Origin of the sequence: Streptomyces sp. NPDC085937 (genome assembly GCF_044540535.1) — a bacterium.
GTDB lineage: Bacteria > Actinomycetota > Actinomycetes > Streptomycetales > Streptomycetaceae > Streptomyces.
The window spans coordinates 401,877-459,547 of record NZ_JBITSH010000002.1 but is presented as its reverse complement, the minus strand read 5'-3'; the positions used below and the strand labels follow the sequence as shown (position 1 = coordinate 459,547).

The window sequence follows — 57,671 nt, the reverse complement described above, 5'->3', positions numbered from 1 at the left end:
AAGTCTTCGACACGCCGAGCATACGGTTCCTCGACGGCGAAGCCCCGGTCGATCGCCGCGACGATCTCGTCGACGGCGCTCTCCACCGTCCGGCACACGGGCCCGAAGCCGTCGCGGGACAGCTCGAAGTAACCGCGGCGGTAGTGGCGCCCGTAGAAGTCGTCCTCGTCGAACGGCACGTAGACGACGGGCTTGCCCATGTAGGCCACGTCGAAGAAGACGGACGAGTAGTCGGTGACGAGGAGCGAACACTCCTTCATCGCCTCCTGCACACCGCGCTTGGTCTGGTCGGCCACCGTGATGTTCGGGTGGTCGACCCGGAAGTGGCGCAGGTACGGACGGATCTCGTAGTGGGGGTAGAACTCCAGGCGGACACCGGAGCGTTCCAGTGCGGCCCGCAGACGCTCGTCCTCGAGCACGCGGGAGTAGAACCGGAAGTACTCCGACGCCTGGAACTGGACCCGCGGACGCAGCTTGCGGTTGTACGAGGGCACCACGATGTCCCGCCGCCAGGTGGGCATGAGCAGCACGGTGGGCCGGCCCTCGACAGGCTGCAGCTTGTCGAAGCGCGGGAAGCCGAGGGCCTGGACCTCTTCTTCCGCGTACCCCATCTCCTCACGGATGTAGGCCGCCTCGTCGCGGGAGGCCGCCACGAAGAGATCGACGCTCGTGGACTGCCGGTGCGCCGACTGCGACACGTCGTTGTACGTCACGCCGTGCTGCAGGAACACCCGCCGGTAGCGCAGCAGATCACCGTACGCGCGCAGGTAGTCCACCTTGCTCACGTTGGGCGGCGCGAGATACGCCTCCAGGTCGTACGGCGAGATCAAACGGGTGGCGTGAAGCAGGTACAGGCGGTGCTTGAGCGATCCCAGGGCGAGCACGTTGCCGCAGTCCTGGACCTTCGCCCGGTCCGCCGACCCGGCGGCGATGACGTAGTAGACGTTGCGCCGCGGGTGGTTCTGCCGTACCCAGCGGAAGAAGTGGTACCCGTTGTCCTGGGCGGTGTCCTGCCGTTCGCCGACGATCCAGATGTCGCGTCGGGCGAGCACGGGACGGGAGAGCCAGTAGAGCAGGCGCAGGAACCATCCGGGCTGCCGGGCGGCGATCCGGCCGGCCTCGCGTGCGAAGCGGCGGGCGCGGTCGGTGAGCGCCGCGACGGAGCGGCGCCTCGCCACCCGCACGGAAGCCACGTCCTCCGCGTCCGAGGACACCTCGTAGCGGTAGCCGCCGACACGGTCGACGCCCTTGAAACGGTGGAACGCGGGGCGGCCGACCACAGGGAGGTCCACGAAGCCGCCCGGGCCGTGCAGCCGGACCGCGAGCGTGTGCGCGTCGCCGTGCAGCGCGGCCAGCTCATCGGGGCCGAGGTCGGCGCGCCACCCGCTGTGGAGGTCCCGGCCGCGTCGGATGTGCCAGCGGTCACGGCGGTACACCTGCCGGGCGGGCACGGCGAACTCCCGCCCGCCGGCCGTGGTGAACACCAGCTCCAGCGAATTGCCGAACCTGTCGTCCACGTCCACGGGGTCGAGCATGAGAAAGCCCTCGAAGCGCAGAACGCCGTCGACGGGGCGGACCGACTCCGCCCGGGCGGACCGGGGCTCCACGCGCAGCAGCGTGGAAATCTCCTCGTCGCCCTCGAGCCTGCGGTAGAGCGCCGAACCGCTCACCGACAGTTCGGGGAGGTAGCGCATCTCCTCGAACGGACGCGTGAAGGCACGGACGTTGCCCGCCTTCACCGTGTGATGAGTCAGGACGGTCGGCTGCGGACCGGCACACTCCAATACGACCTCGTCGGGGATGTCCCGGTACAGGCGGCGCAGCCGGGGGTAGACCACCTCCAGCTCCTCCCGCACCATCATCTTGGGCAGTGCGGTCATGTACGGGTGGAAGCTGCCGGCTACGAAACGCCTGACGGCGGCCTGACGTTCCTGGTCCGCCTCCGCGGAGGCGTCCAGCATCGACTGGCAGAGTGCCAGCAGTTCCCGGACCGCCTGCCGCCGGTCGAAGGCGGGCCGGGCGGCACGCCCCTCGGCGGTCACGCCGTAGACGAGCGTGTCGACCAGACGAATGCGCCGTGCGTGCAGTAGCGCGGTGGCGACGAGGGTGATGTGGCCGAGGTCCCAGCCGTCACCGATGTGGAAGCCGTGCTCACGCACCAGCCCGAGGCGGAACAGCTTGCCACCGGGCGACGCGGCGAAGAGGAGCTCGGGAGCCGCTGCGACGCCGTCGAAGGAGCGGTCCCCGGCCTCGAAGCGACCGCGCAGGAACATGTCCGTCTCGCGCAGCGCCGCGGAGTCCTGCCAGGTGTCCCCCAGCACGACATCCGCGCTCGCGTCGGCGGCCGCGGCGAGCAGCCGGGACAGCGCCCCCTCGGTGAGCACGCCTGAGCCGTCCATGAAGGCCAGGTAAGGCCCGGCCGCCCGGTCGAGCACGGACCGCCAGGACGGTTCACCGCCGTCGGGGCCCTCTGCGGGCACCAGGCCGACGTTGCCGTAGGCCTCGGCGAACTCGGCAGCGGCGGAGGGAATCTCGCCGTCCCCTGCGACCAGGAGGACCTGGGTGCGGGCGAAGGCGTCCTGGCAGGCCAGCGAGCGCAGCGCTGTCTGCAGGGCGTCTCCGTAGTCGGAGCAGAACACCACGACGGTCAGGTCGGGGCTGTCCTGGGCGCCGGGGTCCACCGGCATGTCGCGCCCCCGCCACCACTGCCACAGCTCGGCACTCGGGGCCTTGCGGGGCACGTACCGGTCGGCGGACGTCTCGATCGGACGCAGCACGAGGTTGCCGCTGCCGCTCACGTCCGCCCACAGTCCGGCGGGTTCCAGCACGGCGTCGAGAGGGCTCAGGTCGATGCCGCGGACGCACAGGGAGGTGGTGTGCTTCCGCCCCTGCCAGACCACCTGCATGTTCAGGTTGACGAGCCCCTGGGAGGGGAACGCCGCGATCAGCGACGCCAGGTCGAAGGAGAGCTTGTAGGACACGCGCGTCTTGTCGACGCGCACGTCCCCCACGTCCACGCTGGACCGCTGGCCCGTCTCCTTCGCACGCGCGTGCAGCACCAGCTTCAGGGAGTCGCCGGCGCCGATGCGCTCGAACTGGTTGAGGATGCCGCCCTCGAGAATGAGGGCCGTGCCGTCGAGTGTCAGGGAGGACACCTGGTTGAACAGCTTGCAGCTCTCGAACGGCTCGTTCTGCAGCCCGAGTTCGGTCACGTCGAGGAACTCGTCGGCTCCGGGGAGGTCCGCGTGCCGCTTCGACCAGTACACCCGGTCGCCCCGGCGCACCAGATCGGTGGAGACCACGCTGCGCCGCTGCTCGAAGTCGGCCACGGTCAGGGCCTCGTCCGCCAACCGGTTGCGCAGGTAGAAGGCACGCACCCGGTCCAGGGGGCCGCACAGGGTGTACGCGCGCTCGTCGATCTCGCCGAGGTACTCCGAGACCAGCTCCAGGAAGGCCGTGCGGAACTGCTCGTCTCCCTGCCGCAGCTCCTTCATGTACAGCCGCACGTCGTGGGTGAGGAACCGGGCGTCCTTGTGGACCTTGATGTCGAGGGCTCCGGCGTCCCGCAGGAAGGCATCCGTCTTCCGGTGCACCGCGATCCGGTCGCTGATGCTCCGGATCTCGCCGCGCCGGTTCGTGATCGACGCCGCTTCGCCCTGGGGGTCCTCCCACATCCACCGGTAGACCGGCTCGGCCAGGACCGAGATTCCGGAGGCGAGCGTGTAGGACTTGGCGGAGAAGTAGGTGTCCTCGTAGAAGACACCCTCAGGGAAGAAGATCTCGTTGGCCAGCAGGAAGTCCCGCCGGTAGAGCTTGGCCGCCGCGATGGGGTCCTTGATCAGGTCGGGCCAGTCCCGGACACCGTCCACGGTGCGGTCGGCGCCGTAGAGCGCGGACTGCCACACCTGCATCGTGCCGCGTCCCGTGTTGATCCGGTGGGCGCGCCCGGCGGTGATGTCGGCGCCGGTGGTCCTGGCCGTCTGCAGGAGCAGTTCGCACGCCTTGGCCGGCAGTTCGTCGTCGGAGTCCAGGAACATGACGAACTCACCACGCGCTGCCCGGATGCCGTCGTTCCTTGGTGCCCCGACGCCTCCGCTGTTGGTCTCGCGGGCCACGACACGGAGGCGCGGGAGGCGGTCCGCGTAACTCTCCGCAAGGGAACGGCTGCTGTCGTGGGACGCGTCGTCGACGACCACGGCCTCGAAGTCCTGGCACGTCTGGACCACCAGGGAGTCGAGAGCCCGGCCGAGAGTGTCCGCGGCGTTGTACGCGGGGACAACGACGGTGATGCTCGGTGCAGCGTCCACGCGCGGGGACATCACGCCTCCATAACCAAGGACTGACAGTCGGAGAGCTCCCGCGTCCGGACTCCTCACGCCGGCCACGGCCCGGAAGGTGCACGAACCGCTGCTCGCGGAGGAAGGGAACTCCTCGGTCGAGGGCTCCGTCACTGAGGTGCGTCCGGCTGCTGAGGTCCAGAGATACAAGGAAGCGGCTGGCTCTCGAGCAGATTATCGTAACCCGACTGCCTACTTGACACAGATTTGGTCACCATTCAGACATAGTCGCCTGTTCCTGCGCGGCTCCTGTGATTCATGACACAGACATCTGTGGAGCGTGCAACCTTCGGCGGATGAACGTTGTCCTGCGACTGGGGGAACGGCGTATGGTTGGCCGCCTGCTGCTGACGGCGGGGTGCCGGCCGTGGACTACCGTGCTGCACGGACTGCGTTCTCTGCCGGTGAGAGGGCGCCGCCCTGCCCGGCCGTCGCCGTGGCGCGACCTACCACCTCCGCGCGCTCCTCGGCGCCCTTCGCCGAGGACCACCGAAAGGGCCTCCTCGAGACCATGGATATACCTCCGCTCGCCGAAGTGCGCAGCCGCACTGAGAAGAAGCGGGACGCCTGGTGGACCGTCCTCCTCGTCGACCCGGTAGCCACTCCTCTGGTCCGATGGACCGCCATGTGGACCAAGATCACGCCGAACCAGATCACCTGGGCGGCTCTCCTGCTCGGCCTGGGCGCAGCCGCCTGTTTCGCCCAGGGCGAGTGGCAGTGGCTGGTCATCGGCGCGGTCGTCTATCACGTGAGTTTCATCTTCGACTGCATGGACGGGAAGCTGGCCCGGCTGACCGGCAAGGGATCGGAGTTCGGCGGCTGGCTCGACTACATCTTCGACCGCATACGCGTGCTCATCTGCGCTGTCGCGCTGATGGGCGGCCAGTACGAGCAGACCGGGAACGTCGCCTTCGTCTGGCTGGCGGTCGCCGTGGTCTTCCTCGACGCGCTCCGCTACCTCGACGCCCTGCAGATCTTCAAGGTGCGTCAGGCCATGCGGACGAAGCTCCAGGCCGCCGCGGACGAGGCGGCGGCCGTCACCTCGGGAAGCACCACCCCGGCACAGCCGGCGGCTGCCCAGCGGACCGAGGAAGAGGACGAGGCGTCGGACGAGGCACTCACCGGTGAGCCCGTCGTGCCCGCCCTGGGGAAGGTCACCCAGGAGTCCTTCCTCCGCCGGTTCACGCGGTACTCACGCATCCGGGATTTCCTGATCAGCCACCGTATCCGCACCCACCTGATCAGCGGCATCGAGTTCCAGATGGCGGTCTTCATCATCGCCCCGCTCACCGGCGCCATCATGGGCGTGACGATCGGAGCCGGCATCGGCCTGCTGCTGTTCGAACTGGCCATCATCTACAAGCTCATGCTGTCGACCCGCGACTTCGAGCGCGTCATGGCCCGCTACCGCCGTACCATCGACGCCGCGGGCGCGACCGCCTCGGTGCCGTCCCAGACCGACGGGTCCACCCGGGTGTCGACCTCGGCCTGAGCCGGCGTTCCCCCGTCTCACCGTCGGTCCCGTAGCACACCGGACACCTCCGGCACCGCCGGCCCCCGCCTCGAACGGGGGCCGGCGGTGGCGTTTCCCGCTCGCGACCGCGTACGGCCCCTCACAACGCCCCAGCACTGGAGTGTCACCGGTGACGGACCCGTCCTCCCCCGACCTCGCACTGATCGTGCCCTGTTTCGACGTGGCCGGACATCTCCCGCGTTTTCTGGCGTCCGTCTCGTCCCTCACGGTTCTCGACCGGGCCCAGGTGATCCTCGTCGACGACGGCTCGACCGACGGCACGCGTGGTCTGCTGGCCGACTTCGCCGACCGCCACCCGCAGGCCCAGTTGGTCACCCAACCCAACGGCGGTCCCGGGGCGGCACGCAATCGCGGTCTGCGCGAGGTCCGAGCCCCGTACGTGACCTTCGCCGACGCCGACGACGTGCTGGCGCCGGACGGACTGTCCGCGATGCTCGCTTCCGCCCGGAGCAACGGAGCCGACGTCGTCGTCGCGGACTTCACCAACGTGCCGCTCCGTCCGTACGGCCGGTGGAAGCGGTACTTCGGCCACGGCGACCAGCACGTCGACGACCTCACCCGTCTGCCCGACCTGGTGTTCTCGGCGAGCGTGTGGAACAAGCTCTTCTCCGTGCCGTTCCTGCGCCGTACCGGGGCGGTTTTCCCCGAGGGCGTGCTGTTCGAGGACGCCTGGTTCAGCATTCCGGCCTTGCTGTCCGCGCGCCGCATCAACCTGCTGGACCGCCCGGTCTACGAGTACCGGCAGCGAGAGGACGGATCGTCCATCATGGACTCCCTGCGGGAGAGGGCGGACAACTACCGCGACCACCTCGACCTGAATCTGCATCTGCTGGATTTCGGCTCACGCCGTGGCCCCGGGGCACGGCGGCTGATGGAGCGTTACGCCGCCTTCACCTACCTGGGGTTCCTGCGGAGGCTTCCCGACGCTCCGCCCGGTCTCGACGTGGACGCACTGCTGCCCGACCTCGGCAAGCTCTACGGTGGCATCTCCGACGAGGTGCTGCGGGAGTTCGTGACCTGCCGCCGGGACGCCGTGCTCCAGACCGCGGCCAAGAAGGGCGGGCTCGGCGCCCTCCTGGCCGACGGCGAGGCGCGGCCGACTGCCGGAGCCCCTCTGCCGGACGAAGGGATCTGGCAGCCGTTGCCCCTCAACCCCGCGGTCGTCGCCCACGGCGACCCCCCGCGGTACCGGCGCAACGGCGACCGGATCGAACTCGGCGGCGCGGTCTCGGCCGCGGACGGACACGGGCTGGGCTCCCCCTGGACCTCCAGCAGCACGCCTCTCAGCGGGGTGCTGGGACCGGCGGTGTGCCCGCCCCGGATCTGCCACGGTCCGGCCGTGCTCCAGACACTGACCGGCTCCACGCTCAACGTGGGCGCCCTGCGCATGTCCGGGGACGGAGTACTGACCCTACGGCTGCCGCGCATCGACCCGCGTCCTGGCTGGGCCGATCTTTCCGCCATGTCGTGGCCCCTGTCGTAGTCCACGACGCGGCAGCGCGTCCTCTCCGTGGCCCCCTCCGCGGGGCGCGGGCACGGGCCGTCAGAACGGCTCGAAGCCGTCGTACTCCCGGTCCGCCTCGTCCCGCTCGGCGTCGCGGTCGCGGCGGCGCTGGGCGGCCGGGCGGGGCGCCTCGAAGCGGTGGTCCTCACCGCGGCGGCCGAGCATCTCGGCACCGGCGGTGACGGACGGCTCCCAGTCGAAGACCACGGCGTTGTCCTCGGGGCCGATGGCCACGGCGTCGCGGGAGCGGGCGCCGGCCTTCATCAGCGCGTCCTCGACACCGAGGCGGTTGAGCCGGTCGGCCAGGTAGCCGACGGCCTCGTCGTTGTTGAAGTCGGTCTGCCGCACCCAGCGTTCGGGCTTCTCGCCGCGCACCCGGAACACCAGCTCGCCGCCGGTCTCCTCACGCGTGACGGTGAAGCCGGAGTCGTCCACCGCCTTGGGACGGATGACGATGCGGGTCGCCTCCTCCTTCGGCCGGGCCGCGCGAGCCGTGGCGACCAGCTCGGCGAGCGCGAACGACAGCTCCCGCAGCCCGGTGTGGGCCACGGCGGAGACCTCGAACACGCGGTAGCCGCGCGCCTCCAGGTCCGGTCGGACCATGTCGGCGAGGTCCTTGCCGTCCGGCACGTCGATCTTGTTGAGGACGACGATCCGCGGCCGGTTGTCCAGGCCGCCGTACTGCCGCAGCTCCTCCTCGATGATGTCGAGGTCGGAGACGGGGTCGCGGTCGGACTCCAGGGTGGCGGTGTCCAGCACGTGCACCAGCACGCTGCACCGCTCGACGTGGCGCAGGAACTCCAGGCCCAGCCCCTTGCCCTGGCTGGCGCCGGGGATCAGGCCGGGGACGTCGGCGATGGTGTAGACGGTCGAACCGGCGGTGACCACACCGAGGTTGGGCACCAGCGTGGTGAAGGGGTAGTCGGCGATCTTGGGCTTGGCGGCGCTGAGCACGGAGATCAGGGACGACTTGCCGGCGCTGGGGTAGCCCACGAGGGCCACGTCGGCGACGGTCTTGAGCTCCAGGACGACGTCGCGCAGGTCGCCCGGCTCACCGAGCAGTGCGAACCCGGGCGCCTTGCGCCGCGCCGAGGCGAGGGCGGCGTTGCCGAGCCCGCCGCGGCCGCCCTGGGCGGCGACGAAGGAGGTGCCGTGGCCGACGAGGTCGGCGAGCACGTTGCCCGCCTTGTCGAGCACCACGGTGCCGTCCGGCACCGGCAGGATCAGGTCCTGGCCGTCCTTGCCGGAACGGTTGCCGCCCTCGCCGGGCTTGCCGTTGGTGGCCTTGCGGTGCGGCGAGTGGTGGTAGTCGAGCAGCGTGGTCACGGACTGGTCGACGGTGAGGATCACGTCGCCGCCCCGTCCGCCGTTGCCGCCGTCGGGTCCGCCGAGCGGCTTGAACTTCTCGCGATGGACGGAGGCACAGCCGTGACCTCCGCTACCCGCGGCGACATGCAGTTCGACGCGGTCCACGAAGGTGGTCATGGAATGTGCCTCCAGCTACTACGGGGTTGTGTCTCTTGGGTAACACGCGAAAGGCGGACCCGCTTCCCGTCGGGAAGTGAGGTCCGCCTCGCGAAAGTGTCCGATCAGGCGACCGGAACGATGTTCACGACCTTACGGCCACGGTGGGTGCCGAACTGCACCGCACCGGCCTGCAGCGCGAACAGGGTGTCGTCGCCGCCACGGCCGACGCCGGCGCCCGGGTGGAAGTGGGTGCCGCGCTGGCGGACCAGGATCTCGCCCGCGTTGACGGCCTGACCACCGAAGCGCTTCACGCCGAGGCGCTGAGCGTTGGAGTCGCGGCCGTTACGGGTGGACGATGCGCCCTTCTTGTGTGCCATCTCTCCTCAGTCCCTTACTTCGCAGCCGCGGGGATCTCAGTGACCTTGATCGCCGTGTACTGCTGGCGGTGGCCCTGACGACGGCGGTAGCCGGTCTTGTTCTTGTAGCGCAGAATGTCGATCTTCTGGCCCTTGTGGTGGTCCACGACCTCGGCCTGGACCTTGATGCCGGCCAGCACCCACGGGTCGCTGGTCACGGCGTCGCCGTCGACGACGAGCAGGGTCGAGAGCTCGACCGTGTCGCCGACCTTGGCGGTGGAAATCTTGTCAACCTCGACGATGTCGCCGACAGCAACCTTGTGCTGGCGACCACCGCTGCGCACGATGGCGTACACGCGGATCTCACTCTCACTCGAAGAACGGCACCCCCGCAGGCCAGTCGCCCACGCAAGCGCGGGTGACCTCTCCCGATCGCGGCCCGCGTCCGGGAGGAAGAGGTTTACGGGGATGTGGCGGTCCCGATGGACACGCCGACGGTCAAGGTTACGGGCCCCCGCCCGGGGGGTCAAACCGGGCCCCGCCGCACAGGCCGGGGCACCACCCGCCCCGGACGGAAGGGGCCCGGGGCGGGCACCCGTATGCTCAGCGGGCGTAGCCGGACAGCGGAAGGCGAAGAAGAGTGAACTACAGGGTCCAGCCCAGCGCCCAGGTCGACGGGAGTGCCGAGATCGGTGCGGGCAGCAGCGTCTGGGACCTCGCACAGATCCGCGAGCAGGCCCGCCTCGGCGAGGGCTGCGTCGTGGGACGCGGCGCCTACATCGGTACGGGCGTGCGCATGGGCGACAACGTCAAGGTGCAGAACTACGCCCTCGTCTACGAGCCGGCCGAGCTGGGGGACGGCGTCTTCGTCGGCCCGGCCGCCGTCTTCACCAACGACCACAACCCCCGTTCCGTCGACCCCGAGGGCCGGCAGAAGCGCGGCGGCGACTGGGAGGCCGTCGGCGTGACGGTGGCCGAGGGGGCGTCCGTCGGGGCCCGCTCGGTGTGCGTCGCCCCGGTCCGGGTGGGGCGCTGGGCCATGGTCGCCGCAGGGGCCGTCGTCACCAAGGACGTGCCCGACTTCGCCCTGGTGATGGGCGTGCCCGCACGGCAGACCGGCTGGGTGGGTCGTGCCGGACACAAGCTCGTGCAGAAGGAGTCCGGGGTGTGGCAGTGCCCGGAGACGGGCGCGCTGTACGACGAGAAGGACGGTGTCCTCACCGAGCGCGACGCCTGAGGGGGCTGATGCACGGAGAGCGGCCCGTGGCCCGCAGGAACACTCCTGCGGGCCACGGGCCGTTCCGCGTGCCGTCTCGCCGGCGTACGGCCGTCAGCCGATGCCGAAGAGCCGGTCGAACTCGCCCCGGACCACCGGCCAGTCCCACGAGGCCAGAGCGTGCTTCTCGCTCTCCCGACGGTGTTCCGCCCAGGTCTCCTCGTCGGTGGTGACGGCGAGGATCCGCTCCGCGGCGGCCTCCGGGGTGCTCACCACCCAGTCCGCCGGATAGAGAGTCGAGGCGCCGTGCTTCTGTCCCGCGAAGAAGGGCCAGTCACGGACGACGGGAACCGCCCCGCTGGCGGCGCCCTCCATCACGCCCACGTGGCAGCCCTCTCGCACCGAGCTGCTGAGGATGACGCCGACGTCCCTCAGGTTGCCGCGCACGTCGGTGGTGGCCCCCCGGCGCTCCACGGCACCCTCCTTCACCAGCGGGGCCAGCTTGCGCTGGAAGGAGCGCTGGTATGCGGCTGCCGCCTGGCTGTTCCTGGTGTCCATGTCGCCGCCGATCATCACCAGCCGGTAGCGCTCGTCGCGGCGGCGCAGTTCCTGGATGACGCGCAGGGCCCACAGGGGGTCCTTGGCGACCTGCCCGATGCCGACCATGCCCACGGTGAAACGGGCGCCGGGGTTCTTCGGGAGGGCGAAGCCCGAGAGGTCCATGCCGTTGTCGACGATGTGCGTGCGCGGCGCCTGCGGCCCGGTCAGGGCCGGGACGGAGCGCAGGGCCAGGTCGCGGATGTGCTCCGCGACGAAGACCAGGTCGTCGACGCGGGAGAAGTCCGTGAGCCGGGGCCAGGAGGAGAACACCTCGTAGCTGTGGAGCCGCACGACGATGCGGGCGGTGCCCGGGTCCACGCTGGTGAACAGCGTCGCGGCCGCGGCGCACCAGTCGATGAACACCGTGTCGGCCCAGTCGAGGTAGGGACGCAGATGCTGCTCGGCGGTGAAGCCGTACATGGGGTCCGCGCCGAGGCGGTGCGCGATGAGACGCCGCCGATCGTTCGCGAGCCTCTTGATGCCGGGATAGTCGGCGATGTCGAGGAACCTCAGCTCGACGGCCGGGTTCGACTCGTAGTGATCCCTGATCAGGCCGAGGAAGTTGTCGTTGCCGTCCGTCACGACGAGCAGGCGCCGGGGCCTGTCCTGCTCCTGGTCGGCCGCCGGACGCGCCCGGCCCTGCGGGGCGGTCGCCGCCGCACCCACGGTGGACGCCGTGACCAGACGGGCGAACTCCTCCGCACGCTTCGGCAGCGGGCTCTCCCGCTGATCGATGTGCGCCACCCGGTGGAAGGCCGTCTGCAGCGCGTGATGCACGAACACCGCCGCCTCGCCGGCGTCGTCCGCCGCGAAGAGACGGTCGGCGTGAGCGAGATCGGCCTCGGCGGACGCCAGCAGCGTGTCGGGGGTGAGCCCCTGGCTCAGTGCGCGCCGCGTCGCCGTGCGCAGCACCTCGGCCCGCGACCCGGTGTCCCGCAACCGCTGCGCCACGGCACTCGCGGTGGCCACCGCGGCCCGTGCCTCGCGGCGACCGAACAGACCGGTCATGACGCTGCGGGTCACCTCGACCCGGGTCTGCTGCGGCAGCGGGAGCAGGGGCACCCGACGGGCGACGGCGGAACCGATCCGGTTGCCGAGCACCTTCTCGTGGCCCAGGAGCAGCGCGCCGTCGGACAACTGGTCGGATGCGGGCCCGGCATGTGTCGCGTCGGGAACGGACACGGACGGCGCGCGGCCCTCCTTCATCGCTCGCACCAGACGCTGGGCCGCGCCGAAGCCGACACAGGCGTGTGCGGCGGCGTTCAGCCGGGCGAGTTCCCAGCCGCTGTAATAGGCCTTGGAGTCGACGGCGACGATCACGTCGGCAGCCTCGGCGAGCCGGAGGACCTTGTCGTCCCCTCCGACGTAGGCCCAGAAGCGCTCGTGCGGGTGCGCGTGCAGGGCACGGCCGCGCGTCCGCCAGTCGAGATTGGCGCCGTCCGTCGTGACACGGTGGACGGTGTCGATCCCCCAGTCCGCGTCGATCTGCTTCTGGGCGAACGTCCCGACCAGGTGGACGCGGACGTCCAGCTTCTTCATCTCGCCGACGAACGTCTGGAGAATGTCGGTGTTGGGCGTGCGCCCCACCACGACGAGCACGTCCCTCACGCTTCCACCTTCTGCTTGGCCGCGGGGTCAGCGGCGAGAACCAGTTCCGTCAGTTCGCGGACCGCGGGAGCCATGACCGCGCCCCGCTGGTACGACGCCCCGTGCGCCTTGGCCGCCCTGCGCTGCTCGTCCGTGGCCGAGGTCGCCATGTGCGCGGCCCGGCAGAACGACTCCGTGAGCTTCTCCACGTCGAGACCGTAGGCCCCGGTCCACAGCGGGTGGCCCTCGAGCAGGTCCGAGGCGTCGTGCTCGCGCTCGTGGACCGAGACGACGGGCAGGCCGGTGGCCATGTACTCGTAGACCTTCCCCGACGTGACGTACTTGCCGCCGACGATGATCAACAGCAGGGCGTTCCAGCGTCCGTAGAGGTCGGACACCTCTCCCTTGGGCACCGGTCCGCCGACGACGACACCGTCGGCAGCGGCCTCGTGCAGCATCTCCATGTGCCGGTTCGCCCCTTGGTGCGCGCCGACGCCGATGTGTCCGCGCACCTCGAGTGTGGCGTCGGCCAGCAGCGGCTCGCGCTTTCGGGCCGCCCTCCAGGACTCGAGGACCTTGGCCAGCAGAGGCACCGGGAACGTCACTGTCCCGAGGTAACCGAAGACCAGCGGGGCGCCGGGGTCGCGCACGGTGGCGGGCAGGGCGACGCTGTCGGCGTCGTAGCCGTTGCGCACGACGTGGATCCTGGAGCGGGCCTCGGGGTAGCGCTTGCGGTAGTGCTCCGCGATCGGGTCGTTGACGCACCAGAAGGCGACCGCGTCCGCCAGCATCCTGGCCTCCCAGACACCTGCCGGCGAATCCTCGAGGAACGCCTCGACGCCCTCCACGACGTCGAGCGACCAGCCGTCGCGGAAGTCGACCGCGTAGGGGACCTGGTGGTCGTCGTAGAGACGGCGGATCGCGGCGAGCTGTACGTAGGGCACGCAGCTGGCCATCGCCAGCGTCACGGGATTCTCGGCGTGGATGCGGAGCGCGGCCTCCTCCAGGTCGGGGCGCCAGCTGCCGAACACGGGGTCGGGGAAGATCTCCTGGACCTCCTCGCGGGCCTTGCGCGCCCAGGCGTCAGGATCGACCGCGCGTTCGCGGGAGAACTTCCGCAGATCCGTCTCCAGGTCGTCCCGGGACAGCGGCAGCTTCACCACTTCGATCGTGGGATCGACCGGGTCGGACAGCGTCGGGTCGATGCCCGAGTCGATCATCCAGGACTCGTCCTCGATGGTGACCACGGTGACCCGCCACCCGTGGGCCACGAACTGGTTGGCGGTCTCCCTCATTCGGTAGGCACAGCTCTTGGCCGCAGGAGGGAAACCGATCGCGAAGTACAGCAGATGCGGCTTGTCCTGACCCTCGGCGGATGTCAGGTCGGCGGGTGGCACAGACTTGTCCTCGACTGGAGTGGTTGACTCGGGCGGCCGTGCGTCCTCGCTCAGCCGTGGTGAAGACGAGAGGCGCACACCGGCCGGTGGTCAGGCCGGCCCGGTGGGGGTGGCCTTCCTTCACCGTTCGGCGGTGTGTCTGACCCCGCCTCCAAATGGGAGGGATTATGACACACGTTCGGCGGAATTTTCTGTGGGGGACGTTTGCCGGCCTTCTCTCCGCAGTCGTATCCGCTGAAGGTGCGGCGCCGTGCAGACCGTATGCTCGGTCCACACTGCGACGACGAGGGGACGTGGGATGTCCGGGGGGACACACAGGGCACCGGAGCCGGCACGGCGTCGGACGGCTGGTGCCGCCCTTGGCCGGGACCGGCTGCCTTCCCTCACCGGCCTGCGTTTCTGGGCCGCTCTGGTCGTGGTGCTGTACCACCTCTCCCGGAACGTCGGGGAGATTCCAGGGCTGAGCGACGCGGTGTGGTACGGCCGCACCGGCGTGACCTTCTTCTTCGTGCTCTCCGGATTCGTTCTCGCATGGACGTACGACGGAGCGAGCGTCCCGGGCAAGGTCTTCATGTGGCGCAGGTTCGCCCGGATCTGGCCGATGATGGTGGCGAGCACCGTCCTGTCGGTGGCCGTCATGGCCGTCCAGAACGACGCGATATCGGGCGCTGCGGTCGCCACCTCCCTGTTCCTGTTGCACGCCTGGGTTCCCGATCCCGTCTACGCCTCGGCCGGGAACCCGGCCGCGTGGTCGCTGAGTGACGAGACCTTCTTCTACGCGGTCTTCCCTCTGCTCCTGGCCGCTCTCGCCGGTCGAAGGGCACGGACGTGGGCGTGGACCGCGGCGCTCTGTTGCGCGGCCCTGATCCTGGTGTGGCCGGCGGCGGCCTCCGTCACCTCGGACACGTTCCTGCGGGTATGGGCACTGGACTACGTCCCCCTGACCCGTTCCCTCCAGTTCGTCGTGGGAGTGGTGGCCGGGCTCGCGGTCAGGCGCGGATGGCGGCCCCGGGTGCCCCTGCCTGCCGCCGTCGGTCTGGTCGCCGCCTGGCACGTCCTGCTGATCCCCTGGTCACGCGCCGTGCCGGACTCCCTGTGGTACAGCCCGTACAGCGCCTCCCAGTTGCTGTCGACCCCGTTCTTCGCCCTGCTCGTCGTCGCAGCCGCCTGCGCCGATCTCGAGAGCCGCCGCACGGGACTGGGCGGACCCTGGATGATCCGGCTCGGCCACTGGTCGTTCGCCTGGTATCTGATTCATGAAATAGTCATCCGAATCATCGAGGGCCTCTGCGGTCACCCTGTGTCTCTGCTGGGGACCGTCGAGGTCTGGGCGCTCGTCCTGGCGGTCAGTCTGGCGTTGTCCGCAGCCGCCTACCAGTGGATCGAGCGTCCCGCCGAGCGCACCCTGCGCAGGCTCGGCCCACGCCCCGTACCGCCGAGGCCACAGCCGCAGGCAGCACGCGCCGAGTGAGGGCGCGTACCCGGATCGACCGCCCCTGACCGAGAAGAAGAGACGCCGTGAAAGTCATCAGCATCGTCGGAGCCCGCCCCCAACTGGTGAAGCTGGCCCCCATCGCCGCAGCATTCGCGCAGACCGAGCACCAGCACGTCATCGTGCACACCGGCCAGCACTACGACGCCGACCTGTCGGACGTCTTCTTCAGCGGGCTGGGCATCCCGGACCCGGACGTGCACCTCGGCGTCGGATCCGGAAGCCACGGCGTGCAGACCGGCTCGGTGCTCTCCGCCCTGGACCCGATCCTCGAGGAACAGCGGCCGGACTGGGTCCTGGTGTACGGCGACACCAACTCGACGATTGCGGGTGCCCTGTCGGCCGTGAAGCAGCACATTCCCGTCGCCCATCTCGAGGCGGGGCTACGCTCGTTCAACCGCCGCATGCCGGAGGAGCACAACCGCGTGCTCACCGACCACTGCGCCGATCTGCTGCTCGCGCCCACCGAGGAGGCCATGCGCCACCTGGCCAACGAAGGGCTGGAGCACCGGGCCCGTCTGGCCGGTGACGTCATGGTCGACATCTGCCTGCGGATCCGGGACGCCGTCCTCGCCGGCGAACACCCGGCGCCGGCGCTGCCCGAGGGCATCGACCCGGCCCAGCCGTTCCTGCTGGCCACTCTGCACCGCCCGGACAACACCGACGATCCCGAGCGCCTGGCCGCGCTCGTGCAGTCGCTGGCGGGGCTTCCTCTGCCCGTGGCCCTGCTCGCCCACCCGCGCCTGGTCGCCCGGGCCGAGCAGCACGGCATCAAGCTGGAGCAGGGTTCCGTCCGCGTCGGACGCCCGCTGCCGTACGCGGGTCTGGTCGCCACGGTCATCGCCTCCGCAGGGGTGGTCACCGACTCGGGCGGTCTGCAGAAGGAGGCCTACCTGCTCGACCGGGCGTGCACCACCGTGCGGCCGGAGACCGAGTGGGTCGAGACCCTGGAGGGCGGCTGGAACGTCCTCGTCCCCGACCCGCACAGCTTGCCGGCCTCGGAGTGGGCGGCCCTCGCCTGCCGCCCCGCGCCCGGGACGGCGCGCGGTGTTCCGTACGGTGACGGCACCGCGGCCCGCCGCGTCGTGCAGCTCATGGAGGAAGCGGCCGGCTCCTGACTCCGACCGCCGAACAGCGCTGAGCCCCTGCCCGGTCCTCCGGGCAGGGGCTCATGCACACGCCGTTCCGGGGCCCGGGTCAGCCCCCGATGACGACCCGCCGCACACCCTCCCAGCGGGCCGGGTCGGTGGTGCGGCGGCCGTCGACCAGGACGCGGACGTCCGGCAGGTCGGCCGCGGACAGCTCGCGGTACTCGGCGTGGTCGGCCTGGAGGATCGCCGCGGTCACGGTCTGGCCCTCGTGCGGGGGCAGGCCGTGCGCGGTCAGTTCCTCGGCGGTGTACATCGGGTCGGACACGTAGGGCACCGCTCCGCGCTCGCGCAGCGCCTCCACCGTGCCGTAGACGCCGGAGAACGCCGTCTCCTTGACACCGCCCCGGTAGGCGGCGCCCAGGACCAGGACGTTCACGCCGGTCAGGTCGCCGTGAGCGGCAGCGAGCAGGTCGACGGCGTACGCCGGCATGGCCGCGTTGGCCTCGCGGGCGGCGCGCACCACGGTCGCCTGCGGGTCGTTCCACAGGTACATCCGCGGGTAGATCGGGATGCAGTGGCCGCCGACGGCGATGCCCGGCTGGTGGATGTGGCTGTAGGGCTGGCTGTTGCAGGCCTCGATGACCTTCTTGACGTCGATGCCCGCCGTGTCGGCGAAGCGTGCGAACTGGTTGGCCAACCCGATGTTGACGTCGCGGTAGGTGGTCTCGGCGAGCTTGGCCATCTCGGACGCCTCCGAAGTGCCCAGGTCCCACACGCCGTTGGGCCGCGGCAGGTCGTCGCGCTCGTCGAAGTCGAGGACCTGTGTGTAGAAGTCCACGCCGCGCCGCGTCGACGCCTCGTCGATGCCGCCGACCAGCTTCGGGTAGCGCCGCAGGTCGGCGAAGACCCGGCCGGTGAGGACCCGCTCCGGGGAGAAGACCAGGTGGAAGTCCTCGCCCGCGGTCAGGCCGGAGCCCTCGGCGAGCATCGGCGCCCAGCGGTCCCGGGTCGTGCCGACGGGGAGCGTGGTCTCGTACGACACCAGGGTCCCGGGCTTCAGCCCCTGGGCGATGGCCTTGGTCGCCGCGTCCATCCAGCCGAAGTCGGGTACGCCCTCCGCGTCCACGAACAGCGGCACGACCACGACGACGGCCTCCGACCGGGCCACCGCGTCCGCGGTGTCGGTGGTGGAGGAGAGCAGTCCCTCGTCGACGGCCCGCTTGAGCCGGACGTCGAGGTCGTGCTCGCCGGGGAAGGGCTCGGTACCGGCGTTGACCAGTTCGACGACCTTCTCGTTGACGTCGGCGCCGATCACCCGGTGGCCCTTGGAGGCGAACTGCACGGCGAGCGGCAGTCCGATCTTCCCGAGGGCGACTACACAGATGTTCATGGGCGGGTTGCCTCTTTCTCGGGGCGGGCTGCGGAACCGGGGCACGGAGCCCGGACGGAGGGAACGGCGGGCGGCGCGTCAGGCCCTGGAGGGCACGGCGTCGTCGGCCGGGTCCAGCCGCACGGTGTCCCCGGTCGCGGCGGACTCGAGCACCGCGGCGGCCACCTCGACCGTCCGCAGGCCTTGGCGCAGCGTGGAGATCTCGTGCGAGCGGCCGAGCACGGCGTCCCGGAAGAACTCGTGCTCGACGAGGAGCGGCTCCCGCTTGGGGATCGCGTAGCGGATCATGTCGCCCTCGGCGACGCCTCGGAACGCCTGCAGCGCCTCCCACTCGGTCGCGACGGCCGCGTTGGAGTGGAAGGTCAGGTCCGCGGTGAGGGTGTCGGCGATGAAACAGCCACGCTCGCCGGTGACCGAGGTGAAGCGTTCCTTGAGCGGACTCAGCCAGTTGACCAGGTGATTGACCATCGTGCCGTCGGCCAGCTGCCCGACGGCGGCGACCATGTCCTCGTGCGGGCGGCCGCTCTTGGAAACGGTGTGCGCGGCTACCGACACGTAGGGCGTGCCGGTGACCCACGCGGTCAGGTCGATGTCGTGGGTGGCCAGGTCCTTGACCACGCCCACATCGGCTATGCGGTGCGGGAACGGTCCCTGACGGCGGGTCACGACCTGGAACACCTCGCCCAGTTCCCCCGCCTCCAGCCGTGCGCGCAGGTTCTGCAGCGCCGGGTTGTAGCGCTCGATGTGACCGACGCCGGCCACCAGGCCCCGGGCCTCGAACGCCTCGACCAGGCGCCGTGCGCCCTCGACGGTGTCGGCCACCGGCTTCTCGACCAGTGCGTGCACCCCGGCCTCGGCGAGCTGCAGGCCGACCTCCTCGTGCAGCGCGGTCGGGCAGGCCACCACGGCGTAGTCGACGCCAAGGGCGACGAGCTGCTCGACGGACTCCAGGATCGGTACTCCGCGGGCGGCACCGAACTTGTCGCCCATCGGGTCGACCACGGCCACCAGTTCCACGCCGTCGAGTTCGGACAGGACCCGGCAGTGGTGGCGGCCCATCGATCCCAGGCCGACGAGGCCGGCCCGCAGTTTCGCGTTGCTCACAGTGCTGCTCCCAGAGCGTTCACGGCGTCGACGATGCGTGCGAGGTCGGCGTCGGTCAGCGACGGGTGGACCGGCAGGGACACGACCTCGGCGGCGGCCCGCTCGGTCTCCGGCAGATCCCAGGAGCGGCCGGCCTTCCGGTCCGGCTCCTGGTACGGCGCGAGCCGGTGGATGGGAGTGGGGTAGTAGACGGCGTTGCCCACCCCGGCGGCCGTGAGCCGCTCCTGCACGGTGTCCCGGTCCATGCCCTCGGGAACCCTCACCGTGTACTGGTGGTAAACATGCCGTGCGCCCTCGGCGACCGGCGGGGTCACCAGCGCGGTGATGTGCTCGTCGAGGTGGGCGGCGTTGGCACGACGGGAGTCCGTCCAGCCGGCCAACCGGCCGAGCTGCACACGGCCGATGGCGGCGGCGACGTCCGTCATCCGCATGTTGGCGCCGACGATCTCGTTGGCGTAGCGCTGTTCCATGCCCTGGTTGCGCAGCAGCCGCAGGGTGCGCGCCAGTTGGGCGTCAGCGGTGGTGACCATGCCGCCCTCCAGGGCGTGCATGTTCTTGGTCGGGTAGAAACTGAACGTTCCCGCGGTCCCGAACGCGCCGACCGGAGTGCCGTTCAGCTCGGCCGCGTGGGCCTGGCAGGCGTCCTCGACGACGGCGAGACCGTGCTTCTCGGCGATCGGCGTCAAGCGGTCCATGGCCGCCGGGTGCCCGTACAGGTGGACCGGCATGATGGCGGCGGTGCGCGGCGTGACGGCCGCCTCGACCGCCGCCGGGTCCAGGCAGAAGCTGCCGGGTTCGATGTCGGCGAAGACGACGTCGGCGCCGACCAGACGCACGGCGTTGGCGGAAGCAGCGAAGGAGAACGAGGGCACGATGACCTCGTCGCCCGGGCCGAGGCCGAGGGCCATGAGCGTCAGGTGAAGCGCGGAGGTCCCGGAGTTCACCGCGACGCAGTGGCGCCCGTCGACCAGCCGGGAGAACTCCGACTCGAAGGCGGCCACCTCCGGCCCTTGCACGACCCGGCCGCTGCGCAGCACACGCACAGCGGCCTCGATCTCTTCCTCACCGATCACCGGCCGGGCGGCCGGGATCGACTCAGGGGCGTCCGTCATCGACGTCCTCCTCTTGAACGGCCTTGTCGGCGTACGGCTTGCACGGGTCAGGAAGTCGACGTCACCGTGGTACGGAACGTCCGTGCCCTGCGAATCGCCGACGTCTGCGGGCGACGGACAGCTCCCCCGCCGGACTTCTCGGCCCCCGGACATCCTGCGATATGGACAGCCGGGAGCCGGGAGGGGTCCCGATGTGCTCGCCGACTGTGAATGCCGGCACCCCTGACCGGCGGCCGACACCGCCGGTCAGACTATCAGGCGATACGCATGTAATTTCCCCGGGTGTCACCCCGCCGCAACGTGCAGGCGCGCGCAACGACACGGTGCGGACCCCTTGGAGTCCGCACCGTGTCATGCGCTTCGCGCCCGCGCCGCCGTCAGTCCTCCGTCGAGGCGGTCACCGACGACGACGGCTGCTGCTCGGCCGCCGCGGTCTTCTTCGACGCCGTCTTCCTCGCGGTCGTCTTCTTGGCGGTCGTCTTCTTGGCGGTCGCCTTGGTGGCGGCCGACTTGGTGGTCTTGGCCGCCGCCTTCTTGGCCGCCGTCTTCTTCGTGGCGGTCTTCTTGGCCGTGGCCTTCGTGGCCGCCGTCTTCCTGGCCGCCGTCTTCTTGGCCGGGGCGGCCTCGGCTTCGGCCTCGGCTGCCTCGACGGGCTCCTCGGCAGGCGTCGCCTCCGCTGCCGCCTCCCCCGCCGACGACGACGGGACAACCACGACGGCCGTGTCCTCGGACGCGGTCGACGTGCTCGCCTTGCGCACCGCGCGCCGGCGCGGACGGGCCGGTGCCGACGCCTCGGGCGCGGGCTCCGCCGGGGCGGCCGCGGCCGGGGTCTCCTCGGCCTTCGGTGCCTCCTCCGCCTTCACGGGCTCGGTGACGGTCACCACCGCGGCCTCCGCTCCCGCCGGGGAACCGGCCGGTGCGGACACCTTGCGGGTGGCCCTGCGCCGGGTACGGCCCCGCGGGGCGGCCTCCTCGCCGGTGGGCGGCACCACGGCGTCCTCGGCGGCGGCCGGCTCGGCCAGTGCCTCGGCGGCCGACTCCGGCTGCACGGGCCGCGCGGCCTCCTCGGCGGCCGTGACGTCCTGCGCCGTCGGGGCCTCGGTCACCTCGGCCGCCGGCGCCTCCTCCGCCCGTACGGGCTCCTCGGCCTGCTTGCGGCCGGACCTGCCGGACTCACGCTGCGGGGCGCCCGCGGGGGACGACACCCGGCGGCTCGCCCGGCGGCGCGAACGGCCACGGCCGGCCGCGGCCTCCGCCTCGGCAGCGCTGCTGTACAGCTCCTCGTCCGGGGTGAACTCGGGGGCGGGCAGCGCGAGCGGCTCGGCCGTCTCGGCGGCGACCTCGCTCTCCGTCTCCGCCTCCTGCTCGGCCGTCTCGACGGACGCGGCGCTCTCGTGCTCGTGCGGCTGGTCCGCCGCACCGGCGCGGGCGCGCTTGCGGCGCTTGCCGCCGCCGGAGGCGGACGGCTGGTCGAGGTGGACGATGACACCGCGTCCGTTGCAGTGGACGCAGGTCTCGGAGAACGACTCCAGCAGGCCCTGGCCGACCCGCTTGCGGGTCATCTGGACCAGGCCCAGCGAGGTCACCTCGGCGACCTGGTGCTTCGTCCGGTCCCGGCCCAGGCACTCCAGCAGGCGGCGCAGCACCAGGTCCCGGTTGGACTCCAGCACCATGTCGATGAAGTCGATGACGATGATGCCGCCGAGGTCACGCAGCCGCAGCTGGCGCACGATCTCCTCGGCCGCCTCCAGGTTGTTCCTGGTGACCGTCTCCTCGAGGTTGCCGCCCTGACCGGTGAACTTGCCGGTGTTGACGTCGATGACGACCATCGCCTCGGTCCGGTCGATCACCAGCGAACCGCCGCTGGGCAGCCAGACCTTGCGGTCCAGCGCCTTGGCGAGCTGCTCGTCGATCCGGTACGTGGCGAAGACGTCGACCTCGCTGGTCCAGCGCTGCAGTCGGCCGGCCAGGTCGGGCGCGACGTGGGAGACGTAGCCGTGAATGGTCTCCCAGGCCTCGTCACCGCTGACGATGACCTTGGTGAAGTCCTCGTTGAAGATGTCCCGGACGACGCGGACGGTCATGTCCGGCTCGCCGTACAGCAGCGTCGGCGCGGTGCCGCCGCCGTTCTTGGACCTCTTCTTGATCTCCTCCCACTGCCCCTGGAGCCGCTCGACGTCCCGGCGCAGTTCCTCCTCGCTCGCGCCCTCGGCGGCGGTGCGCACGATGACGCCCGCGTCCTCGGGGACGATCTTCTTGAGGATGGTCTTCAGCCGGGACCGCTCGGTGTCGGGCAGCTTGCGGCTGATGCCGGTCATCGAGCCCTCGGGGACGTACACGAGGTAGCGGCCCGGGAGGGAGACCTGGCTGGTGAGGCGGGCGCCCTTGTGGCCGATCGGGTCCTTGGTGACCTGCACCAGGACCGGCTGGCCGGACTTCAGGGCGGCCTCGATGCGGCGCGGCCCGCCGGACATGCCGAGCGCGTCGAAGTTGACCTCACCGGCGTAGAGCACGGCGTTGCGGCCCTTGCCGATGTCGATGAAGGCGGCCTCCATCGACGGCAGCACGTTCTGCACCTTGCCGAGGTAGACGTTGCCGACGTACGAGGTGGCCTGCTCCTTGTTGACGTAGTGCTCGACGAGCACCCCGTCCTCCAGGACGCCGATCTGCGTGCGGTCGCCGTGCTGGCGGACCACCATGACGCGCTCGACGGCCTCGCGGCGGGCCAGGAACTCGGCCTCGGTGATGATCGGCACCCGCCGGCGGCCCTGCTCGCGGCCCTCGCGGCGGCGCTGCTTCTTGGCCTCCAGACGCGTGGAGCCCTTGATGGACTGCACCTCGTCGGACGGCTCGGCCTTCGGCCGGGGCTCGCGGACCTTGACGACGGTGCGCTCGGGATCGTCGGAGGACGGCTCGGCGTCCCCGCCGCTGTCACCGGCACGGCGACGACGGCGGCGACGGCGCCGGCTGCTGCTGGAGCCGCCGTTGTCGTCGCGCTCCTCGCGCTCCTCGGCGTCCTCCTCGGTCTGCTCGGCGGTGTCCTCGGCGTCCTGGGCGGCCTGCTCGGCGGCGACGCGCCCGGTGTCGGCGGAGCCGCCGTCCTGGGACTCGTCGGCGTCGGCGTCGGCGGAGTCACCGCGACGGCGGCGGCGGCCACCGCGGCGACGGCGGCGGCGCGAACCGGAGGACTCGCCGTCCTCGTGGTCGTCGCCCTCGTCGGTGTCCTGGTCCTCGGCCTGCTCGTCGGTGTCCTCGGCGTCGGCCTCGGGCGCGGTCTCGGCGGCCGGGGCGGCCGGTGCGGCGGCCTCGGGCTCGTCGGCGGCACCCCGACGGCGGCGCCGGCGGCGGGAGGCGGTGGGCTGCTCCTCCGGGAGCTCCTCCGTCTCCGCCCCCTCCTCCGGCTCCACGGACTCGGCGGTACCGGCGGCCGCTTCGGCGGCGGCCCGCTCGGGGGTCTGGAAGCGGGGCTCGGTGAAGACCGGGGGCTGGAACACGGCGACGGCGGGGCGCGCCGGGCGGCGCGGGGCGTCCTCGGCGTCCTCGTCCTCGGCGCGACCGGCGGGGCGCGCGGGCTCGGCGAAGCCGGCGGCGGCCTTGCGGACGACGCGACGGCGGCGGCGCGGGGCGGCCTCGTCGGCGGGGGCCTCCGGGGCTTCGGCGGCGGGCGCCTCGGCGGCGGTGTCGTCCTTCTTGTCGTTCCGGGTCACCGGGGCCTCCTCGGCGGTCGGGGCGGCCTGCTCGGTCTCTTCCTCGTCGCTCTGCTCGGCGGCCGGCGCGGGAGCACCGGCGGGCGCGGACGCGCGCCGCGAGGCACGACGACGGGTACGGCGCGGAGCGGCGTCCTCCGTGGCGTCGGCGACCGGCTCGGGGGCGGCCTCGGCGGCCGGGGAGGTCTCCTCGGCGACGGGCTCGGCGGCCGCGGCGGTGGTCGCGGTGTCGGCGGTCTCCGTCCCGCCGGCCGCGGTGTCGGCGGCCGGGGAGGTCACGGTGCGCGTGGCGCGGCGCCGGGTGCGGCGCGGGGCGGCGTCCTCCGTGGCATCGGCGACCGGCTCGGACGCCGGGGCGGCGGGCTCGGCCGGGGCCGGGGTCTCGGGGGTGTCGGCGGTCGTCGCCGCCTCCGCCTTCGTGGGCGAGGTCACGGTGCGCGTGGCGCGGCGCCGGGTGCGGCGCGGGGCGGCGTCCTCCGTGGCGCCGGCGACCGGCTCGGACGCCGGGGCCGCGGGCTCCGCCGCGGCCGGTACGACGGTCTCGGCGGCCTCCGCCGACGCGGGTGCCCCGGCGGGCGCGGCCGCACGGCGGACGGCGCGGCGGCGACGGGGCGCGGGGGCCGCGCTCTCCTCCGTGCCGGTCCGGTCCTCGGCGGACTCGGTCGCCCCCGTGACCTCGGCGGACGCGGCAGCCGCGGCCGGCTCGGCGGCCGGTATGGCCGGCGCGACGGTCTCGGCCGTCGACTCCGCGGTCGCGGCGGGCGGCCCCGCCGGACGCGACGCGGCACGCCGCCGCCGGCGGGGCGGCAGGGTGTCGCTGGGGGTGTTGTTCGGTTCGGAGCCCTCGGTGGGCTCGGTCGGTTCGAGCATGCGGGCGTTTCTCCCGTCAGGCTCCCGGGCGCCGCGCCTGGTCCGGCGATGCCGGTGACGTCCGCGGCCCGCGCGATGCGCGGTGGCCGCCGTCCGGGGCGCGGGCGCCGCTCGGAAGCTCTCTGTGTCCTGTCTCGCCGGTTCCGTACGCCGAATGCGCACGGCCTGGCGAAAGTCTTCTGGTCGGTGCGCTGCCCGACCCAGGTGGCTCCCGAGTTCGAGGGCGGCGCTTACGACGTCCGTCCCTACGCGGGACCTTCCTTACGCCGGCGCCGTCGCGGTGGCAGTCGCGGCGGCCGGTTGCGGCTCGGTCGCTGCTGCCTCGCGGTCGGGCGCGAGCGGGTCGGTCACCGTGCCGGTCTCTTCATCGAACAGCCCCTGCGCCAGCCTGGTCACCGCTGCGGGGACCGGCGGCGCCAGGTCGGCCACGGCGCGGAGACCGGACAGGACGTCGTCGGGTCGTACGGCAGGCGTCACGTGCCGAACAACCAGCCGCAGTATCGCACAGGGCCGGTCGGTCGGCCTATCAGCCGGCGAGGAGTCCGCCTCGGCGGTTTCCAGGGCGACGACCGCGGAGCGGGCGTCGAAGGTACGGATGCCGTTCTTGGTGCGACGCTGGACCTCCACGGCCTCGGCCGTCTCGAAGGCGTCCACCGCACGGCGGGCGTCCTCGGGGGCCACCCCGTCGAGCCGCAGCTCCCACACGGAGGCGGTGAGCCGGTCGGCGAGCCCCGAGGTGCGGGCCTCGACGGCCTCGACGATGTCCAGCCCGGCGGGCATCGACTCGTCGAGCAGGGCCCTCAGCCGCTCGGGGTCCCGCGGCTCGGTGAGCGCGATCTCCAGGTACTCGGCCTCACTGCCCGTGCCGGTGGGTGCGGCATTGGCGTACGACACCTTCGGGTGCGGCGTGAAGCCGGCCGAGTACGCCATCGGCACCTCGGCACGGCGCAACGCGCGCTCGAAGGCACGCTGGAAGTCACGGTGGCTGGTGAACCGGAGGCGGCCGCGCTTGGTGTAGCGCAGTCGGATGCGCTGCACCGCGGGTGCGGGCGGCGGGCCTTCGGGCTGTCGCTTGCCCAGTGGAACTTCTCCTTGTCACAAGGGGGCGCGGGGACGCGCCTCCTTCCAGGGTACGGCCGTACGACGACGGCCCCGGCTGTCCCGGTCGGGCACCAGGGCCGTGGTCCCTTTCAGAGTACGTGCAAGCAGGGACGCCGGTTCCCCGGTGGTCCGTCCTCGTCACGCGCCGTACGGCGGCGCTCACCAGCCGGCGGGACGGTCTCCCTGCGCACCGGTACCCCAGGGGGCGCCCCGCATGCCGTCCGGGTGCGAGGCGTGCGGGTCGGCACGGTGTCGTACCGCAGGGCGCCGCGCATCCGCATGCTCGCCATGCCGATGTGGTGCATGCCCGCGTCGCCGAGGCCGGTGATGACACCGGCGGTGAGCAGGGCCGTCCGCCCGGTGCCGCGGTAGCCGACGATGAGGACGCCGACGGCCACGACGGCGACGGCGAGGCTGAGCGGCGTGAGCGGGATGTCGTAGCGGATGGACGTCTCGTTCGCGGAGAAGCCCAGCATGGCGATGAAGTGCATGGTCCAGATGCCGCAGCCGATGGAGGCGGCGCCGAGGGCGAGCCAGCCGGGCTTCCGCGTCTGGCCGCCGCCGCGCAGCGACCGGGTGGTGCAGCGCAGGCCGAGGGCGGGTGTGCAGCTTTTGTGAAGGCGACATCTACATGTAGTGGGCACGTAAGAACGGGCGCAGGTGAGACGAAACCCTGGTCAGCGCTTGGTCAACAGAAGACGGTCACCACGGCCGTCCGACGCGGCAGCAGGTTTCTTGATCTTCTGAACACCTTGCGCGCCAGGCCTCTTGGGATCACCGAGGAGCGCGCGCCGCACGTCCGACCGCACCTGACGCGCGGTCACACCGACGGAACGCAGGGTTTGCCGTGTGACACGTCCCACGCTCCGCGCGGCCTCCGCGACGGGCCGCAGCACCACCGCGCGCACCACGTGTCCCACCGGGGTGAGCACGCTCCGGTACACCCACCGCGCCGGTTCCACGACCGTCCACCGGAAGAGGGCGGCGAGAGCCCGGCCGACGGCGAGCGACACGTACCCGGCGACCCGCCAGGCGTGCCCGAACGCCGCACCGACCTCCCGCGCGACCACCCCGAGCACCCGCCCCACCGGGACGAGCACCCACCGCCACACGGCGAGCGCCGGCAGCACCACCAGGACCCGGGCGGTCCAGTACAGGGCCGTGCAGATCCCCGTGACGAGCAGCGCGCCCAGCGACACCAGCCCTCTGCCGCACCACAGCAGTGCGTGCCCGACCGGCGACAGCACCCACCGGTACAGCCACACCGAGGGCACGACGACGAGCCCGCGGCCCAGCCACAGCAGGGCGTCCCCCACGGCGGCGGCGCACACGGCGAGCCCGTTCCCCACCGGTGTCAGCACGCGCGCGTGGAACCACATCGCCGCATGACCGAGGGGCGTCAGCACCCACCGGTACAGCGCCACGGCCGGAACGACGAGCAGCACCGTCCCCAGCCGGCGCAGCGCCCCGCCCAAGGGGACGAGCACATGACGCCACAGCGCCACGAACGGCCACACGAACACCGCGCGCCCCACCCACAGCGCGGCGCGCCCCACCGGCCGGAACACCGTGTCGCCGAGGAACCGCCCGACCACGACCAGGGCGTCCCACACCATTCGCACCGGCACGACCAGGACGAGCACCACGATCCGCACCGGGAGGCGGATCGCGACGACGAGACACCCCTCACCGCCCGCCGGCTCCGGCGCCTTCTCGAGATCCATACCGGCGTAGACGCAGCGCACGCCTCCGCGGATGCACACGGCCCGCGACCGGGCTCCTCATATGGTGAACGCCAGGAGAAAAAAAGAAATTCGGAGCCTTTGACAAAACCATTGTCCCCCCGGCCGTTCACTCATTCGCCGCGCATCCAAGTGAAACAGCCACCGTTAGTCGCTGTATGAAGGCAAGCAGGTCAGGTCCGCTCCAACTGCACTTCACACAAAAGCTGTTGAGTGCTCCCGCCGGCCCGATGAATCAATCCTGACATGAATGATGAACGCTACGACCCGCTCTGGTACAACGCCGACACCCACGATCCGTTCAACGAATCGGGAACCGGGCGGCACCGGGCCGGAGCCGTCTACGCGGAACCCGTGGAACCCGCCGTTCCCCCCTGGGACCCGGCCGAGGAACTCGCCTACCTGCTCCAGGAGGCACGCGGCGAGGAGTACGCCCCCACGGTCCCGCCTCCGCGCGAGGAGTACGCGCCCGCCGCCCCGCCCCCGCGCGAGGAGACCTCGGTCACCGCGCCCCCGGCCGGCAGCCCCATGGGCAACCTGCACGAGATCACGGCCGAACTGCCACCCCTGCGCCGAACCCCCCGCGCCCACCGCAAGCCCCCACGCCCCCGCCCCGACGCCCTGCGCGTGGCCAGCTACACCATCGCCGCCCTGGCCGCGGTCACCGTGTCGATGGTGAGCGTTTTCAGCGGCGTGGTCACCTACGAACCCCTGCTGCTCGTCACCACGGCGCACAGCAGCGGCGACTCGTCGTCCTGGTGGCCCATCCTGGTCTACGGCCCCTGGCTGGCCGGCTCGCTCTCCATCCTCCGCGCCGCCCTGCACCAACGACGCGCCCTGCACTCCTGGTTCGTCGTCCTGCTCTTCTCCTCCGTCGCGGTCCTGCTGTGCGTGGCCCAGGCCCCCCGCACCATCACCGACACGGCGGCGGCGGCCCTCCCCGGAGTCGCCGCCCTGGCCTGCTTCCAGCAACTCGTCCGCCAGATCACCCTCACCCGCCCGCCCCGCCGCACGGTCAGCCCCCGCCACAGGGTCCGCCCCTACGGCGGCCGGCAGGTCCCGTAACGCCCCACCCCACGACAACGGAGCAGCGACCCCCCGCCGAAGAGGCCGCTGCTCCGTTTCGTGTTGCGCCCGTCAGCCCGGGCCGGGCTCAGTGCGCGTGACCGCTCGGTACCGGACCCGCGTTCTTGACCGTCAGGGGCAGCAGCTTCTTGCCCGTGGGGCCGATCTGAATGCTCGTGTCCATCTGAGGACACACGCCACAATCGAAGCACGGGGTCCAGCGGCAGTCCTCGACCTCGGTCTCGTCGAGGGCGTCCTGCCAGTCCTCCCAGAGCCAGTCCTTGTCCAGACCGGAGTCGAGGTGGTCCCAGGGAAGGACCTCCTCGTAGGTGCGCTCGCGGGTGGTGTACCAGTCGACGTCCACCCCGAACTCGGGCAGCGCCTTGTCCGCGCACGCCATCCAGCGGTCGTAGGAGAAGTGCTCGCGCCAGCCGTCGAAGCGGCCGCCGTCGTCGTAGACCGCGCGGATGACCGCGCCGATGCGGCGGTCGCCCCGGGAGAGCAGGCCCTCGACGATGCCGGGCTTGCCGTCGTGGTAGCGGAAGCCGATGGAGCGGCCGTACTTCTTGTCGCCGCGGATCTTGTCGCGCAGCTTGGCCAGGCGCTCGTCGGTCTCCTCGGCGGAGAGCTGCGGGGCCCACTGGAACGGCGTGTGCGGCTTGGGCACGAATCCGCCGATGGAGACGGTGCAGCGGATGTCGTTGGAGCCGGACACCTCGCGACCCTTGGCGATCACCCGGGTGGCCATGTCGGCGATCTGCAGGACGTCGTCGTCGGTCTCGGTGGGCAGGCCGCACATGAAGTACAGCTTCACCTGGCGCCAGCCGTTGCCGTAGGCCGTCGCGACGGTCCTGATCAGGTCCTCCTCCGAGACCATCTTGTTGATGACCTTGCGGATGCGCTCGGAGCCGCCCTCGGGGGCGAAGGTGAGGCCCGAACGGCGGCCGTTGCGGGTCAGCTCGTTCGCCAGGTCGATGTTGAAGGCGTCGACCCGGGTGGAGGGCAGCGAGAGGCCGATCTTGTCTTCCTCGTAGCGGTCGGCGAGGCCCTTGGCGATGTCGCCGATCTCCGAGTGGTCGGCGGAGGACAGGGAGAGCAGGCCGACCTCTTCGAAGCCGGTCGCCTTCAGACCCTTGTCGACCATGTCGCCGATGCCGGTGATGGAGCGCTCACGGACCGGGCGGGTGATCATGCCGGCCTGGCAGAAACGGCAGCCTCGGGTGCAGCCGCGGAAGATCTCCACGGACATGCGCTCGTGCACCGTCTCGGCGAGCGGGACGAGGGGCTGCTTGGGGTAGGGCCACTCGTCGAGGTCCATGACGGTGTGCTTGGACACGCGCCACGGCACGCCGGAGCGGTTCGGCACGACACGGGCGATACGGCCGTCGGGGAGGTACTCGACGTCGTAGAAACCGGGGACGTACACGCCGCCGGTCTTCGCCAGGCGCAGGAGGAGTTGCTCGCGGCCGCCGGGGCGGCCCTCCTCCTTCCAGGCGCGGATGATCCGCGTGACCTCCAGGACCGCCTGCTCACCGTCGCCGATGATCGCGCAGTCGATGAAGTCGGCGATCGGCTCCGGGTTGAAGGCCGCGTGGCCGCCGGCCATGACGATCGGGTCGTCGAGGCCGCGGTCCTTCGACTCCAGCGGGATGCCGGCCAGGTCCAGGGCGGCGAGCATGTTCGTGTAGCCGAGCTCCGTGGAGAAGCTCAGGCCGAACACGTCGAAGGCCTTGACCGGGCGGTGGCTGTCGACGGTGAACTGCGGCACACGGTGCTCGCGCATCAGCGCCTCGAGGTCCGGCCAGACGCTGTAGGTGCGCTCGGCCAGGACGCCGTCCTGTTCGTTGAGGACCTCGTAGAGGATCATGACGCCCTGGTTGGGCAGCCCGACCTCGTACGCGTCCGGGTACATGAGCGCCCAGCGGACGTCGCAGGATTCCCAGTCCTTGACCGTGGAGTTGAGCTCTCCGCCGACGTACTGGATCGGCTTCTGCACATGCGGGAGCAGAGCTTCGAGCTGCGGGAACACAGACTCGGCGGCTTCGGCAGGCATCGCGAACCTTCGTGTGGTGACTGCGGTCCCCCGGCCGGACTGACGGCTCAGGGGCGGGTGACCATCCAGCCTAACCCGCCCGGAGGGGTCCCCCGTACGGCGCTCAGAACGCGAACTCCCGGCTGATCGAGCTCCACGCCTCCGGGAGGGCGGCCTCTGCGGCCCGCGCGCGGTGTTCCTCGCGGGCGTGGAGCACGCCGTACGTGAAGTCGCTCTCCCCCGCCGCGTGGGCCACGGCGGCGAGCTCGCGCAGGGTGCGGCGGGCCATGACGCTGTCCTGGTGGTCGCCGAGCAGGCTCTGCAGCGCCTTCATGTCCCGGACCGCCTCCTCAGCGGGTGCGCCGAGCGCGGGGGCGGCGGCCTCGGCGGCGTACCGGGTGCGCTTGGTCTTCTTGCGCGCCTCGTGCAGCGCGGTGTCGCGCTCCGGGCCGGGCGGGAGTTCCTGGGCGCGGGTGACGAGTCCGGCGAGCTTGTCGAAGTCCTTGCGCACGGCCTTGGCGAGCACCTTGCGCGGCTTGGCCCCGGCCCTCTTCCGCAGGGGCGGGTCGGCGAGGAGGGCGTCCAGGGTGTCGAGGAGGGTGAGGTAGCGGCGGGAGTCGAGGATGGCGACGACCTCGTGGTGGGCTCCCTTGTGGCGGGCGGCGGACCAGGTGGCGAGGCGGTCGGAGACCGGGCCGGTGACCTGGTTCGCGGGCAGGGCGCCGAGGGCGTCGGTGAGGCGTTCGGCGAGGACCTCCTGGTCGCGGTCCAGGCCGAGCTCGGCGGCCAGCCACTTGAGGTCGTCGGCGAGCGGGTCGGTCGTCGCCCGGTCGAGGACGCCGCGGAAGGTGCGGAAGGTGCTGCGCAGGCGGCGGGTGGCGACCCGCATGCGATGCACGGAGTCGGGGACGTCCTGCCGTACGGCGGGGTCGAGCTCGACGAGGGCGTCGCGCTGGGCGCGGACGTAGGCGAGGACGTGGTCGCCGGCGGTGACGGGGGTGCCGTCCGGGCGGGGGCGGTGCTTGTGCCGGGGAGCGGCCCCGGGGGCGGTGGCGGGGGGTGTGCCGGCGGTGTCCGGGGTGGTGTCGGCGCTGCGGCCCTCACCGGCGTCGGGCGCGGTCTCGGCGAGGGCGCGGGCCAGTTTGGAGGCCGACGCGGAGGGCCGTACGCCCGCCTTGCGGAGCCGCTTCTCGACCTTGTCGAGGAAGGCGGGGTCACCGTCGTCGGCGAGCTCGACCTCGATCTCGGTCCACCGGGCGGTGCCGCCCGCGCCGGTGAGGCGTTCGGCGTGCACGGTGTCGACGCTCACCTCGGCGAGCATCCTGCCGTCGGCGTCGAGGAGGTGACGGACGTCGCGGTCGGAGCGCAGCCGGACCACGGGCAGCAGGTCCCGGTCGCGGACGCGGGAGCGGACCAGGGCGGCGAGTTCGTCCGGGAGGGTGTCCGAGAGCGGGGCTTGGATCTCGTCGCGCACCCCGGGGGCGACGGGGAACTTCAGGTGCCACCCGGCGTCGGAGCCTCCGGTGCGGCGGCGCAGGGTGACGGCGGACGCGGCCAGGCGTTCGTCGGCGGTGTCGTGGTAGGTGGCGTCGAGGTGGGTGACGCCCCGCTCCCGCACGGACGCGACACCGGGGACGCGGGTCAGGTCGGGCAGCCCGGTGTCGTCGGACTCGTACTTTCGCTCGATCTCGCGCTTGGTGTCCGCCATGTCCCGAATGTAGTCGCCGTGGGTGCGGAGCGGCAGTGGGCCGCTCCGCACCGGTGACGTGCGGGGCCGGGCGGGTCTGGTGGGCCGGGGTGGGCCCGGCGGGACCGGGGTCAGGCGGACATGGGCCGTTGCACCCGGAGCGACTGCAGCAGGCCCACCGCCAGCCAGACCGCGAACATCGAGGATCCGCCGTAGGAGACGAACGGCAGGGGCAGACCGGTGACCGGCATGATGCCCAGGGTCATGCCGATGTTCTCGAAGCTCTGGAACGCGAACCAGGCGACGATGCCGGCGGCGACGATGGTGCCGTACAGGTCGGTGGTGTCGCGGGCGATGCGGCAGGCGCGCCAGAGGATGATGCCGAGCAGGCCGATGATCAGTGCGCCGCCGACGAAGCCGAGTTCCTCGCCGGCGACGGTGAAGACGAAGTCGGTCTGCTGTTCGGGGACGAACTGGCCGGTGGTCTGGGAGCCGTGGAAGAGGCCGGAGCCGGACAGTCCGCCGGAGCCGATGGCGATGCGGGCCTGGTTGGTGTTGTAGCCGACGCCGGCCGGGTCGAGCTCGGGGTTGGCGAAGGCGGCGAAGCGGTTGATCTGGTACTCGTCGAGGATGCCGAGCTGCCAGACGGCGATCGCGCCGGCCGCGCCCGCGCCGAGCAGGCCGAAGATCCACCGGTTGGAGGCTCCGGAGGCGAGCAGCACGCCGAGCACGATGATGACCATGACCATGACCGACCCGAGGTCGGGCATGAGCATCACGATCAGCATGGGGACGACGGCGAGGCCGAGCGCCTGGAGCACCGTGCGGTGGTCGGGGTACGGCTTGTCCCCCGCGTCGACCCGGGCCGCGAGCAGCATGGCCATGCCCAGGATGATCGTGATCTTGACGAACTCCGAGGGCTGGAGGGAGAAGCCGCCGGGCAGCTTGATCCAGCTGTGCGCGCCGTTGATCGTGGAGCCCAACGGGGTGAGCACGAGCAGGATCAGGAACACCGAGGCGCCGTACAGCAGGGGCACGGCCGTGCGCAGGCCCCGGTGGCCGAGCCAGACGGCGCCGATCATCAGGGCCACGCCGATGCCGGTGTTCAGCCAGTGCCGGACCAGGAAGTAGTACGGGTCGCCCTGGTTGAGCTCGGTGCGGTTGCGGGTGGCCGAGTACACCAACAGCGAGCCCAGCAGGGACAGGGCGAGCGCCGAGAGCAGTATCGGCCAGTCCAGCCGGCGGGCCAGGGAGTCGCGGGCGAACACCCGCGTCCAGCCGGCCCGCTCGGGTCCGTACCCGGAGACCTGGAAGCTGTTGACGCCGCCGGTCATGACGTCGTCCTCTCCGGGTGGGCGGCGCGCGGCCGGGAGGCGCGGCCGCGTGGCCGGCCGCCGCCGCGGCCCGGTCCCGGGTTCCGGCGTCGTCCGCGGCGGGTGTCGCGGTTGGTGTTCTCGGGCGAGGGGGCCGTGCCGGTCTGCTGCGGGTCGGCCGGGTCGTCCTGCTGCGGGGTGCCGGCCTCGGCGTCGGGCGACGGCGTGGCCCGCTGGTCCTTGGCGAAGTCCTTGGAGACCTTCGGCGAGGTGATGGTGCCGTCCGTGCGGACCTTGGGCAGCGTCTTCTGCGGCGTGGGCAGCAGCGCCTTCTTGTTGTCGATCTCGCCGTCCTCGGAGACGCCGTAGAGGGCGTTGTAGATGTTGCGCACGGCGGGGCCCGAGGCGCCGGAGCCGGTACCGCCCTGGGAGATCGTCATTACGATCGAGTAGTCCTTGGTGTAGGTGGCGAACCAGGAGGTGGTCTGCTTGCCGTACACCTCGGCCGTACCGGTCTTGGCGTGCATCGGGATCTTGTCCTGTGGCCAGCCCCCGAACCGCCACGCGGCCGTACCGCGGGTGGCGACTCCCTCGAGGGCTTCGTCTATCTGCTTGAGCGTCTTCTTCGACGTCGGCAGCTTGCCGTGGGCCTGGGGCTCGATCTCCTTGACCGTCCGGCCGTCGGGGCTGATGACGGCCTTGCCGACAGTGGGGTTGTAGAGGGTGCCGCCGTTGGAGATGGCCGCGTAGATGGTGGCCATCTGGATGGGCGTGACCAGTGTGTCGCCCTGGCCGATGGAGTAGTTCACCGAGTCACCGGCGCGCAGCCGGTTGCCTTCGAGGCAGTTCTCGTAGGCGATCTGCTCGGCGTAGCTGCCGCCCTTCTTGCCGTACTTGCACCAGGCGTCCTTGTTGGCCTTCCAGTAGTCGGCCTTCCACTGGCGGTCGGGGACGCGGCCGGTGACCTCGTTGGGCAGGTCGATGCCGGTCTCCTCGCCGAGGCCGAACTGGTGGGCGGTCTTGTAGAACCAGTCGTGGGCGTTCTTCTTGGGCTTGTTGCCGCCGTCGCGCTTCCACTCCTCGTGGGAGAGGGCGTAGAAGACGGTGTCGCAGGAGACCTCGAGGGCCCGGCCGAGGCTGATCGGGCCGTGGTTCTGCGACTCGAAGTTCTTGAAGACCTGGCCGCCGATGGAGTAGGCGCTGGAGCAGTTGTAGGGGCCTTCGAAGGAGTAGCCGGCCTTGATGGCGGCGGCCGTCGGGATCACCTTGAAGATGGAGCCGGGTGCGGACAGGCCCTGGATGGCGCGGTTCAGCAGCGGGTAGTTGGACTTCTTGCCGGTGAGCTGGGCGTAGTCCTTGGCGGAGATGCCGCCGACCCAGGAGTTGGGGTCGTAGGTCGGGTTGGAGGCCATGGCGACGACGCGGCCGGTCTTGGCCTCCATGACGACGACGGCCCCGGAGTCGGCCTCGTAGTTGCGGCCGGTGTTGCGGTCGTGCTGCTTGCGGGCTTCCTTCATCGCCTCGTTGAGCTCGAACTCGGCGATGCGCTGCACACGGGAGTCGATGCTGGTGACGAGGTTGGCGCCGGGCTCGGCGGGGTCGGCCTGGGCCTGGCCGAGGACCCGGCCGAGCTTGTCGACCTCGTAGCGGGTGACGCCGGCCTTGCCGCGCAGCTGCTGGTCGTACTGCCGCTCCAGGCCGGAGCGTCCGACCATGTCGGAGCGCAGGTAGGGCGAGTCGGTGTCCTGGGCCTGCTGGATCTCGTCGTCGGTGACCGGCGAGAGGTAGCCGAGGACCTGGGCGGTGTTGGCCTTGCCGGGGCTCGGGTAGCGGCGCAGGGCCTGCGGCTCGGCGGTGATGCCGGGGAAGTCCTCGGCGCGCTCGCGGATCTGCAGGGCCTGCTTAGGGGTGGCCTCGTCGGTGATGGGGATGGGCTGGTAGGGCGAGCCGTTCCAGCAGGGCTGGGGGGTCTCGGCGTTGCACAGCCGGACCTTCGTCATGACGTCCTCGGGCTTCATGCCGAGGACGCCCGCGAGCTTGGTGAGGACCGCCTCGCCGTCGTCCTTCATCTTCATGAGGTCGGTGCGGGAGGCGGAGACGACGAGCCGCGTCTCGTTGTCCGCGAGGGCCACGCCGCGGGCGTCCAGGATCGAGCCGCGCACGGCGGGCTGGACGACCTGCTGGACGTGGTTGCCGGAGGCCTCCTTGGCGTACTGGTCGCCCTCGCGGATCTGGAGGTACCACAGGCGCCCGCCGAGGGTGCCGAGCAGGGAGATGACGAGGACCTGGATGACGACGAGCCGGACCTGGACGCGTGTGCTGCGGCCGGTCTCGGGGATGTTGGTCACGCTGCTTCCTCCCCTCTCAGAGCGCGTGCGTGCGGATGGTGACGAGTGGTGAACGACCGGCCGGTGGACGCGCGTTCCAGCCGCGTTCACCCGTACCGGTGAAGTTTCGGGAGGTCACAGGCGCTTGACCCCCTTGATGCGTCCGGCGCGGGCCGAGCGGGCGCGGGCCGCCTTGACCCGCAGTCCGTTGCGCTGGCCGCCGATGCGCAGTCCGGTGCCGCCGGAGAGCCAGCCCGAGGAGATGTCCCCGGACCTGGTGGAGTTCGTGTCGGCGAGCGGGTCGTTCTCGGCGCGCCGGGCCAGTGCCATCACGCCGGGCACCACGAACGGCGCGAGCAGCAGGTCGTACAGGGCGGCGGTGAACAGCAGTCCGCTCAGGCCGACGTGGCGGGCGGCGGTGTCGCCGACCAGGGCGCCGACCCCGGCGTAGAGCAGGGTGGAGCCGACGGCGGCGGCGACGACCACGAGCATCGGGCCGGCCGCCGTCTTCACCTGGCCGCTCTCGGGTTTGACGAGTCCGGCGAGGTAGCCGATGACGCACAGCACGAGCGCGTATCGGCCGACGGCGTGGTCGGCGGGCGGGGCGAGGTCGGCGAGGAGGCCGGCGGCGAAACCCACGAGGGCGCCGCCGACATGGCCGTAGACCAGGGCGAGACCGAGGACGACGAGCAGCAGCAGGTCGGGGACGGCACCGGGGAGGTGGAGGCGGGCGAGGACGCTCACCTGGACCACCAGGGCGACGACGATCAGCGAGCTGGAGAGCAGGATCCGGTTGACGCGCATGGGGTGACAGCTCCTACTGCTCTTGCTGGTTCAGGCCGTCGGCAGGGGCCGAGGGGGTGACGGTCACCGTCACGGTCGGCGTCGGGGTCGGCTTGGGCTTCTTCGGCAGCACCGTGTCGCGCGGGTCCTTCGCGGGCGCCTGGACGACGACGCCCACCACGTCGAGCTTGCTGAAGTTGACGAACGGCGTGACGTACAGGGTGCGGGTCAGGTCGCCGCCGGAGGGGTCGACGCGGGAGACCACGCCGACCGGGACGCCGGGCACGAACGGCTTGTCGGCCTGCGAGCCGAAGGTGACCAGCCGGTCGCCCTTCTTGATCTCGGCCTTGCTGTTGAGCAGTTCGACGCGCAGCGGGCGGTCGCCCTGGCCGGAGGCGAAGCCGAGTTCGTCGCCGGCCTCCATGCGGGTGCCGACGGTGAAGTCGGGGTCGCTGGCGAGCAGCACGGTGGCGGTGCCGGGGCCGACGGTGGTGACCCGGCCGACCAGGCCGTCGCCGTTGAGGACGGTCATGTCGCGCTTGATGCCGTCGTCGGCGCCCGCGTCGATGGTGATGGTCCAGGAGAAGCCCTGGGCCGCTCCTATGGCGATGACCTGGGCGCCCTTGATGCCGTACTGGCCCTTGCCGGCGACGCCGAGGAGCTTGTCGAGCTGCTTGAGGCGGCTGCGGCCGCGGTCCTCGCTGCCGAGTTCGGCCTTGAGCGCCGCGTTCTCCCGCTCCAGTTCGGCGAGCCGGTCGTGGCGGTCGCCGGACTCGCGGACGGCGGTGACCGCGTTGCCGATCGGGTCGACCGCGCTGGACACGCCGTTCTCGATCGGGCCGAAGACGGACGCCGCCGCCTGCCGGGCACCGTCGACCGGTGAGTCCTCCCCACCGCGGATGTCCACCGTGATCAGTGCGAACGCGGTGGCGATCAGCAGCACCAGGAGCAGCCGGCTCTCTTTCGTGTCCCTCACGTGCGGCGGCCGTGCCTTCCTCGTCGAGAACGGGTATGAGGTGGAGGTCTGTTCAGCTGTGGGGTGGTGTGGACCGGGGCCTTGGGGGCGTCACCACCGGCCCCGGACCTCGATACCAGCGCTCCGCCGCACGAGAGGGAACGTCTCGTACGGCGGAGTCGTGGCGGTGTGTCATCTGCGGGGCTGGGCGTCCAGCACCTGCTGGAGGGCCTCGAACTCCTCGACGCACTTGCCGGAGCCGAGCGCCACGCTGTCCAGGGGGTCCTCGGCGATGTGGATCGGCATGCCGGTCTCCCGGCGCAGCCGCTCGTCGAGGCCGCGCAGCAGTGCTCCGCCGCCGGTCAGCACGATGCCCCGGTCCATGATGTCGCCGGACAGCTCCGGCGGGCACTTGTCGAGGGTCGTCTTGACCGCGTCCACGATGGCGTTGACCGGTTCCTCGATCGCCTTGCGCACTTCGGCGGCGGAGATCACCACGGTCTTCGGCAGCCCCGAGACGAGGTCCCGGCCGCGGATTTCGGTGTGTTCGTCGGTGTCGAGGTCGTACGCCGAACCGATCGTGATCTTGATCTGCTCGGCCGAGCGCTCACCCAGCAGGAGGGAGTACTCCTTCTTGATGTGCTGGATGATGGCGTTGTCCAGTTCGTCGCCCGCGACCCGGATGGACTGGGCGGTGACGATGCCGCCGAGGGAGATGACCGCGACCTCCGTGGTGCCGCCGCCGATGTCCACCACCATGTTGCCGGTGGCCTCGTGGACCGGCAGTCCGGAGCCGATGGCGGCCGCCATGGGCTCCTCGATGATGTGCACCTGACGGGCGCCGGCCTGGGACGACGCCTCGATGACGGCGCGGCGCTCGACGCCCGTGATGCCCGAGGGCACGCAGACGACGACCCGCGGACGAGCCAGATACCGCCGCTTGTGGATCTTCAGGATGAAGTAGCGGAGCATCCGCTCGGTGATCTCGAAGTCGGCGATGACGCCGTCCTTCAGCGGGCGCACGGCGACGATGTTGCCGGGGGTGCGCCCGATCATCTTCTTCGCTTCGGCACCGACCGCGAGGATGCCACCGGTGTTGGTGTTGATCGCGACGACGGACGGCTCGTTGAGTACGATTCCGCGACCCCTGACGTACACCAGCGTGTTGGCGGTCCCGAGGTCGACAGCCATGTCACGGCCGATGAACGACATTGAGTTCCCCATCAGGATTCGTCTGGCCTTCCCACGAGCTTTTGAGGGCTTTTCAGGTCGGCGAGGTGGGTGCGGTGACGCGATGGCGTCCATGGTAGACGTGCCTTCGCGCACACTGTGCGAGGGTCTTCGCCATTGTCATCAGATGGCGGGTCGCCCTGCCTTTGGAGACGGCCCATCGGGGGCATCCGTTCCCCCGAACGCCGTGCATATGCCAAATGTGGCCCGGGGGCAAAGCCCCCAGACCCTACGACGTGCGACATAACCGTGGACCGTGGCCGCGATGTGATCGTTATGCGCGGATCCCTCGTCGTGAGACGGGCCGCGCACGGCATCACCCCGACGTGTCCGCCCGGGCGCGCCGGGTCACCGCGCCACGGCAGGCGTCCCGGATCACCCGGGCGGCGTCCCGTGGCCGATTGCCGCCCCGGCCGGCCGTCCTGGCATCGGCACGGCCGGCACCCCGCCTCGGCGGGGCCGACGTGCCGGTCGGCGTGGTCGAGGGCTTCGGCTCAGGGGCGGCCGGGACTTCGGCGCGGCGCGCGTCGGCAGCGCCGGCCGGGCGTGTCGGCCGGGGCTCGCTCAGGCGCGGCCGGGGAAGAAGATCTTGATCTCGCGCGCGGAGGACTCCTCCGAGTCGGACGCGTGGATCAGGTTCTCGCGGACGATCACGCCGTAGTCGCCGCGGATCGAGCCCGGGGCGGCGGCGATCGGGTCGGTGGGACCCGCCAGCTGGCGCAGCCCCTCGATGACCCGCTCACCCTCGACGATCATCGCCACGACCGGGCCGGACGCCATGAACTCCACCAGCGGCTCGTAGAAGGGCTTGCCCTTGTGCTCGCCGTAGTGCTGCTCCAGCGTGTCCTGGTCCAGGGTGCGCAGCTCCAGCGCGGTGATCTTCCAGCCGGCCTTGCGCTCGATGCGGCTGATGATCTCGCCGGTCAGGCCACGACGGACGGCGTCGGGCTTGAGGAGGACGAGGGTGCGCTGGGTCACGACGGGGCTCCTTGTGCGTCAGATGGTGCGGGTCACAGAGGTTACCGGGCGTGTCGGACCGTCCGTCACGCAGTGTCCGGCTGCTGCGCCTGTGCGGCGAAACGGGCCTTCGCCTCGTCCACCTTTCGCCCGAAGTGCACCGACGCCCACCACAGCAGCGCGAAGACCGCGCCCAGGAAGAACATCATCGGCACGAAGACCCCGGAGGCGACGAGGGCGATCTGCAGCGCCCAGCCCAGGGCCACCCCGCCCGGCCGGCCGACCATCCCGCACAGGACGACCGACAGGAGCATGGCGATGCCGCAGACCGTCCACACCGTGCCGGTGGACAGGTCGGGCTGCTTCATCGCCACGAGGCCGGCGAAGCCGATCACGAAGAACTCGCCGATCAGCGTCGACGAACAGAGCGTACGCACGGGATCTCAGCCCTTCCCCAGGAGCAGTCGGGCCTCGCCGACGGTGATGACGGAACCGGTGACGAGCACACCGCCGCCGGCGAACTCGCCCTCCTCCTCGGCCAGCGTGATCGCGGCCTCCAGGGCGTCCGGCAGCCGGGGCTCGACCTGCACGCGGTCCTCCCCGAACACCTCCACGGCGACGGCGGCCAGCTCGTCCGCGTCCATCGCGCGGTGGCTGGTGTTCTGGGTGACGACGACCTCGGCGAAGACCGGTTCGAAAGCCTCGAGGAGCCCGCGCACGTTCTTGTCGCCGCTCGCGCCGACCACGCCGATCAGGTTGCTGAACTGGAAGGCCTCGCCGATCGTGTCGGCCGCCGCCCGCGCGCCGGCCGGATTGTGGGCGGCGTCCAGCACGACGGTCGGCGACCTGCGCACGACCTCCATGCGGCCCGGCGAGGCGACGGAGGCGAACGCCTTGCGCACGGTGTCGATGTCGAGCGGCTGGGCCTGCTGGGAACCGATGCCGAAGAACGCCTCGACGGCCGCGAGGGCCACCGCCGCGTTGTGCGCCTGGTGCGCGCCGTGCAGCGGCAGGTACACCTCGGTGTACTCGCCGCCCAGCCCGCGCAGCGTCATCAGCTGGCCGCCGACGGCGACCTGCCGGTCCAGGACGCCGAACTCCAGGCCCTCGCGGGCCACGGTGGCGCCCACCTCGACGGCCTTCTTCAGCAGCACCTGCGCCGCGTCCACCGGCTGCTGCGCCATGATCACCGTCGCGTCCGGCTTGACGATGCCGGACTTCTCGGTGGCGATCTCGGCGGGCGTGGAGCCCAGCCGGTCGGTGTGGTCCAGGTCGATCGGCGTCACCACGGCGACGCCGGCGTCGATCACGTTCGTCGCGTCCCAGGCGCCGCCCATGCCGACCTCGACGACCGCCACGTCCACGGGCGCGTCGGCGAAAGCGGCGTACGCCATGCCGGTCAGCACCTCGAAGAAGGACAGCCGGTACTCCTGGGAGGCGTCGACCATCTCCACGTACGGCTTGATGTCCTGGTACGTCTCGATGAACCGCTCGGCGGAGACCGGTGCCCCGTCGAGGCTGATCCGCTCGGTGACGGACTGGACGTGCGGGGAGGTGTAGCGGCCGGTGCGCAGGTCGAAGGCGCCGAGCAGGGCCTCGATCATGCGGGCCGTGGACGTCTTGCCGTTGGTGCCGGTGATGTGGATCGAAGGGTACGCGCGCTGAGGTTCCCCGAGGACGTCCATCAGGGCGGCGATGCGGGCCACCGACGGCTCCAGCTTGGTCTCGCCCCAGCGGGTGGCGAGTTCCGACTCCACCTCACGCAGGGCCTTGTCGACCTCGGGGTCGGCGGGGCGCGCGGGGACGTCCGCCTGCGGCGGTCCGCCCTGGGTGCGCAGGGTACGGCTGCCGGCCTCGATCACCGCCAGGTCGGGGTCGCGGCGGGTCTCCTCCTCCACGAGCTCCGCGAACTCGTCGAAGGGGTCGTCCGGGTCAGGACCTGCTGAATCTGGGCGCTCGCTCACGCTCCCCAGTCTACGGAGCGGCGCGGGTGGTGCCCCGCACCCCCCGCTGCCGGTTCAGCCGAGCCAGGCGCGCCACCCCAGGCGCCCCCACAGGAGGCTCACGGCGAAGGACAGCGCGGCCGCCGCCACCGTGGTCCCGGCGAGCGCCACCGGGGCCCAGGGTCCGGCCGGCAGGTGCCCGGCGGCCGGCCCGGCCAGCAGCGTCACGAACACCAGGTGCACCAGGTACGTCCCGAACGACGCGTCCGACAGCCGCGCCACCAGGGGCCGCACCCGCTCCGGCACCCGCACCCCGGCCACCGTCCCCAGCACCGCGAAGGTCACCGCGGCCACCACGGCGCTGCCGTACGCGGCGGGGTGGCGCACTGTGAGCTGGTAGACGGCGAGGACGGCGAACGCCACCGCGGCGGCCGCCGCCCACAGCGCGCGCGGGCCGCGGCGCGGGGCGGCGAGCAGCGCGGCGCCGGCCACCGCGTACACCACCGAGGACAGCGGCACCGACCACGCCCAGTCGGGCGGCGCCCAGCCGGTGAGCGTCGTCACGTCCCCGAGGAGCGCCGGTGCGACGGCCAGTGCGGCCAGCAGCACCGCCGAACGGCGGGGCAGGGCACGCCCCCGCACGACCAGCACCACGACGCCGAGCAGCAGGAGCAGGGGGACGTAGGCGTACAGGTACCAGAGGTGGAAGGCCGCCTGGACGGACCCGAAGAGCGCCCGCACCGCCTCCTCACCGGCCTGGTCCCGGTTCCCGCCGGACACGTACGCTGCCAGCAGGTAGAGGGCCGTCCAGAGGGCCATCGGGCGCAGGATCCGGCCCAGCCGGGCGAGCAGCCGGGCCTCGTCCCGCACCGGCGCTCCGGACAGCGCGGCCCAGCCGGCCATCGCGAAGAACACGGGCACGGCGAACCGGCCCGCCGTGTCCCCGAGGATCCCGGTGGTGCGGTGCCCGGCGTCGATGAACTCGGCGGAGGCGTGCACCAGGACGACGGCGGCGGTGCACAGCACCCGCAGCAGGTCGATGTCGTACCGCCGCTCCCGGCCGGCGGCACGGTCCAGCGCTTGGGGTGCGGCGGCGGGGGACGTGGCTGAGGACATCGGCGGGGGCGCTCCTGGCGGCGTGGGCCTGTCGGCGGGCGGAGCCGACAGGTTCCCCCCGCCGGGTTACCGGACCGCCACCACGACGTGAACGGCCCCCGGCCGGGAGGTACCGGTCGGGGGCCGTACGGACTGCGGGCCGGGCGTCAGGCCTGGGGCAGCCGGTCGAGCTGGGTGCGGATGCGGACGATGTCGTCCTCCGCCTTGGCGAGCCGCGTGCGGATCTTGTCGACGACCTGGTCCGGGGCCTTGGCCAGGAACGCCTCGTTGCCGAGCTTGGCCGTCGCCTGGGCCTTCTCCTTCTCGGCGGCGGCGAGGTCCTTGGCGAGCCGCTTGCGCTCGGCGGCGACGTCGATCACGCCGGACAGGTCCAGCGCGACCTCGACACCGGCGACCGGCAGGGTCGCCGTGGCCGTGAAGGAGTCGCCCTCGGGCTGGAGGCGCAGCAGCTGGCGGATGGCCGCCTCGTGCGCGGCGAGGGCGGTGCCCTCCAGCGTCAGCCGGGCCGGGACCCGCTGGCCGGGCTGGAGGCCCTGGTCGGCGCGGAACCGGCGGACCTCGGTGATCACCGACTGGAGCGTCCCGATCTCCCGCTCGGCGGCCTCGTCGCGGAAGCCGCTGTCGGCCGGCCAGTCGGCGATGACGACGGACTCGCCGCCGGTCAGCGTCGTCCACAGGGTCTCGGTGACGAACGGGACGACCGGGTGCAGCAGCCGCAGCGTGACGTCGAGGACCTCGCCGAGGACGCGCTTGCTGACCTCGGCCGGCTCGCCGCCCGCCTGGAACGTCGTCTTGGACAGCTCGACGTACCAGTCGAAGACCTCGTCCCAGGCGAAGTGGAACAGCGCGTCCGACAGCTTGGCGAACTGGTAGTCGTCGTAGTACGCGTCGACCTCGGCGACGACGGAGTTCAGCCGGGACAGGATCCAGCGGTCGGTGGGCGACATCTTCGACGCGTCCGGCAGCGGGCCCTCGACCGTCGCGCCGTTCATCAGCGCGAAGCGCGTGGCGTTCCAGATCTTGTTGGCGAAGTTGCGCGAGCCCTGGACCCAGTCCTCGCCGATGGGCACGTCGACGCCCGGGTTGGCGCCGCGCGCCAGGGTGAAGCGGAGCGCGTCGGAGCCGTACTTGTCCATCCAGTCCAGCGGGTTGACCACGTTCCCGAAGGACTTGGACATCTTCTTGCCGTTCTGGTCACGGACCATGCCGTGCAGGGCGATGGTGTGGAACGGCGGGGTGCCGTCCATCGCGTAGAGGCCGAACATCATCATCCGGGCGACCCAGAAGAAGAGGATGTCGTAGCCGGTGAGCAGGACGGAGTTCGGGTAGAACTTCGCCAGCGACTCGGTCTGCTCGGGCCAGCCCAGCGTGGAGAACGGCCACAGGCCGGAGGAGAACCAGGTGTCGAGGACGTCGGAGTCCTGGCGCCAGCCCTCGCCGCTCGGCGGCTCCTCGTCCGGTCCGACGCAGACGACCTCGCCCTCGGGCCCGTACCAGACGGGGATGCGGTGGCCCCACCACAACTGCCGCGAGATGCACCAGTCGTGGAGGTTGTCGACCCAGTCGAAGTAGCGCTTCTCCATCTCCTGCGGGTGGATCTTGACGCGGCCGTCGCGGACCGCGTCACCCGCGGCCTTGGCGAGCGGGCCGACCTTGACCCACCACTGCATGGACAGCCGCGGCTCGATGGTGGTGCTGCACCGCGAGCAGTGGCCGACGGAGTGGACGTAGGGGCGCTTCTCGGCGACGATCCGGCCCTCGGCGCGCAGCGCGGCGACGATGGCGGAGCGGGCCTCGAGACGGTCCAGGCCCTGGAAGGGGCCGTGCGCGGTGATGACGGCGTGCTCGTCCATCACGGCGATGGACGGCAGGTCGTGGCGCTGGCCGATCTCGAAGTCGTTCGGGTCGTGGGCCGGGGTCACCTTGACGGCGCCGGTGCCGAACTCGGGGTCGACGTGCTCGTCGGCGACGACCGGGATGGAGCGGTCGGTCAGCGGCAGCCTGATCAGCTTGCCGACGAGGTGCTTGTAGCGCTCGTCCTCGGGGTGGACGGCGACGGCCGTGTCACCGAGCATCGTCTCCGCGCGGGTGGTGGCGACGACGATGGTCTCGTCGCCCTCGCCGTACTTCATGGAGACGAGCTCGCCGTCGTCGTCCTGGTAGTTGACCTCGATGTCGGAGATCGCGGTCAGGCAGCGCGGGCACCAGTTGATGATGCGCTCGGCGCGGTAGATCAGCTCGTCGTCGTAGAGCCGCTTGAAGATGGTCTGGACGGCCTGGGACAGGCCCTCGTCCATCGTGAAGCGCTCACGCGTCCAGGCGACGCCGTCGCCGAGGCGGCGCATCTGGCCGCTGATCTGGCCGCCGGACTCGCCCTTCCACTTCCAGACCCGCTCGACGAACGCCTCACGGCCCAGGTCGTGACGGGACTTGCCCTCCTTGCCGAGCTCCCGCTCCACCACGTTCTGCGTGGCGATGCCGGCGTGGTCCATGCCGGGCTGCCACAGCGTCTCGTACCCCTGCATGCGCTTGCGGCGGGTGAGGGCGTCGATCAGCGTGTGCTCGAAGGCGTGGCCCAGGTGCAGGCTGCCGGTGACGTTCGGCGGGGGGATGACGATGGTGTAGGGCGGCTTGTCGCTCTTCGCGTCCGCCTCGAAGTAACCCCGCTCCACCCAGCGCTCGTACAGCGGCCCCTCTACGTCGGCCGGCGCGTACTGGGTCGGCAGTTCGGTCGTGGGCGCTGGTGGCTGCTGCTGAGCGTTGTCGGTCACGGGCTCAGTTTAGAGCCGTCACGGGGGTGTCCCGAAACGCGTTTCCTTTGTAACGGTGCGACCCCCGCCCGTCTGGAGTCGTTGACTCTGAGCCAGGATGTCAGCAGCACGTAAGCGTCTGGAGGGGAACCCAGTCATGAGCCACAATCAGCCGGGCCCGTACGGCGGGCAGCCCCAGCAGCCCGGCCCGTACGGCCAGCAGGGACCGTACGGCCGGCCGCCGCAGGTCCCCCAGCCCGGTTACGGACATCCCCAGCAGACGCCCCCTCCGGCCCAGCCCGGCTACGGCTACCCGCAGCAGCAGCCCGGCCACCCCGGACAGCCCGGCGTCCCGCCCCAGCAGCCTTCTTACGGCCAGCAGCCTCCCTACGGACAGCCGCCGTACGGCGCGCCGCCCCAGCCCCCGGCGTCCGGCGGGGGCGGCGGCAAGGTGGCCGCCATCGTGGTCGGCGCCGTCGCGGTCGTGGCGGCCATCGGTGTCGGCGCGTACTTCGTCGTCGGCGGAGGCGGAGGCGGCGGCGCGGACGCCCTGAAGGACGACGGCCCGCACAAGCTCACCACGCCCAAGACGGTGCTGGACGACTACAACCGGTTCGGCAAGGGCTCCGAGGAGAGCGACTCCGACACCGCGAAGGACATGGAGAAGAGCGGCGTCAAGAACGGCACCGCCATCCTCGGCCAGTGGTCGACGGCCGACTTCGGCAGCTACGACCCGGCCGATCCCGGCACCGCCGGCGACTTCCCCGACCGGTCGGAACTGCTCACCGCCAAGGGGGTCACCATGGTGGGCGGTTACGGCGAGATCGCCGACCCGGAGAAGACGCTGGACAAGTTCTTCACCAACATCCAGGAGCAGGTGGAGAAGAGCTCCTCGGGGAACTCGGGAGGGATGGAGAAGCCCGAGCTGGTCGGCGAGCCCGAGGAGGTCGAGATCGACGGCACGGTCGCCAAGTGCCAGTCGACGAAGAGCACCAACTCGCTCACCAAGAAGCAGTCGACCGACTGGTTCTGCGCCTGGGCCGACCACAGCACGGTCGCCATGGTCTCGCCCGGTGACAACGCCGGCACGGGCGTCGACAAGGACACCGCGGTCGACCTGACCACCAAGCTCCGCGAGCAGATCCGCGTCACGGCCTGACCGCACCGCAGCAGCGAACACGAGGGGGAACCCAGTCATGAGCTTCAACCAGCCGGGCCCGTACGGCGGGCAGCCCCAGCAGCCCGGCCCGTACGGCCAGCAGCCGGGACCGTACGGCCAACAGCCGCAGCAGCCGCCCCAGCCCGGCTACGGGTACCCCCAGCAGACGCCCCCGCCCGGCCAGCCCGGCTACGGCTACCCGCAGCAGCCGGGACAGCCGGGACAGCCCGGGGTTCCGCCGCAGCAGCCGCCCTACGGCCAGCAGCCGCAGTACGGCATGCCGCCCCAGCCCCCGGCGTCCGGCGGAGGCGGCGGCAAGAAGGCCGCGATCATCGTCGGCGCCGTCGCGGTCGTGGCGGCCATCGGTGTGGGCGCCTACTTCCTGATCGGCGGCGGCGGGGGCGGGGGCCTGGAGGACGACGGCCCGCACAAGCTGTCCGCGCCGGCGTCGGTCCTCTCGGACAAGTACGACCGCCAGGGTCCGGCGCAGGAGGAGAAGGCGAGCTCCAGCGACGCCAAGGACCTGGCCACGGCCGGGGTGAGCGACGCGACCTCGGTCGCCGCCGTCTACTCCACCACCGACCTCACGCAGTTGGACCCCGAGAACGCGGAGGACCTGGCGAAGCTGCAGACCGCGGAGAACATCACCTACTTCGGCGTCTACGGCAAGGTCGAGGACCCGGAGAAGGCCCTCGACGTGATGTTCACGCAGATGCACAAGAACACCGACGACGAGAAGGTCAAGCTGGTCGGCGAGGCCAAGTCGGTGTCACCCGACGGGCTGGACGGCGCCGTGATGAAGTGCCAGGAGGCCGAGACCACGCACCCGGTCACCAAGAAGGAGCAGACGACCTTCATGTGCGTGTGGGCCGACTACAGCACGGTCGCCGTGGTCGAGCCGACCGCCACCGGCAAGACGTACTCGCTCGACGAGTCCGCGAGCATGGCCGCCGACGTGCGCAAGGACGTGCGGGTCGCCAAGTAGGCCTTGGCACACGGAAAGGGCGTCCGCCGCGATGCGCCGGACGCCCTTTCCGTGTGCTGAGGGGTTACGCCGTCTTCTGCTCGCCCGAGCCGCGGCCGCGCGAGTCGCGCGGGATGAGCGTCGGGTTGACGTTGGAGAGCACCACGTCGGCGGTGATGACCACGCGGGCGACGTCCTTGCGGGACGGCACCTCGTACATCACGCCCTGGAGGACCTCCTCCATGATGGCGCGCAGGCCACGGGCGCCGGTCTGCCGCAGGATCGCCTGGTCGGCGATGGCCTCCAGCGCCTCACGCTCGAAGTCCAGCTCCACACCGTCGAGTTCGAACAGACGCTGGTACTGCTTCACCAGCGCGTTACGCGGCTCGACCAGGATCTGCAGCAGGGCCTCGCGGTCGAGGTTGTGCACGCTGGTGATGACGGGGAGCCGGCCGATGAACTCGGGGATCATGCCGAACTTGACCAGGTCCTCCGGCATGACCTCCTCGAACTGGTCCTTGGACTCCCGCTCCTGCTTGGAGATGATCGTCGCGCCGAAGCCGATGCCCTTGGCGCCCGCCCGGCCCTCGATGATCTTCTCCAGACCGGCGAAGGCACCGCCCACGATGAACAGCACGTTCGTCGTGTCGATCTGGATGAACTCCTGGTGCGGGTGCTTGCGTCCGCCCTGCGGAGGGACCGAGGCCGTGGTGCCCTCGAGGATCTTCAGCAGCGCCTGCTGCACGCCCTCGCCGCTGACGTCCCGGGTGATCGACGGGTTTTCGCTCTTTCGGGCGACCTTGTCGATCTCGTCGATGTAGATGATCCCGGTCTCGGCCTTCTTGACGTCGTAGTCGGCCGCCTGGATCAGCTTGAGCAGGATGTTCTCGACGTCCTCGCCGACGTAACCGGCCTCGGTGAGCGCCGTGGCGTCGGCGATCGCGAAGGGGACGTTCAGCATGCGGGCGAGGGTCTGCGCCAGCAGGGTCTTGCCGGAGCCCGTGGGGCCCAGCAGCAGGATGTTGGACTTCGCCAGCTCGATGGCGTCGTCACGGCCCTGGGCGCCGCCGTTCTCGCCGGCCTGGACGCGCTTGTAGTGGTTGTACACCGCGACCGAGAGGGCCTTCTTGGCCGCCTCCTGGCCCACGACGTACCCCTCGAGGAACTCGTAGATCTCGCGGGGCTTGGGGAGCTCCTCCCAGCGGACCTCGCTGGTCTCGGCGAGCTCTTCCTCGATGATCTCGTTGCAGAGATCGATGCACTCGTCGCAGATGTACACACCGGGCCCTGCGATGAGCTTCTTGACCTGCTTCTGGCTCTTGCCGCAGAACGAGCACTTGAGCAGATCGCCGCCGTCACCGATGCGTGCCACGGTGTGCTTCCCCTTCGCCTGGGAGTCGCCGGACATCCGTGTCCGACGGCTCCTGGTGCTGCCTTATGTCCGACGGTACCTTGCCTGGCCCCCCGTTCGGGCCCCCCTTGGCACGGTTCACTTTGACGTGGACCGTGCCAAACCGTGCCAAGGGGCGGCAGACGTTACACCCAAGCCCCGCATCAGCGCAGGCTGGAGTTGTCCATCTTCCGGGTGGTGATGATCTGGTCGATCAGGCCGTACTCCAGCGCGTCCTCGGCCGTGAGGATCTTGTCGCGCTCGATGTCCTCACGAATCTTCTCGATCGGACGGGTGGAGTGCTTGGCCAGCATGTCCTCCAGCTGCGTACGCATGCGGAGGATCTCGTTGGCGGCGATCTCCAGGTCGGAGACCTGGCCGCGGCCGGTCTCGCTGTAGGGCTGGTGGATCAGCACCCGGGCGTTCGGCAGCGCCATGCGCTTGCCGGGCGTGCCCGCGGCCAGCAGGACCGCGGCGGCGGAGGCCGCCTGGCCCATGCAGACCGTCTGCACGTCGGGCTTCACGTACTGCATGGTGTCGTAGATCGCGGTGAGCGCGGTGAAGGAGCCGCCGGGGCTGTTGATGTAGACCGAGATGTCCCGGTCGGGGTCCATCGACTCCAGGCACAGCAGCTGCGCCATGACGTCGTTGGCCGAGGCGTCGTCGATCTGCACGCCGAGGAAGATCACGCGCTCCTCGAAGAGCTTCGCGTACGGGTCGTACTCGCGGATGCCCTGGGAGGTGCGCTCGACGAAGCGCGGGATGACGTAACGGGACTCGGCCCGCGGGCCGGTGTAACGGCCCTGCGAGGCACTCATGTCCTGCGCGGCCTGCATACGGTCGTAGATCCCGCTGCCGGGGAATGCGTTCACGGTGTCTCCTGAAAGGGGCTGAGGCGGTCGGCTGGGGCGCTGGGGCCCGCCCAGGGCTTCACGGGGCCCGGGCGGGGCCTACGGGGCTCGTGGAGCCCCGTGGGGCTGCTCAGGCCCCGGTGCCGCCGCCGCCCGGCATGCCGGCGGCCGTGGCGATCACGTCGTCGATGAGGCCGTACTCCTTGGCCTCGAAGGCGTCGAACCAGCGGTCACGGTCCGAGTCGCGGGTGATCTGCTCGACCGTCTGGCCGGTGTGCTGGCTCGTGAGCTCGGCCATGCGCTTCTTGGTGTGCAGCAACCGCTCGGCGTGGATCTTGATGTCCGACGCGGAACCGGCGAGACCCGCCGAGGGCTGGTGGATCAGGATCTCGGCGTTGGGCAGCGCGAAGCGCTTGCCGGGGGTGCCCGCGCTGAGCAGGAACTGTCCCATGGACGCCGCGAGACCCATGGCGATCGTCACCACGTCGTTCTTGATGTACTGCATGGTGTCGTAGATCGCCATGCCGGCCGTGATCGAACCGCCGGGGCTGTTGATGTAGAGGTAGATGTCCTTGTCGGGATCCGAGGCAAGGAGCAACAGCTGTGCGGTGATCTTGTTCGCGATGTCGTCGTCGACCGGCTGGCCGAGGAAGATGATCCGCTCGCCGAGCAGCCGGTTGTAGACCTGGTCGCCGAGGCCACCACCGATGGAAGGCTCGCCGGCGGCTGAAGGCATCAGATTCGTCACGTATCCACCTGCTCGTCTTACGACGGCGCCGGGCCGTCTCACGTGTTCCCTGCGGGGGCGGGAGCCGTATCGGAGACTCCACTGCCCTGGTATTCATGGACCCTAACGCGCGGGTCCCTTCGGGGAATCCCGGAGATGGGAGTGTTCGCCGGGGGCGTAGTCGTGGCGGGGCGGGCAGGGCCCGCCGTGCGGCGTACGGACGCGCCGTGGGCGCCGCGGGTCCCGGTGGCCGGCGGCGGGTGCGTCGCGGTTGCCCACGCGGTTCCCCGCGCCCCTGAGGGCGTCCGGCCCCCCTGGTGCCGAGAAGGCCCCGGGGTTGTCGCCCCGGGGCCTTCTCACATGGTCACCGCTGCCGGGGCTCAGCCCTCGGTCTTCTCCTCGGTCTTCTCCTCGGCGGAGGCCCCGGTGGCCTCGGCCTCGGTCTCGTCCTCTTCGTCCTCGAGGTCGACGATCTCGCCGTTGGTGTCCTTGACCGTGGCCTTCTCGACCACGACGGCCAGCGCCTTGCCGCGGGCGACCTCACCGACGAGCAGCGGGACCTGGCCCTGCTCGACGACGGCCTGCGCGAACTGGTCGGGGGACATGCCGGAGGAGGCCGCGCGCCGCATGAGGTGCTCGGTGAGCTCCTCCTGGTTGACGTTGAGCTTCTCCTGCTTCACGAGCTCGTCGAGGACGAACTGGGTCTTGATGCCCTTGACCGCGGCCTCGCGGGTCTCGGTCTCGAACTCCTCCTCGGTCTTGCCCTGGATCTCCAGGTACTTCGCGAGGTCGAGGCCCATCTGGCCGAGCTGGTGGTGCTCGAGGTTGTGCTTGCGGGTGTTGATCTCGTCCTCGAGCAGCTTCTCGGGGACGGGGACCTCGACCAGCTCGAGCAGCTTGTCCAGGACGCGCTCCTGGGCCTGCGTGGCCTGGTCGTACTGCTTCATGTTCTCGAGGCGCTTGCGGCTGTCCGCCTTGAGCTCCTCGAGGGTGTCGAACTCGGAGGCGAGCTGCGCGAACTCGTCGTCCAGCTCGGGCAGCTCACGCGCGGCGACCTGGGTGACCTTGACGGTGACCTCGGCCTCCTTGCCGGCCGCCGAGCCGCCCTTGAGCTCGGAGGTGAAGGTGGCCTCGCCACCGGCCTCCAGGCCCTTCACGGCGTCGTCGATCCCGTCCAGCAGCTCACCGGAGCCGATGGTGTACGAGACACCACTGGCCACGCCGTCCTCGAGGACCTCGCCGTCGACCTTGGCCTCCAGGTCGATGGTGACGACGTCACCGTCCTCGGCGGCACGCTCGACCGGGGAGGTGGAGGCGAAGCGCTCACGGAGCTGCTCGACCGACTTCTCCACGTCCTCGTCGGTGACCTCGACCGCGTCGACCTCGACCTCGATGCCGGAGTAGTCCGGGATCTCGATGGAGGGACGGATGTCGACCTCGGCGGTGAAGTTCAGCGTCTCGCCGTCCTTCAGCTCCGTGATGTCGACCTCGGGCTGGCCGAGCGGGTTGAGGTCCGCCTCGTTCACCGCGTCGGTGTAGAACTTCGGGAGGGCGTCGTTGACGGCCTCCTCCAGCACCGCACCGCGGCCGAAGCGCTGGTCGATGACCCGGGCCGGGACCTTGCCCTTACGGAAGCCCTTCACCGTGACCTGCTGGTTGATCTTCTTGTACGCCGCGTCGAGGCTGTCCTTGAGCTCCTCGAAGGGCACCTCGACAGTGAGCCGAACCCGGGTCGGGTTCAGGGTCTCCACGGCGCTCTTCACGGTTCGGTCTCCTTGTGGCTGACTTCTCGGGTTCTGCCGGGACCAGAACGGTCCGGCCGATTCGCCGCCCAGCGGACTTCAGAGACACATGGGCGTGCAGCTTGCATAGTAACGGCAGCGGCTGCGGCACCCAAAAGGCGATCACCGGCAGGTGAGCAGGTGGCTGGTCGGGGTGGCGGGATTTGAACCCACGGCCTTCCGCTCCCAAAGCGGACGCGCTACCAAGCTGCGCCACACCCCGTCTGGTGCGATCCGTAGGGTACATGCACGCGGGAGAAAGGGCCGCCGCCTTTACCGGCGCGGTGCGGCGCCCGGCGACCGGCCGGACACGGGGTGTGCGACGAGGGCGCACGACCCGCTACGATGCCTGTCAGTGCCGCGGTCACCGACGCGCGGCGCGCAGTGTGCGGGCGTAGCTCAATGGTAGAGCCCCAGTCTTCCAAACTGGCTACGCGGGTTCGATTCCCGTCGCCCGCTCTGTACGGCCGAAGGCCCAGGTGAGAGGGTGTGCACCCGCTCCCTGGGCCTTCGTCGTACCCCGAACCGGGGGCCTCGGGCGGCCCCGTGCCGTCGGGCGCGATCCTGCACCTCCTGTGCGTTCCGCCCCAGGAGCGTCGTCCCGGCCGCGCACCCGTCGTGGAAGACGCGCAGTCGCGGTCCCTCGGCGAGCAGGCCCAGCTCCGGCAGCGGATGGCGCCACGGCAGGACGCGGCGCGCTCCCACATCCCCAGGTTGCGTGTGGTCAGCCGCAGTTCGCGCTGCGGACCCTCGTGGGCGTTCGGCGGGAGGTGCTCCCGGTACGGGGGCTGGACCACGTAGATGCCGAGTGTCCTCTCCCCGGGCTCCACCACAGGGTCGACTCCCTGGCGTGCCTCAGGGCCGGTCCGGGTGTCCGGGCCGGCCCTGAGGCGCGTCGGTGGCGGACCTCTGCCGTGAGGGGGGCGGAGTCAGAAGCTGATGGAGTTGATCATGTCGGCTATCGAGTCCAGGAAGCGCTGGATGTCGTCGGCCATGCCCGTCGAGGCGAGGAAGAAGCCGAAGAGGACGGCGACGATCGCCGGTCCGGCCTTGATGGAGCCACCTCTCAGCAGCACCACCAGGATGATCGCCAACAGCAGCACCACTGACAATGAAATGGCCACAACTGATCACACCCTTGGTCGGTTCGGCTTCGCCGGCCCGGGCGACGCATCCCCGCGCACCCCGCCAGAACCATCGTGCCACCAACAAGCCTTGCCTAACCGGCGGCTGACACATCGTCCGCACCGCGGTCCCGCCGCCGACACCTCCGCGCCGGGCCGGCCGCGGCGCGCCCAGGGGCTTCACACCCAAGTCGCGTTCTTCGTACGACAATTCGAGAAGGCGCCAACTCGGGGAATTGAAGCGCGTCACGGAATATGCACCACCTGACGCCGCGACCACTTCTTTCCCATGCCCACACATCACGTTCGCAGCCGCTCCTGATCATTCACCGACCTCATCGCAGGCGTGCCGCCCGAGGGAACATCAAGTGCGAACGAGACAAACCGGCAAGGCGTCCGACGGTCTCCATGACCTCATTAATCCGGTAAATCCGGACAAGGTCAACCGCCCTGTGATTGCCGCCACGGACGTTGCTTCCACACCGCGCAACACGCCGACGGGACGCACATCTCCCCGAATCCGGGGTACACGCACCGGATAACCAGGAATGACATCGAGCGTTTTACGGATTCCGAGGACGCCGCTAGGGTGCCTGAGATGTTCCATGCTGCCTCGTCCCCCGCAAGCGCAGCGAGCTCCCCGATCGCCTCCCCTCGATTCCGCCGGGAGGGTCAGTGACGAACTCGCAGCGACCGTACGGCAACAGCCCGACGCCGCTTCCTCCTGCGCAAACACCGGCCGACGAACCGCCGGCCTCGCGCGCCGGTCCCCAGAAGGCCGCTCGGTCCGAGCCGGGCGGCAAACAGCGCGACGCCTTCTTCGACAACGCCAAGTACCTGGCGATCGTGCTGGTTGCACTCGGCCACACCTGGGGGCAGGTTCTGGACGACGGGCCGGTCGAGACCGCCTACCGGCTCGTCTACACGTTCCACATGCCGGCATTCATCCTCATCTCCGGCTACTTCTCCCGCAGCTTCGACCTGCGCCCCAAGCACGTCCAGCGGCTGATCACCGGAGTCGTCGTCCCCTACGTGGTCTTCGAGACCGCCTACTCGCTGTTCGAGCGCTACGCCAACGACCAGCCGGACCACGCCGTGTCCTTGATGGACCCCACGTACCACCTCTGGTTCCTGTGCGCGCTGTTCGTGTGGCGGCTGACCACACCGCTGTGGCGTGTGATCCGTCACCCGATTCCCGTATCGCTCGTTCTGGCCGCGCTGGGCTCGGTGTCGCCGCAGATCGGCTCCGACCTGGAGCTGCAGCGGGTACTGCAGTTCCTCCCCTTCTTCGTGCTCGGTCTGACGCTGCGGCCCGAGCACTTCCAGATGGTCAAGCGCCGCTCGGTGCGCGTGCTGTCCGTTCCCGTGTTCCTGGCAGCGGTGGTCACGGCCTGGTGGACGATGCCGTACATGCAAGTCGGCTGGCTCTACCACAGCGAGGCCGCCGAGCAACTGGACGCCGTGTGGTGGGTGGGCCCCATCATGACGCTCGCCACCCTCGCCTGCTCGCTCGCCATGACGATCTGCTTCCTCGCCTGGGTGCCACGCCGTCACATGTGGTTCACCACTCTCGGCGCGGGCACGATCTACGGCTACCTGCTGCACGCCTTCCTCGTGAAGGCCGGCGGGTACACGGGCTTCTTCGCCCAGCCGGTCCTGCAGGAGCCGATCGGCTTGCTGGGCCTCACCCTCTTCGCGGCCGCGGCCGTCACGCTGATGTGCACGCGGCCGGTGCAGCGGGTGCTGCACTGCGTTGTGGAGCCGCGTATGGACTGGGCGTTCCGACGGGACTCGGGCGAGGCCGCCCGTGTGCGCGAGCAGCCCCGGCCCGCCGAAGGGCGCACCTCCGGCGAGAAGGTCTCCGTCTAGGTTCCCGTGTCCGGGCCCGCGTCCAGGCCCAGAAGGGCGCGCATCCGCGTGTACTTGGCGGTCAGCCGGGTCCGGGTGGCCTCGTCGAGGACCGCGAGGCGGGCCGGGTCGGCGTTGTGCGCCAGGTCCGCCTGCTTCACCAGCAGCGCGCCCGGGGTGGCCAGGACGCGGGCCGCGTAGTCCTCGGGCGGCTCGCCGGACCGCTTGGTCACGGCGAGGACGATGTCCTTGGTGCGCCGGGTGAGCGAGGCCCTCTCCAGCCACGCGCGGCTGAGCTTGTCGTCCTCCACGGCATCGTGCAGCCAGGCCGCCGCGATCTGCTCCTCGTCGCCGCCGCGCCGCCGTACGCCCTCGGCGACCGCCTGGAGGTGCTCGGCGTAGGGGCGGCCCGCCTTGTCGGTCTGGCCGGCGTGCGCGGCGCGGGCGGTGGCCTCCACCTCGGTCAGGTCCATGATCGGTGTCCGGTTCACGCGACCAGTGTGCCCCGCGGCACAGGAACGGTGTGCCCGTCCGCAAATGACCGGTGTGCCCGGCCCCGAGCGACCCGTGCGCCCGTCCGCGAACGACCGGTGTGTCCGGCCAGGCTCAGCGGGCGGCTGCCGCGGTGGGGCCCTCGCGGCAGATCAGCAGCAGCGCACGGTCGTCGTTGACGTCCTTGGCGACGGCCTCGATCAGATGCCAGGCGGCGCCGTGGAACCCGCCGGCGACATAGCGGTCGGCCTCGCCGGTGAGTCGGTCGATGCCCTCGACCATGTCCCGGTCGGAGGTCTCCACCAGGCCGTCCGTGAACAGCATCAGCACGTCACCGGGGCGCAGGGAACCCTTGACCGGGTGGAACTGGGCGCCGTCGTACACACCGAGCAGCGGGCCGTCGGCGGCCTTCTCCTCCCAGCGGCCGCTGCCCGCGCTGAGCTGCAGGCCCGGCGGGTGTCCGGCGGAGTAGAGCTCGTAGTCACCGGAGTCCAGGTCCAGCACCAGGTGGATGGAGGTGGCGAAGCCCTCGTCCCAGTCCTGGCGCAGCAGATAGCCGTTGGCGGCCGGGAGGAAGTCGTGCGGGGGCAGGCTCCCGAGCAGCCCGCCGAAGGCGCCGGACAGCAGCAGGGCGCGCGAACCGGCGTCCATGCCTTTGCCGGAGACGTCGGTGAGGACGACCTCCAGGGTGCGCCCCCCGTTGGTGCGGGCCGCGACCACGAAGTCGCCGGAGAAGGACTGGCCGCCGGCCGGGCGCAGCGCCATCTCCCGGTGCCAGCCGGTCGGCAGCTTCGGCAGCTTGCTCTGCACCCGGATGCGTTCACGCAGGTCGAACAGCATGGTGCCGCCGCGCCGCCAGGGCACGCCGACCCGGCTGCGGAACTGGGCGACGAGCAGCCCGAAGAAGCCGCAGGCCGCGACGACCAGGACCACGCCCGGGGTGACCCGGGCCACTCCCTCGGTGTACGGGCCGAGTTGCACGGCCTCCACGATCAGCGCGGTCGCCGCCGCCGCGTACAGGCCGAGCAGACTGGCCGGGCGCAGCAGCAGGCCGCCGGCGACGACCGGGACGCACAGCGCGGCGGGCGAGCACCACACGGAGTTGGCGAGCGTCCCGGCGGCGATCAGCGGAATGGTGAGCAACAGCCCGGCGAGCGCGATCCAGTCCGAGCCGTCGCCGCGGAAGTAGTCCACGGCGGCCCGGCGCACGCCGACGCGGACCCGGTGCCACTGCTTGTTCAACCGGGCCGTGAACGTGCCGGCTTCCGCGCGCCGCTGTCGTCCTGCTGCCATCAGTTCGGGACCCTATCCATCCAACCGGCCACTTGGCACGGGAGGTCCTGGTTGTCCCCCCGGACGGGGACGGAACTCACAGTGAACTTCACGCGGGGCCTTCCCGGGGCCGCCCGGCGGAAATTGCCTCGCCCGGATCATGGGGCCCTGGTAGGCATGCCTCCATGGCGAACGATTCGACGGGCGGCGCGCCCGAGCTCCGGGCCCTGCGGCCGGACGAGTGGGACACCGCGTACGACAACCTGCTGCGCGCCTTCGGGGGGCTGCCGGAGTCGGA

41 protein-coding genes, 2 tRNA genes and 1 pseudogene (2 of these 44 cut by a window edge) are annotated in these 57,671 nt (G+C 71.0%); 11 read left to right on the top strand and 33 right to left on the bottom strand.

Annotated features, from left to right (window positions below):
* Window positions 1-4,307, bottom strand: the 5' portion of a protein-coding gene (locus tag ACIF8S_RS05530) for a glycosyltransferase (protein WP_399997481.1). It extends 85 nt beyond the left edge of the window; the window shows 4,307 of its 4,392 coding nt (coding positions 1-4,307); the start codon lies at window positions 4,305-4,307; its stop codon lies off the left edge, out of view.
* 565 nt (window positions 4,308-4,872) lie between these two features.
* Here ACIF8S_RS05530 and ACIF8S_RS05525 point away from each other — a divergent pair.
* A complete protein-coding gene (locus ACIF8S_RS05525) occupies window positions 4,873-5,829 on the top strand; it encodes a CDP-alcohol phosphatidyltransferase family protein (RefSeq protein WP_399997479.1) in 957 nt (318 codons plus the stop codon).
* A 151-nt stretch (window positions 5,830-5,980) separates the two neighbouring features.
* Window positions 5,981-7,354 (top strand): glycosyltransferase family 2 protein, encoded by a 1,374-nt coding sequence (locus ACIF8S_RS05520; RefSeq protein ID WP_399997478.1) that lies wholly within the window; start codon window positions 5,981-5,983, stop codon window positions 7,352-7,354.
* A gap of 60 nt (window positions 7,355-7,414) precedes the next feature.
* On the opposite strand, the gene obgE is transcribed toward ACIF8S_RS05520, so the two are convergent.
* The 3 genes from obgE to rplU all read right to left on the bottom strand — a co-directional run bounded on the left by obgE (window position 7,415) and on the right by rplU (window position 9,554).
* Window positions 7,415-8,860, bottom strand: a complete 1,446-nt coding sequence (gene obgE, locus ACIF8S_RS05515) for a GTPase ObgE (protein ID WP_399997477.1) — start codon at window positions 8,858-8,860, stop codon at window positions 7,415-7,417.
* A 104-nt stretch (window positions 8,861-8,964) separates the two neighbouring features.
* Complete coding sequence (gene rpmA, locus ACIF8S_RS05510; RefSeq protein ID WP_003976205.1) at window positions 8,965-9,219, bottom strand: 50S ribosomal protein L27; 255 nt, start codon at window positions 9,217-9,219, stop codon at window positions 8,965-8,967.
* Between the two features lie 14 nt (window positions 9,220-9,233).
* Window positions 9,234-9,554 carry a 50S ribosomal protein L21 gene (gene rplU / locus ACIF8S_RS05505; RefSeq protein WP_004931419.1) on the bottom strand — a complete coding sequence of 107 codons (321 nt, stop codon included), beginning with the start codon at window positions 9,552-9,554 and terminating at the stop codon, window positions 9,234-9,236.
* Window positions 9,555-9,838: 284 nt separating this feature from the next.
* Between rplU and ACIF8S_RS05500 the strand changes: the two genes are divergently transcribed.
* A complete protein-coding gene (locus ACIF8S_RS05500) occupies window positions 9,839-10,435 on the top strand; it encodes an acyltransferase (RefSeq protein WP_399997476.1) in 597 nt (198 codons plus the stop codon).
* A gap of 93 nt (window positions 10,436-10,528) precedes the next feature.
* Here the strand turns inward: ACIF8S_RS05500 and ACIF8S_RS05495 are convergent, their stop codons facing one another.
* Window positions 10,529-12,622 (bottom strand): glycosyltransferase family 1 protein, encoded by a 2,094-nt coding sequence (locus tag ACIF8S_RS05495; protein ID WP_399997475.1) that lies wholly within the window; start codon window positions 12,620-12,622, stop codon window positions 10,529-10,531.
* Window positions 12,619-13,998 (bottom strand): glycosyl transferase, encoded by a 1,380-nt coding sequence (locus ACIF8S_RS05490; protein WP_399997474.1) that lies wholly within the window; start codon window positions 13,996-13,998, stop codon window positions 12,619-12,621. Before ACIF8S_RS05490 ends, ACIF8S_RS05495 begins: the two co-directional genes overlap by 4 nt.
* 298 nt (window positions 13,999-14,296) lie before the next feature.
* On the opposite strand from ACIF8S_RS05490, the gene ACIF8S_RS05485 reads away from it, so the two are divergent.
* On the top strand, window positions 14,297-15,469 hold the full coding sequence (locus ACIF8S_RS05485; RefSeq protein ID WP_399997473.1) for an acyltransferase family protein: 1,173 nt from the start codon (window positions 14,297-14,299) through the stop codon (window positions 15,467-15,469).
* 47 nt (window positions 15,470-15,516) lie between these two features.
* Window positions 15,517-16,608 carry a non-hydrolyzing UDP-N-acetylglucosamine 2-epimerase gene (gene wecB / locus ACIF8S_RS05480; protein ID WP_399997472.1) on the top strand — a complete coding sequence of 364 codons (1,092 nt, stop codon included), beginning with the start codon at window positions 15,517-15,519 and terminating at the stop codon, window positions 16,606-16,608.
* Between the two features lie 79 nt (window positions 16,609-16,687).
* On the opposite strand, the gene ACIF8S_RS05475 is transcribed toward wecB, so the two are convergent.
* From ACIF8S_RS05475 to ACIF8S_RS05445, 7 genes and pseudogenes are all read right to left on the bottom strand, one after another.
* Window positions 16,688-17,971 carry a nucleotide sugar dehydrogenase gene (locus ACIF8S_RS05475; protein WP_399997471.1) on the bottom strand — a complete coding sequence of 428 codons (1,284 nt, stop codon included), beginning with the start codon at window positions 17,969-17,971 and terminating at the stop codon, window positions 16,688-16,690.
* Between the two features lie 78 nt (window positions 17,972-18,049).
* Entirely contained in the window at window positions 18,050-19,075 is a 1,026-nt protein-coding gene (locus tag ACIF8S_RS05470; protein ID WP_399997470.1) for a Gfo/Idh/MocA family protein, read from the bottom strand.
* Window positions 19,072-20,187, bottom strand: coding sequence for a DegT/DnrJ/EryC1/StrS family aminotransferase (locus ACIF8S_RS05465; protein WP_399997469.1), 1,116 nt, complete (start codon window positions 20,185-20,187; stop codon window positions 19,072-19,074). The genes ACIF8S_RS05470 and ACIF8S_RS05465 overlap by 4 nt, the downstream gene beginning before the upstream one ends.
* A gap of 377 nt (window positions 20,188-20,564) precedes the next feature.
* Window positions 20,565-24,764 carry a ribonuclease E/G gene (locus tag ACIF8S_RS05460; RefSeq protein ID WP_399997467.1) on the bottom strand — a complete coding sequence of 1,400 codons (4,200 nt, stop codon included), beginning with the start codon at window positions 24,762-24,764 and terminating at the stop codon, window positions 20,565-20,567.
* Between the two features lie 261 nt (window positions 24,765-25,025).
* The gene (locus tag ACIF8S_RS05455) at window positions 25,026-25,802 is read right to left on the bottom strand and encodes a TIGR03936 family radical SAM-associated protein (protein WP_145827789.1); all 777 of its coding nucleotides are present in this window, start codon (window positions 25,800-25,802) and stop codon (window positions 25,026-25,028) included.
* 308 nt (window positions 25,803-26,110) lie between these two features.
* Window positions 26,111-26,464 (bottom strand): annotated as a pseudogene (locus ACIF8S_RS05450) (MHYT domain-containing protein); the annotation flags it as partial.
* A gap of 78 nt (window positions 26,465-26,542) precedes the next feature.
* Window positions 26,543-27,589 carry a hypothetical protein gene (locus tag ACIF8S_RS05445; RefSeq protein WP_399997799.1) on the bottom strand — a complete coding sequence of 349 codons (1,047 nt, stop codon included), beginning with the start codon at window positions 27,587-27,589 and terminating at the stop codon, window positions 26,543-26,545.
* Window positions 27,590-27,853: 264 nt separating this feature from the next.
* Between ACIF8S_RS05445 and ACIF8S_RS05440 the strand changes: the two genes are divergently transcribed.
* On the top strand, window positions 27,854-28,672 hold the full coding sequence (locus ACIF8S_RS05440) for a DUF2637 domain-containing protein (protein WP_399997466.1): 819 nt from the start codon (window positions 27,854-27,856) through the stop codon (window positions 28,670-28,672).
* Between the two features lie 88 nt (window positions 28,673-28,760).
* Here ACIF8S_RS05440 and ACIF8S_RS05435 read toward each other — a convergent pair whose 3' ends face one another.
* From ACIF8S_RS05435 to ACIF8S_RS05380, 12 genes are all read right to left on the bottom strand, one after another.
* Window positions 28,761-30,725: a TIGR03960 family B12-binding radical SAM protein gene (locus ACIF8S_RS05435; protein WP_399997464.1), complete on the bottom strand. Its 1,965-nt coding sequence runs from the start codon at window positions 30,723-30,725 to the stop codon at window positions 28,761-28,763.
* Window positions 30,726-30,828: 103 nt separating this feature from the next.
* Complete coding sequence (locus ACIF8S_RS05430) at window positions 30,829-32,412, bottom strand: CHAD domain-containing protein (protein WP_399997463.1); 1,584 nt, start codon at window positions 32,410-32,412, stop codon at window positions 30,829-30,831.
* A 110-nt stretch (window positions 32,413-32,522) separates the two neighbouring features.
* Window positions 32,523-33,725: a rod shape-determining protein RodA gene (gene rodA / locus ACIF8S_RS05425; RefSeq protein WP_349792886.1), complete on the bottom strand. Its 1,203-nt coding sequence runs from the start codon at window positions 33,723-33,725 to the stop codon at window positions 32,523-32,525.
* On the bottom strand, window positions 33,722-36,052 hold the full coding sequence (gene mrdA / locus ACIF8S_RS05420) for a penicillin-binding protein 2 (RefSeq protein ID WP_399997462.1): 2,331 nt from the start codon (window positions 36,050-36,052) through the stop codon (window positions 33,722-33,724). Before mrdA ends, rodA begins: the two co-directional genes overlap by 4 nt.
* A 114-nt stretch (window positions 36,053-36,166) precedes the next feature.
* A complete protein-coding gene (gene mreD / locus ACIF8S_RS05415) occupies window positions 36,167-36,835 on the bottom strand; it encodes a rod shape-determining protein MreD (RefSeq protein ID WP_399997461.1) in 669 nt (222 codons plus the stop codon).
* A 13-nt stretch (window positions 36,836-36,848) separates the two neighbouring features.
* A complete protein-coding gene (mreC, locus tag ACIF8S_RS05410; RefSeq protein ID WP_399997460.1) occupies window positions 36,849-37,790 on the bottom strand; it encodes a rod shape-determining protein MreC in 942 nt (313 codons plus the stop codon).
* Window positions 37,791-37,961: 171 nt separating this feature from the next.
* Complete coding sequence (locus ACIF8S_RS05405; protein ID WP_024887540.1) at window positions 37,962-38,981, bottom strand: rod shape-determining protein; 1,020 nt, start codon at window positions 38,979-38,981, stop codon at window positions 37,962-37,964.
* A 582-nt stretch (window positions 38,982-39,563) separates the two neighbouring features.
* A complete protein-coding gene (ndk, locus tag ACIF8S_RS05400; protein WP_349792881.1) occupies window positions 39,564-39,977 on the bottom strand; it encodes a nucleoside-diphosphate kinase in 414 nt (137 codons plus the stop codon).
* A 65-nt stretch (window positions 39,978-40,042) separates the two neighbouring features.
* Window positions 40,043-40,393 (bottom strand): DUF4233 domain-containing protein, encoded by a 351-nt coding sequence (locus tag ACIF8S_RS05395; protein WP_399997458.1) that lies wholly within the window; start codon window positions 40,391-40,393, stop codon window positions 40,043-40,045.
* 6 nt (window positions 40,394-40,399) lie between these two features.
* The gene (locus tag ACIF8S_RS05390; RefSeq protein WP_399997456.1) at window positions 40,400-41,920 is read right to left on the bottom strand and encodes a bifunctional folylpolyglutamate synthase/dihydrofolate synthase; all 1,521 of its coding nucleotides are present in this window, start codon (window positions 41,918-41,920) and stop codon (window positions 40,400-40,402) included.
* Between the two features lie 54 nt (window positions 41,921-41,974).
* On the bottom strand, window positions 41,975-43,015 hold the full coding sequence (locus ACIF8S_RS05385; RefSeq protein WP_399997454.1) for an acyltransferase: 1,041 nt from the start codon (window positions 43,013-43,015) through the stop codon (window positions 41,975-41,977).
* 146 nt (window positions 43,016-43,161) lie between these two features.
* The gene (locus ACIF8S_RS05380) at window positions 43,162-45,786 is read right to left on the bottom strand and encodes a valine--tRNA ligase (protein WP_399997453.1); all 2,625 of its coding nucleotides are present in this window, start codon (window positions 45,784-45,786) and stop codon (window positions 43,162-43,164) included.
* 136 nt (window positions 45,787-45,922) lie between these two features.
* Between ACIF8S_RS05380 and ACIF8S_RS05375 the strand changes: the two genes are divergently transcribed.
* The gene (locus ACIF8S_RS05375) at window positions 45,923-46,924 is read left to right on the top strand and encodes a hypothetical protein (protein ID WP_399997451.1); all 1,002 of its coding nucleotides are present in this window, start codon (window positions 45,923-45,925) and stop codon (window positions 46,922-46,924) included.
* A gap of 37 nt (window positions 46,925-46,961) precedes the next feature.
* Window positions 46,962-47,909, top strand: coding sequence for a hypothetical protein (locus ACIF8S_RS05370; protein ID WP_399997450.1), 948 nt, complete (start codon window positions 46,962-46,964; stop codon window positions 47,907-47,909).
* A 64-nt stretch (window positions 47,910-47,973) separates the two neighbouring features.
* On the opposite strand, the gene clpX is transcribed toward ACIF8S_RS05370, so the two are convergent.
* The 5 genes from clpX to ACIF8S_RS05345 all read right to left on the bottom strand — a co-directional run bounded on the left by clpX (window position 47,974) and on the right by ACIF8S_RS05345 (window position 52,860).
* Window positions 47,974-49,260, bottom strand: a complete 1,287-nt coding sequence (gene clpX, locus ACIF8S_RS05365) for an ATP-dependent Clp protease ATP-binding subunit ClpX (protein WP_024887532.1) — start codon at window positions 49,258-49,260, stop codon at window positions 47,974-47,976.
* 182 nt (window positions 49,261-49,442) lie between these two features.
* On the bottom strand, window positions 49,443-50,150 hold the full coding sequence (locus tag ACIF8S_RS05360; protein WP_349792870.1) for an ATP-dependent Clp protease proteolytic subunit: 708 nt from the start codon (window positions 50,148-50,150) through the stop codon (window positions 49,443-49,445).
* Window positions 50,151-50,259: 109 nt separating this feature from the next.
* Window positions 50,260-50,865, bottom strand: coding sequence for an ATP-dependent Clp protease proteolytic subunit (locus ACIF8S_RS05355; protein WP_024887530.1), 606 nt, complete (start codon window positions 50,863-50,865; stop codon window positions 50,260-50,262).
* A gap of 371 nt (window positions 50,866-51,236) precedes the next feature.
* Complete coding sequence (gene tig, locus ACIF8S_RS05350; protein ID WP_399997448.1) at window positions 51,237-52,619, bottom strand: trigger factor; 1,383 nt, start codon at window positions 52,617-52,619, stop codon at window positions 51,237-51,239.
* Between the two features lie 164 nt (window positions 52,620-52,783).
* A tRNA-Pro gene (locus ACIF8S_RS05345) sits at window positions 52,784-52,860 on the bottom strand.
* 165 nt (window positions 52,861-53,025) lie between these two features.
* Here ACIF8S_RS05345 and ACIF8S_RS05340 point away from each other — a divergent pair.
* Window positions 53,026-53,096, top strand: a tRNA-Gly gene (locus tag ACIF8S_RS05340).
* Window positions 53,097-53,566: 470 nt separating this feature from the next.
* Here ACIF8S_RS05340 and ACIF8S_RS05335 read toward each other — a convergent pair.
* Window positions 53,567-53,761 (bottom strand): hypothetical protein, encoded by a 195-nt coding sequence (locus ACIF8S_RS05335; RefSeq protein WP_024887528.1) that lies wholly within the window; start codon window positions 53,759-53,761, stop codon window positions 53,567-53,569.
* A gap of 675 nt (window positions 53,762-54,436) precedes the next feature.
* Here ACIF8S_RS05335 and ACIF8S_RS05330 point away from each other — a divergent pair.
* Window positions 54,437-55,630 carry an acyltransferase family protein gene (locus ACIF8S_RS05330; RefSeq protein ID WP_399997446.1) on the top strand — a complete coding sequence of 398 codons (1,194 nt, stop codon included), beginning with the start codon at window positions 54,437-54,439 and terminating at the stop codon, window positions 55,628-55,630.
* Here the strand turns inward: ACIF8S_RS05330 and ACIF8S_RS05325 are convergent.
* Complete coding sequence (locus tag ACIF8S_RS05325) at window positions 55,627-56,082, bottom strand: HD domain-containing protein (protein ID WP_399997798.1); 456 nt, start codon at window positions 56,080-56,082, stop codon at window positions 55,627-55,629. The genes ACIF8S_RS05330 and ACIF8S_RS05325 overlap by 4 nt on opposite strands.
* Window positions 56,083-56,215: 133 nt before the next feature.
* Window positions 56,216-57,394 (bottom strand): PP2C family protein-serine/threonine phosphatase, encoded by a 1,179-nt coding sequence (locus tag ACIF8S_RS05320; protein WP_399997445.1) that lies wholly within the window; start codon window positions 57,392-57,394, stop codon window positions 56,216-56,218.
* Window positions 57,395-57,558: 164 nt separating this feature from the next.
* Here ACIF8S_RS05320 and ACIF8S_RS05315 point away from each other — a divergent pair, with 164 nt between their 5' ends.
* Window positions 57,559-57,671, top strand: the 5' end (the start) of a protein-coding gene (locus ACIF8S_RS05315; protein ID WP_399997444.1) for a GNAT family N-acetyltransferase. Its footprint extends 1,138 nt past the window's final position; 113 of the gene's 1,251 nt are visible here — the first part of the coding sequence; its start codon is at window positions 57,559-57,561; its stop codon lies off the right edge, out of view.

What these genes read in the sequence shown, in the direction of transcription:
- ACIF8S_RS05475 (WP_399997471.1), bottom strand. Translation starts at nt 17,971, where the DNA reads ATGAACATCTGTGTAGTCGCCCTCGGGAAGATCGGACTGCCGCTCGCC.
- ACIF8S_RS05385 (WP_399997454.1), bottom strand. Translation starts at nt 43,015, where the DNA reads ATGTCCTCAGCCACGTCCCCCGCCGCCGCACCCCAAGCGCTGGACCGT.
- ACIF8S_RS05460 (WP_399997467.1), bottom strand. Translation starts at nt 24,764, where the DNA reads ATGCTCGAACCGACCGAGCCCACCGAGGGCTCCGAACCGAACAACACC.
- ACIF8S_RS05465 (WP_399997469.1), bottom strand. Translation starts at nt 20,187, where the DNA reads ATGACGGACGCCCCTGAGTCGATCCCGGCCGCCCGGCCGGTGATCGGT.
- rodA (WP_349792886.1), bottom strand. Translation starts at nt 33,725, where the DNA reads ATGACCGGCGGCGTCAACAGCTTCCAGGTCTCCGGGTACGGACCCGAG.
- ACIF8S_RS05325 (WP_399997798.1), bottom strand. Translation starts at nt 56,082, where the DNA reads ATGGACCTGACCGAGGTGGAGGCCACCGCCCGCGCCGCGCACGCCGGC.
- ACIF8S_RS05435 (WP_399997464.1), bottom strand. Translation starts at nt 30,725, where the DNA reads ATGCCTGCCGAAGCCGCCGAGTCTGTGTTCCCGCAGCTCGAAGCTCTG.
- ACIF8S_RS05370 (WP_399997450.1), top strand. Translation starts at nt 46,962, where the DNA reads ATGAGCTTCAACCAGCCGGGCCCGTACGGCGGGCAGCCCCAGCAGCCC.
- rpmA (WP_003976205.1), bottom strand. Translation starts at nt 9,219, where the DNA reads ATGGCACACAAGAAGGGCGCATCGTCCACCCGTAACGGCCGCGACTCC.
- obgE (WP_399997477.1), bottom strand. Translation starts at nt 8,860, where the DNA reads ATGACCACCTTCGTGGACCGCGTCGAACTGCATGTCGCCGCGGGTAGC.
- ACIF8S_RS05445 (WP_399997799.1), bottom strand. Translation starts at nt 27,589, where the DNA reads ATGGATCTCGAGAAGGCGCCGGAGCCGGCGGGCGGTGAGGGGTGTCTC.
- ACIF8S_RS05430 (WP_399997463.1), bottom strand. Translation starts at nt 32,412, where the DNA reads ATGGCGGACACCAAGCGCGAGATCGAGCGAAAGTACGAGTCCGACGAC.
- ACIF8S_RS05485 (WP_399997473.1), top strand. Translation starts at nt 14,297, where the DNA reads ATGTCCGGGGGGACACACAGGGCACCGGAGCCGGCACGGCGTCGGACG.
- ACIF8S_RS05405 (WP_024887540.1), bottom strand. Translation starts at nt 38,981, where the DNA reads ATGTCGTTCATCGGCCGTGACATGGCTGTCGACCTCGGGACCGCCAAC.
- ACIF8S_RS05375 (WP_399997451.1), top strand. Translation starts at nt 45,923, where the DNA reads ATGAGCCACAATCAGCCGGGCCCGTACGGCGGGCAGCCCCAGCAGCCC.
- ACIF8S_RS05355 (WP_024887530.1), bottom strand. Translation starts at nt 50,865, where the DNA reads ATGCCTTCAGCCGCCGGCGAGCCTTCCATCGGTGGTGGCCTCGGCGAC.
- ACIF8S_RS05320 (WP_399997445.1), bottom strand. Translation starts at nt 57,394, where the DNA reads ATGGCAGCAGGACGACAGCGGCGCGCGGAAGCCGGCACGTTCACGGCC.
- ACIF8S_RS05440 (WP_399997466.1), top strand. Translation starts at nt 27,854, where the DNA reads ATGAATGATGAACGCTACGACCCGCTCTGGTACAACGCCGACACCCAC.
- mreD (WP_399997461.1), bottom strand. Translation starts at nt 36,835, where the DNA reads ATGCGCGTCAACCGGATCCTGCTCTCCAGCTCGCTGATCGTCGTCGCC.